Source organism: Burkholderia sp. BCC1996 (assembly GCF_905339955.1).
Classification (GTDB): Bacteria; Pseudomonadota; Gammaproteobacteria; order Burkholderiales; family Burkholderiaceae; genus Burkholderia.
The window spans coordinates 1-55693 of the sequence record NZ_CAJPHM010000022.1 but is presented as its reverse complement, the minus strand read 5'-3'; the positions used below and the strand labels follow the sequence as shown (position 1 = coordinate 55693).

Here is a 55693-nt window from a genome sequence, read left to right as displayed (position 1 = left end):
GAACGCTTCGGCCTGCGCCTGCCGCTCGTGCAGGCGCCGATGGTCGGCGCGACCACGGCCGCGATGGTCGCGGCCGCGTCCAATGCCGGCGCGCTCGGCAGTCTCGGCGCCGGCGCGTTCGAGCCGGACCGTCTCGCGACCGAAGTCGCCGCGATTCGCGCGGCGACGTCGCGTCCGTTCGCCGTGAACCTGTTCGTGTTGCCCGACGCCGCGCCCGACGCGGCGACCGTCGCTCGCGCGCTCGCCGCGATCGATCCGTTGAACGCGACGCTCGGGCTGCCGCCGGGCAGCGCGCCCGCGCGTTACGCACCCGACTTCCGCGCACAGCTCGACGCGCTCGTCGCGCTGCGCGTGCCGGTCGCGAGTTTCACGTTCGGCGTGCTCGACGCGGCCGACGTCGCGCGCCTGAAGGCCGCCGGCACTTACGTGATCGGCACCGCGACGCACGTCGCCGAAGGGCTCGCGTGGCGGGCGGCCGGCGCCGACGCGCTGTCCGCGCAGGGCGCCGAAGCCGGCGGCCATCGCGGTACCTTCATCGGCCCGGCCGACGATGCGCTGATCGGCACGCTCGCGCTGGTGCCGCAGCTCGTCGATGCGACCGGGCTGCCCGTGCTCGCCGCGGGCGGCATCATGGACGGCCGCGGGATCGCCGCCGCGCTTGCGCTCGGCGCGCAGGGCGCGCAGCTCGGCACCGCGTTCCTGACGTGTGCGGAAAGCGCGATCGCGGCGGACTGGAAGGCGCGGCTGCTCGCGAGCGCCGATACGTCGACGCAGGTCACGCGAGCGATCACCGGCCGCCATGCGCGTGGCTTGCGCAATGCGCTGATGATGCGGCTCGGCGAGCGCGTGGCCGATGCCGCGCCGTATCCGGTGCAGAACGCGCTGACGCAGCCGCTGCGCCAGGCCGCCGCGCGCGCGAATGACGGCGACTACCTGTCGCTGTGGGCCGGGCAGGGCGCGCCGCTCGCCAGGCGGCGCGACGCCGCGCTGACGACGTCGCAGCTCGTCGACGCGCTCGACGCCGAATGGCGCGCGGTGCCTGCGTAAACGATTCGACGGCCGCCGGAGCGGCTCGCGTCGGCGCGCGAAACGTGCGCGTTGTCACGCACGTTTCATTCAATGATCCCGCGCACAAAATACCGAATCGAAATGACACGGGAATGCTTTAAATCAACCTTTCGCCAGGCCGCGTGGAACTAGCGGAAACCCTTATCCGGCGGGGCTTGCGGCGACATTCGAGCAGTCATTCCAAAGCGCCCGTATCGGTAGTGTTACCACTACCCCAAAAAAGTCCCACAAATTAATTTGATCACCTACACTTGCGCGCAAGTACGGGCGGGCGGCTGCTAAAAGCGGTTGCTTCCCACGTGCTTGAGGCCAAGTGCATGAACGATGCAACCGGCGAATCGTCCAGTGAATGCAAACACAGGGATGGCAGCGGGGCACCGGGCGATGGCGTTTATTGGGACCGAAACTGGAGACTTACATGAATATCAAGATGCAAAAGCTGTTGCCTATCACCGCAGCGGCGATGCTGTGCGTTGCAGCGGCAAGCAACGCGGCCGCCGATCAAGTCGTCAAGATCGGCCACGTCGCGCCCTTGACGGGCGGTATTGCACACCTGGGCAAGGACAACGAAAACGGTGCACGTCTCGCAGTCGAGGAGATCAACGCCAAGGGTCTCACGATCGGCGGCCAGAAAATCACGCTGCAACTCGACGCGCAGGATGACGCGGCCGACCCGCGCCAGGCCACGCAGGTTGCGCAGAAGCTCGTCGACGACAAGGTCGTCGCGGTGGTCGGCCACCTGAACTCGGGCACGTCGATCCCGGCCTCGAAGATCTACAGCGATTCGGGCATCGTGCAGATCTCGCCGTCGGCGACCAACCCGGCGTACACGCAGCAAGGCTTCAAGACCACGTATCGCGTGGTGGCGACCGATGCGCAGCAGGGCCCGGCACTCGCGAACTACGCGCACTCGAAGGGCATCAAGAGCGTCGCGGTGGTCGACGATTCGACCGCCTACGGCCAGGGTCTCGCGAACGAGTTCGAGAAGAAGGCGAAGGCGCTCGGCCTGAAGGTGATGTCGCACGACGCGACCAACGACAAGGCGGTCGACTTCCGCGCGATTCTGACCAAGATCAAGGGCGAGAACCCGGACGCGATCATGTACGGCGGCATGGACGCCACCGGCGGCCCGTTCGCGAAACAGGCGAAGCAGCTCGGCCTGCGCGCGAAGATCCTCGCGGGCGACGGCGTGTGCACGGAGAAGCTGGCCGACCTGGCCGGCGACGCGACCGACAACGTCGTGTGCTCGGAAGCCGGTGCTTCGCTCGAGAAGATGGCGGGCGGCGCGGCGTTCAAGGCGAAGTACGAGAAGCGCTTCGGCCAGCCGATCCAGATCTACGCACCGTTCACATACGACGCCGTGTACATCATCGTCGATGCGATGAAGCGCTCGAACTCGACGGATCCGGCGAAGATTCTCGCTGCGATGCCGGCGACGAACTACTCGGGCGTGATCGGCACGACGACCTTCGACTCGAAGGGCGACCTGCAGCACGGCGTGATCTCGCTGTACAACTACAAGAGCGGCAAGAAGACGCTGCTCGACGAAGTGAAGATGTAAGCTGAACAGCGGTCGACAGAAGGGGTGAAAGCGCGCCTGCGGCAACGCAGGCGCGCTTTCTTTTTGGCGCGCCCGCTGCGCGGTCAGATCTTCAGGTGTGCGAGGACCTTCGGTGCGACGGCCGCGACGAGCGCCGCGCACAGCGCGACGACCGCCAGCCCGATGGTCAGGTTCGCGGTCTGCGCGACCGCGCCGATCACGACCGGACCGAACAGCAGTCCGAAATACGCGAGCCCGGCCACGTGCGCGAGGCCTTCGGCCGCGTGGATGCCTTTCACGCGCGCGGCGGCGGCGAACAGCACGGGCATCATGTTCGCGAGGCCGAGACCCATCAGCGTGAAGCCCGTCAGCACGGCGATCCGGTTCGGCAGCAGCAGTGCGCCGATCATCCCGGCGCACGCGAGCGACGCGCTCGCGAACACGAGCTGCGGCGCGCCGAAGCGCGCGCGCACCGCGTCGCCGGCGAAACGCGCGACCGCCATCCCGCCGGAGAACGCCGCATACGCGGCGCTCGCGAGCGCGGGGCTCGCCGCGACGACGTCGCGCATGTAGACGGTCGCCCAGTCGTACATCGCGCCTTCGGCGATCAGTGCGATCAGCGCGATGCCGCCGAGCATCCACAGCGCGGGCGAGCGCCAGCGGTTGCCGCCGCCGTGCGCGTGTTCGTGATGCGGCACGTGCGGCAGCACGGCCGGGCTCGCGGCGAGCAGCACCGCGGCGCTGACGGCCGCCGCGAGCGCGAGATGCACGGCCGGCGCCATGCCGGCCGACAGCAGCGCGCCGCCGGCCGCCGCCCCCGACATCCCGCCGATGCTGAACATCCCGTGCAGCGACGACATGATCGGCTTGCCGAGCGCGATCTCGACCGCGCTCGCCTCGGCATTCATCGCGACGTCGAGCGTCGCCATCGAGAAGCCGAACAGCGCGAGCACGACGAGCAGCATCCAGTAATCGGGGACCACGAGGATCAGCGCCGCGCAGGCGGACATCACGAGCCCGCCCGCGAGGCACGCGGTGCGCGAGCCGACGCGCGCGATCCAGCGCGCGATCGTCAGCATCGCGGCGATGGAGCCGCCCGCGACCGCGAACAGCGCGATCGACAGCAGCCCCGGGCTCAACGCGAACTTGTCGCGCACGGTCGGCACGTGCACGCCCCACGACGCGTACATCATGCCGGCGACGAAGAACAGCGCCATCGTGGCCGTGCGTGCGCGCTGGCGGACTGGCAACGCCAGCACGCGATGCGCGTCGGGCGGTGCGGAAAAGTCGGACGAGGATCGGGAGGAGGATTCGGACACGGAACGCTCTTGAATGGACGATGCGCGGGCGCGTCGCGCCCGTCGGATTCGTCCGATTCTATCGAACCGTTTACGGTCTTGCCGGCGCGCTGGCCGTGCGGCCGGTCGTGATCGGCGCGCACTTCGCTTTCACGCGGCGCGTCGGCCATCCGGCCGATGCCCGGCAAGCCGCCGCCGCGGGTAACATCGATGCGCAGGCGGCGTGCCCGACGCGTTCCGGCGCGGCCCGCCTTCGCCACCCTTGCCACCAGGCCTTCCGAACGCAGGAGTCACCGTGAACATCGATCCCGTCCTTGCCTTGCACCTGCTGCATCGCTGCGCGCTCGGCACGCTCGCGACCCACGCGCGCGACCCGCAAGGCTTTCCCTATCCGACGGTCGTGCCGTTCGCACCCGATGCGGATCATCGGCCCGTGATTCTCGTGAGCGGCCTCGCCGAGCACACACGCAACCTCGCCGCCGATCCGCGCGCGGGCTTCCTGGTCGTCGACGCGCCGGACGGCGACGTGCTGAACGCCGAGCGCGCGACGCTGCTCGGCCGCTTCGTGCCGCTCGGCGACGCGCCGCATGTCGCCGCGCGCTACCTGCGCTACGAACCCGACGCCGCGCGCTATCTCGCGCTCGGCGATTTCACGTTCTGGGCGCTCGAGATCGAGCGGCTGCGCTATATCGGCGGATTCGGCCGGATGGGCTGGGTGGACGGCACCGGCCTCGATGCGCTGCCGCCGCTCGGGTTCGACGACGAACGGGCGCTGTGGGACGCATACGACTCGAGCGCTGCGCGCCGCGCCGGGCTCGACCTGCTCGGCGTCGACCGCCACGGCGCCGACTGGCGCTGCGACGGCCGCCGTGTGCGCACGCCGTTCGACCCGGTGCCCGGCGATGCCGGCGCGCTGCGCGAGCGGTTGATGGCCTGCGCGCGGGATGTGACGTGAGGCCGCGGATTCAGCTTTGTCTGTTTAGCGTCACGCGCCGTACGATTTTCGCAAACATGTCGCCGGATGAAAGCTTTGATTTTTCCGAATGCGGGTAATTGCGTATGTTGATAGACCTATTTCCGGATCGGTAATGTCCTAATCTCTATGCAAGCGCGTAAAAATTTGAGAAAAGGCCGTGGCCGGTCAAAATGACATGCGTGAATTACAATTGGTCTCGGGATTTTCGTGAATCCTGCTTCTATCAAATCTTTTTTGTGCTAATCTCTGCCTTCAAAATCCGAGGCACAAATATTTCATGAATGGTGAGCCGGCAGCAGATCGGCGCCATTGGTCATATCGAAAGGGAAACTATGTCTTCTTACAAGGACCTGCTGGCCCAGCGGGAGAAGCTGGAGAAGCAAATCGAAGAAGCGAAGTCGCGCGAATACGCCGAAGTGCTGAATGACGTGAAGCAGAAAATTGCCGACTACGGCTTTTCGCTCGCCGAACTCGGCCTCAGCCGCGCGAAGGCAGGCAAGGTCGGTCGTCCGCGCGCAGGCGTGGCAGCGAAGTACCGCGATCCGGAAACGGGCGCGACGTGGTCGGGCCGTGGCAAGCCGCCGCGCTGGATCGCCGGCAAGGACCGCGAACAGTTCTCGATTTAAACGATCGTTTAAATCATTGCCTCGAAAAGAGCCGCGTATCCGTGCAGGAGCGCGGCTTTTTTGTATCGTGGGATCGGAATGTATGCGTTCTGTCATGAAAATGTCAGAAACGGCGCGTGAATGAAAATGCGACCCGTTCGCATAAGCGATTGATTTAAATGGAAAATTTGGGGTTATCGGAATGCCCCGCGAGGGTCGTTTGGTAGAATTACGTATCCCAACCGATATCTCGTATTTCATGTCCACGTTTTCCGACGACGCACAAAGCGCAGATAAGCACGCGGTCGCGCGCAAGAGCACCCTCGTCAGTATCGTGCTGAATGTGGTGCTTGCGACGTTTCAGATCGTCGTCGGCGTGGTTGCGCATTCGCAGGCATTGATTGCCGATGGTATCCATTCGATTTCCGATTTGATCTCGGATTTTGTCGTACTGGTTGCGAATCGCCATAGTGGCGCATCGCCGGATGCCGATCACAATTACGGACACAGCCGCTACGAGACCGTCGCGTCGCTGTTTCTCGGCGCGATCCTGATCGCGGTCGGCATTGGCATGCTCTGGCGCGCCGGCAACCGTCTCGTGAATCTCGAAAACATCCCGGCCGTCCATTTTTCCGCGCTGATCGTCGCGCTCACGGTGCTCGTGTCGAAAGAGGCGCTGTTCCGCTACATGCTGCGCGAGGCGCGGCGCGTGCGTTCGGCGATGCTCGTCGCGAACGCATGGCATGCGCGCTCGGACGCCGCATCGTCGCTCGTCGTCGCGATCGGCATCGTCGGCAGTCTCGCCGGCGTGCGGCTGCTCGACCCGATCGCCGCCGCGATCGTCGGCTTCATGGTCGCGCGCATGGGCTGGACGTTCGGCTATGACGCGCTGCAGGACCTGTCGGATCGCGCACTCGACACCACCGACACGGCCGAGATCCGCGCGCTGCTCGCCGCGACGCCGGGCGTGCGCGACGTGCACGACCTGCGCACGCGCAAGATGGGCGATGCGGCGCTCGTCGACGCGCACATCCTCGTCGATCCGATGATCTCCGTCTCCGAAGGGCATTACATCGCGGAAACCGCACGAGCGCGCGTGCTGCGTGACCCGCGCGTGCTCGACGCGCTGATCCACGTCGACCCCGAGAACGATGTGGCGCGCCGTCCGGCGCTCGCACTGCCGCCGCGCGCCGAGATCGCGGCGCGGCTCGAGGCCGCGCTCGCGCAGCGCGGGCTGCATCCGGCCGCGATCAACCTGCACTACCTGAGTACGGGGCTCGAGATCGACGTGACGCTCGACGCCGGCGCGGGCGATACCGACGCGGCGCTGGCCGGCCGGCTCGATGTCGACGCGCTGAAGCGCCAGTTCGGCGCGCGCCGGATCGGCTTCACGCGCGGGCTGCCGGCGCAGGCGTGAGCGGCGCCCGCGACCGCGGGCCGCGCGTTACAGCGGCAGTTGCGTGTCGAACTTGATTTCGCGCAGCACGACGCTCGTGCGCACCTGCGACACGGCCGGGATCTTGAAGATCCGTTCGTGCAGGAAGACGTCGTAGGCCTTGATGTCGGGGGCGACGATCTTGAGGATGTAATCGGCTTCGCCCGTCGTGCTGTAGCACTCGGTGACTTCCGGGCAGGTCGCGATCTCGCGCTCGAACTGTTCGACGCCGCCTTCGTTGTGGCGGGTCAGGTGCACGTGCGCGAGCGCACAGACGTGCAGGCCGAGCTTCTCGCGATCGAGCAGCGCGGTGTAGCGCTGGATCACGCCGGACTGTTCCATGTCCTTGATGCGGCGCCAGCACGGCGTACTCGACAGGCCGACCTGGTCGGAGATTTCCTGCACGGAACGGCGCGCGTCGAGCTGCAACAGGCGAAGGATTTTTTGCGAAAAGGAATCGAGCGTCACCTGCGCCTCCATGCGGCAGCTACAACACGCTGAATGTTAGAGGCCCGGGAAAGGAAAGGCAATCTGGCGGCGCGCCGTTGAGCGAGATTCGCTAATTTGCCCGCGGATCCGTTGGGTTTTGTCCCGCTCCCGCCTGTTCCGACCGATCGGTGTCGGCCACCGCGAGGCCCGCGAGCGCGGCTTGCTGGCGGCGCAGGTCGGCGAGCATGTTGCAGAACAGCGCGCCTTGCTCGATCGCGTCGTCGAGCGCGACGTGCGTGTGCGGATGATCGTCGAACCAGTGCTTCGGAAAGCGCGGCTTGATCGCCTTGCGGTACGGCAGGCCCGTCATCGCGAACGCGAGCGTCTTGATGTCGAGCGCCGACCACGAGAACGGGCAGCGTCCGGCGAAGTGCATCATGTACCAGAACATGAACGTGAAATCGAAGCCGGCCGGCATCGCGACGAACACCGGCTTGCCGGGCAGCGCCTCGACCCATTCGACGTACGCGACGAGCGCGGCCGCCGGCGCCTGCAGGTCGCGCCGGCACGCGGCCCACGCTTGCGGCTCCGTCTTCCACCACGCTTCCTGCACCGGATGGGCCTGCGCGCCGGGCAGCGTCTCCAGGTTCGCGGAGAACGTCGCGATCAGCTGCTTGTCCTCCGTATAGGCAGCCGACGCGAAGCTCAGCATCGAGTGCGGGCCGGGAATCGGCCCGTCGGCCTCGACGTCGGTGCTGACGTAGATTTCGGGGATGGCGGTCTGGTTCATCCGAACACCTTGTCGGACACGAACGGATTCGTGCGGCGCTCGTCGCCGAAGGTCGACACCGGGCCGTGGCCCGGCACGAACGTGACGTCGTCGCCGAGCGGCCACAGCTTCTCCTTGATCGAGCGCACGAGGTCCGCGTGGTTGCCGCGCGGGAAATCGGTGCGGCCGATCGAGCCGGCGAACAGCACGTCGCCGACGATCGCGACGCGATGCGCGCGGCTGAAGAACACGACGTGGCCGGGCGTGTGGCCGGGGCAGTGATAGACCTCGAGCGTTTCGTCGCCGAACTGCACGGTGTCGCCGTCGTTCAGCCAGTGGTCCGGCTCGAACGTTTCGGCGGCCGGGAAGCCGAAGCGCTGGCTCTGCATCGGCAGTTGCTCGATCCAGAAGCGCTCGTCTTCCTGCGGTCCCACGATCGGCACGCCGTAGTGCGTCGCGAGTGCCTTCGCGCCCGCGCAGTGATCGACGTGGCCGTGCGTGAGCAGCACCTTCTCGACCTGCACGTTCTGCCGCGCGATCTCCTGTTCGATCCGTTCGAGATCGCCGCCCGGATCGACGACGGCGGCGCGGCCGGTCTTTTCGCAGACGAGCAGCGAGCAGTTCTGCTGGAACGGCGTGACCGGAATGAGCGTGACTTTCATGGAGGCACCGCGGCGGCTAAAAGGAGCGATTGTACCGGTCGCGCGCGCGGCATGCCGGCCCTGCGGTGCGGTGTCGGACGCCGCTCGTGCGGGCAATCCCGGAGCATCCCGATTGTTACAGCCATAGCGAGAATCAATGGTCCGGACGGGGGCCTTTTCGAGACAGGCTTTTGGTTTATGTATAATGCGCCCCATTGCGCGTGAATTTCACGCAATTCGCTGGTGTTTCGACCCCGTTAAATGGGGTGTCGGATTCACCGTCAAGCATCGACCGCCGGGGAGTCCGGCGGTGTATCCAGCACCGAGCATTCGGTGCTCACGTCTTGTCCGGCCGGGTGCTGCGCGCCCGTCTGCGGCCCTGCTGCCGCGCCGCCGGATGAGGCCTGTGCCGCCGTTCCTGTGCGTTGGCCGTACGCGACGCGCGCGAACGTGAAAGCCATGTTCGATGGCGGCATGTGGGGTCTGGTCAGGCTGCCGGGGACAGGTTGCGCCAGACGTGAAAACTAATCAGGACGGTTGCGGCAGAAACGAAAGCCGCGCCCATGCTAGCCGCCTGCTCGCGTAGCCGAGCGGGGCGTGCACGCATTTGCCGTCCGGGCCGCGTATCTGCGTTGTTCAGCAGCGTTGTACTGGTGCGGCCCGAACCAGAAGGCGACACGTCGATGAATTTTCGATTTCCGACTCGATTCGGGACCATTGCTTTATTTTTTGCGCTGACGGGCTGTGCGGTGCCACCCAGCCAGACTACCGGCAGCGACAACCAGAAGAACGCGGCCAACAAGACGGCCGCGGCCGCGAAAGCGGATGACGACAAGCAGCAACTGAATTTCGATTCCGCGCTGGCATCGATGCCGGCTGCCGACAGCAAGGACGCGAAGAAGTCGTCGCTGGCGGACGCCGAGCCGATCGACGGCAAGGATGTGTCCGACTTCCGCCAGACGGGCCGGGCATCGTGGTATGGCCGGGATTTCCACGGCCGCCGCACCGCGAACGGCGAGCGCTTCAACATGAACGCGCTGACCGCCGCGCATCGCACGCTGCCGCTGTCGTCGTACATCAGGGTGACGAACGCGTCGACCGGCAAGTGGGTCGTCGTGAAGGTCAATGATCGCGGGCCGTACAAGCGCGGCCGCGTGCTCGACCTGTCGTATGCCGCTGCCCGGATGATCGGCCTCGTGCACGCCGGCACGGGCCGCGTGAAGATCGAAGGGCTGTCGCCGCAGGAAGCGCGCGAGGCACGCGACGAAATGTTGGCGTCGGTCTCGGCGAGGTAACGCGGCGGTTCGTCCGCCTACGCAAAAGGGCTGCCTTCGGGCAGCCCTTTTGCATTTCCGCGTGCCGGGCGGCGGAGGCCGTCCGTGCTCGCGCGTCAGCCTTCCTTCAGCACCAGCGCGCGCGCATACAGCGCGTTGCGCGACGCGCCCGTCAGCGCGGCCGCGAGCTTCGCCGCGCTCTTCACCGGCACTTCTTCCAGCAGCAGCTTGAGCAGCGCGTCGTGCGCGGTGTCGTCGGCTTCGCCGCCGTCGGCCGGCGCGCCTTCCACGACCAGCACGAACTCGCCGCGCTGCCGGTTCGCATCGCCGTCGAGCCAGCTCTGTCCTTCGGCCAGGGTGCCCTGGAACAGCTGCTCGTGTAGCTTGGTGAGCTCGCGCGCAATCAGCAGCCGGCGCGCGGGGCCGAACACGTCGGCGAGGGCGGCGACGGTGTCCGCGATCCGGTGCGGCGCTTCGTAGAACACCAGCGCGTACGGGTGCTGCACGAGCGCCTGCAGCGCGCTCGCACGCTGCTTCGCCTTCGGCGGCAGGAAGCCCGCGAACGTGAACGTGCCGGCCCAATCGCCCGCCACGCTGAGCGCGGTCACGGCCGCGCTCGCGCCCGGCAGCGGAATCACCGCGAGGCCGGCCGCGCGCACGGCGTCGACGAGCCGCGCGCCCGGGTCCGAAATGCCGGGCGTGCCGGCGTCCGACACGTACGCGACGCGTTCGCCGGCGCGCAGCAGCTCGATCACGCGCAGCGCGGCTTCGCGTTCGTTGTGCTCGTGCACGGCGACGAGCGGCTTCGAGATCCCGTAGCGGGCCAGCAGCTGGCCCGTGTTGCGCGTGTCTTCGGCCGCGATGCGGTCGGCGAGGCCGAGCACGTGCAGCGCGCGCAGCGTGATGTCGGCGGTGTTGCCGATCGGCGTCGCGACCACGTAGAGCGCGGCGTCCGGGTAGTGCTGTGTTTGCGCGAGTTCGAGGAGGGCAGTCATGGCAGGCAATGCGCGCAATCGCGGCGCAAGCGGAACAAGGACGGCATTGTGCCACGCGGCGCCGGCCGCGCCGGGCGGCGAGCGCGGTTTGCCGCGCGGCGGCGGCAATTTTTCCGGCGCGGCGCGATCCAGGTCGGTTGGCGCGACGTTCGAGCAGCGCGCGCGGCAGTTCCTGGAGCGCCGCGGTCTCGCGTTCGTCGCGGCGAACGTGACGATGCGCGGCGGCGAACTCGACCTCGTGATGCGCACGCCCGACGGCACGCTCGTGTTCGTCGAGGTGCGCGCGCGGCGCAGCACGCGGCACGGTGGCGCGGCCGCGAGCATCGGCTGGCGCAAGCGGCGGCGTCTGGTTGCGGCCGCGCTTCATTTCTGGGTACGGCATGGCGCGGGTGCCGCGTGCCGTTTCGACGTCGTCGCGTTCGAGGCCGGCCGGCTCGAGTGGCTGCGCGATGCATTTCGTGCCGACGATGCGTAGCCGCGAGCTGTGACGAGATGTAAAGAGTTCTCGTCATACCCCCGGAGAGGGTGCCGGAGTGCGGTAAACTCGCCGCACCCATGACGTTGCGCGCGGTGTGCCCACGCGCCCAGTTCACCAGGAATCGATGTCAGTCGAACGTATTCAGCAACATTTCCGTGACAGCGCCGCGCTACACGCCGAAGCGGCCGACGCGCTGTCGCTGCCGATCGCAGCCGCGGTCGATGCGATGTTCGCCGCGCTGGCGAACGGCAACAAGATCGTCGCGTGCGGCGACGGCCCGTCGGCCGCTGCCGCGCACTACCTCGCCGTGTCGCTCGTTGGCGGCTTCGAGCGCGAGCGTCCGGGCCTGCCCGCGATCGCGCTGGCCACCGATGCGTCGCAGGGCGGCCTCATGGGGGCATCCGCCGTCGACCAGCTGTTCGCGCAGCAGGTGCGCGTGCTCGGGCAGACCGGCGACATCCTGCTGGTGCTCGACGCGAGCGGCGCGTCGCCGCGCGTGCTGGCCGCGATCGACGAGGCACACGAGCGCGAGATGACCGTCGTCGCGCTGACGGGCGGCGACGGCCACGCTGTCGCGGCCGCGCTGTCCGATACCGATATTCCGATCAGCGTGCCCGCCTCGCGCGCGGCGCGCGTCCATGAAGTCCATCTGCTGACCATCCACTGCCTGTGCGACGGCATCGACGCGATGCTGCTGGGTGAGGATTGAACGAAGGAGAGCCGTCGATGAACCAAAGCCGCGTCAAACAGACGCTCGTCAGAACCACGTTGCTCGCCGCGCTGACGGCGGGCCTCGCGATGTCGCTGCAGGGTTGCGTGCTCGGCGTGCTGGGTGCGGCGGCCGGCGGCGGCGCGCTGATCGCGACCGATCGCCGCACGCTCGGCGCGCAGACCGAGGATCGCGAGATCCAGGTCAAGTCGCTCACGCAGATCAACAACGGGCTGCCGGACCAGTCGCACGTGAACGTGACGGTGTTCAACCGCCGCGTGCTGCTGACGGGCGAAGTGCCGAACGACGCATCGAAGCAGCGCGCCGAGGAAATCGTGCGCGGCATCAACAACGTGAACGGCATCGTCAACGAGCTGTCGGTCGAGCCGGCATCGTCGCTGTCGTCGCGCGCGAACGACTCGTATCTCGAAGGACGCGTGAAGTCCGAGTTCATCGCGACGAAGGGGCTGTCGGCGAACTACTACAAGGTCGTCAGCGAGCGCGGCAACATCTACCTGCTGGGTCTCGTGACGGTCGACGAAGGCAATCGCGGCGCGGATGCGGCGAGCCAGGTGCCGGGCGTCGAGAAGGTCGTGAAGGTGTTCCAGTACATCCAGCCGCAGGACGCGCAGGCACTGCAGGCCGCGTCGCCGAGCGGGGCATCCGGCGCGCAGCCCGCCGCCGCGCCCGCGGATGCCGCGACGGTCGGTGCCGTGCCCGATGCGTCGGTCCAGTCCACGCCGCTGCAACCGCCGGCGCCGATCTCGAATTCGTCGAGCGTGCATCCGGGTAACCCGAAGGCCACGCCGCAATGAAGTCGACGCAGATGAAGTTGAAGCAATGGATGGTGCAGGGCGCCGCGGCGGCCGCGCTCGCGGCCGGCACGCTCGGCACGGCGCATGCGGACGTCGGCGACGGCCTGAAGGTCGCGCGCGGCAATGCCTGCATGGGCTGCCACGCAGTGGACCGCAAGCTCGTCGGTCCGTCGTTCAAGGACATCGCCGCGCGCTACAAGTCCGATCCGCAGGCCGTCGCGAAGCTGTCGAAGAAGGTGAAGGACGGCGGCTCCGGCGTGTGGGGCGCGATTCCGATGCCGGCACACCCGCGCATGAGCGACGCGGATCTGCGCGCCGTGGTCGAATGGGTGCTGGCCGGCGCGCCGTCGAAGTGACGCGTCGGGGTGACGGAACCCCTATTGCCAAGCGCGGAAATGCATGTGTATGATGGTTGTCTGTTGGGGCGGTAGCTCAGCTGGGAGAGCGTCGCGTTCGCAATGCGAAGGTCGGGAGTTCGATCCTCCTCCGCTCCACCAACGGATTCCGAAGGGCCCGGTCGCAAGACCGGGCCCTTTTGTTTTTCCGCGTGTCCCGCTCCGCCGCCGTCACCCCTGCCCGAAACTCGGCCGCTTCGGATCGTACGTCCAGCCCGGCACCAGATACCGCATCGCCATCGCATCGTCGCGCGCCGTGCCGCCGACCTCGCGATACAGCGCGTGCGCGGCCTCGACCTGCGCCATGTCGAGCTCGATCCCGAGCCCTGGCCGCTCCGGCACGGCCACCTGGCCGCCGACGATCTCGAGCGGCTCGCGCGTGAGCCGCGCGTCGCCTTCCTGCCAGATCCAGTGCGTGTCGATCGCGGTGATCGTGCCGGGCGCCGCCGCGGCCGCATGCGTGAACATCGCCAGCGACACGTCGAAGTGGTTGTTCGAGTGCGAACCCCACGTGAGCCCCCAGTCGCGGCACAGCTGCGCGAGCCGCACCGAGCCCTGCATCGTCCAGAAGTGCGGATCGGCGAGCGGGATGTCGACCGCCTGCAGCCGCACCGCATGATCCATCTGCCGCCAGTCGGTCGCGATCATGTTGGTCGCGGTCGGAATGCCGGTCGCGCGCCGGAACTCGGCCATCACCTCGCGGCCCGAATAACCGGCTTCCGGCCCGCACGGATCCTCCGCGTACGCGAGCAGATGACCTTGCCCGCGACACAGCGCGACCGCTTCGTCGAGCGACCACGCGCCGTTCGGGTCGAGCGTCGCGCGCGCGTCGGGAAAGCGCGCCTTGATCGCCGCGATCGCTTCCATCTCGTCCGCGCCGGCCATCACGCCGCCCTTCAGCTTGAAATCGGCGAAGCCGTAGCGCTCGACCGCGGCCTCGGCCTGCTGCGCGATCGCGGCCGGCGTGAGCGCGGCTTCGTTGCGCAGCCGGAACCACGGATCGGCGGCGTGCGTCTCGTCGCGATACGGCAGGTCGGTGCGGCGCCGCTCGCCGATGTAGAACAGGTACGCGAGCATCGGCACCGCGTCGCGCTGCTGGCCTTCGCCGAGCAGCGCCGCGACCGGCACGTCGAGATGCTGGCCGAGCAGGTCCAGCAGCGCGGCCTCGATCGCGGTGATCACGTTGTCGAGTCGCAGGTTGATCTCGTGCGGCTGGCGCAGCACGGCCGCCTCGCCGGCCGACGTCACCTCGTGCCGGATCGTCCGGCCGGCCGTCGCACCGGCGCCGGACAACGCCGCGCGCACCGCGTTGAGCGTCGCCTGGTAACGCCCGATCGACTGGCCGACCACAAGATCGGTCATCCGCTCGAGCGCCTGGCGGATGCCTTCGCCGCCGGGCACTTCGCCGACGCCCGTGTGGCCGCTGCTGTCGTCGAGGATCACGAGGTTGCGCGTGAAATACGGTGCGTGCGCGCCGCACAGGTTCAGCAGCATGCTGTCGCGGCCGGCGACGGGGATGACCTGCATGCGCGTGACGCGCGGCGTGCCGGCACGGCGGGATTCGGACATCGGTTCGCTCCTGGTTCCGGTGATGCACGGGCCGCCGGACCCGCCGGCGCGGCCCGCGCCGTTCAGTTCAGCTCGACGCGGCGGATCTCGCCGACGACGAACAGGTAGCAGATCACGGCGACCAGCGCGTGCGCGACGACGTACACCAGCGCGCCGTTGAACGAGCCGCTGCGGTCGACGATATAGCCGATCGCGATCGGCGTGGTGATGCTGGAAAGATTGCCGCACGTGTTGAGCAGCGCGCCGCTCAGGCCGGCGATCTGGCGCGGCGCGGTGTCGGCGTTGACGGCCCAGCCGAGCGCGCCGAGCCCCTTGCCGAAGAACGACAGCGCCATGAACAGCACGACCAGCACGTGCGAGTCGGTGTAGTTGCAGACGATCATCGACATCGACAGCAGCATGCCGATCACGATCGGCACCTTGCGCGCGACCGACAGCGACTGGCCCTGCTTGAGCAGCGCGTCGGACACGATGCCGCCGAGAATCCCGCCGAGGAAGCCGCACACGGCGGGGATCGACGCGACGAGCCCCGCGTTGAGGATCGACATCCCGCGCGCCTGCACGAGATAGACGGGGAACCACGTGATGAAGAAGTAGGTGAGCGCGTTGATGCAGTACTGCGCGACGTACACGCCGACGAGCATCCGGTTCCTCAGCAGCGCCTTCACGTGACGCATCGACGGCCCGCCGTCGCGCGCGCCGGTCGCCTGGTCGATGTTGACGAGCGCGCCGCCTTCGGCGAGGTAGTCGAGCTCTGCATCGTTGATACGCGGGTGCGCCTTCGGGTCGTACATCGTGCGGTTCCACACCAGCACGAACGCGAAGCCGAGCACGCCCATCACCGCGAACACCGACTGCCAGCCGTACGCGTGCACGAGCCAGCCCATCAGCGGCGCGAACACGACGGTCGCCGCGTACTGCGCGGCATTGAAGATCGCCGACGCGGTGCCGCGCTCCGCGGCCGGGAACCAGGTGGACACGATCCGGCTGTTGGCCGGGAACGACGGCGCCTCGGCCGCGCCGACCAGGAAGCGCAATCCGAACAGCAGCGCGAACGCGGCCGCGCCGCCGAAGAAGCCGATGCCGCCCTGCAGCAGCGTGAACAGCGACCAGAAGAAGATGCTGAACGCATAGACGATGCGCGACCCGAAGCGGTCGAGCAGCCAGCCGCCCGGCAGTTGCGCGATCACGTACGACCAGCCGAACGCCGAGAAGATGAAGCCCATCTGCACGTGGCTCAGGTGCAGCGCGCGGGCCAGCGCCGGGCCCGCGATCGCGATCGCCGCGCGATCCGCGTAGTTGATCGTCGTGACCGCGAACAGCACGGTCAGCACGAGCCAGCGCACGCGGGTGCGCCGGGCCGTTGCCGACGCGGACGCCGGCAATGCGTGAAGCGGATTCATCAGTGTCTCCTCCGAAGGGCGGAAGGTGCCGTCATGCGGCTGCGCGTCGGGTGCACGCGTTTTTCGTGGCGGTGTTGCCGGCCGGAGGCCGGACGCCGATGCCCGGGGCGCGGCGTCCGGATCATTCTGTCACGGCGAAATATGCGCTTTCATGCCAATTACTGACTTGATCGATTCAGGAATTGAATCGATTGGAGGCGGGCGCGAATCGTGGGCGCGATTCGCCGGAAGGTTCGTTCACGCGTGCGCGTCGTCCGGGTCGGCGCCATGGTGGGCCGCGACGTGTTCCGCGAGAAACTCGACCGCGGCGCGCACGCCAGGCAACTGGCCGCGCCGGTGCGGCATCAGCAGTGTGGTCGTGACGGTGCCGGCCCGCCAGCCGGGCAGCACGCGCACGAGCGCGCCCGACGCGAGCGCGGCGCCGGCGATCCAGTCGGGCAGGCAGGCGATCCCGAGGCCGGCCGTCGCGGCTTGCAGCAGCAGCGTCGACTCGTCCGCCTGCATCCGGATGCGCGGGGCGACGTCGACGGTGTCGCCGGCGCGCTGCAGCCGCCATGGCTGAGGACCCGGATGAAGCCCGTCGTGCCGCGCGAGGTCGGTCGGCGCGTCCGGTGTGCCGGCACGCGCGAGATATGCCGGCGACGCAACGGCGACGATCGGCGACGTGGCCAGCGGCCGTTGCACGAGTGCGGAATCGGGAAGCGGCGCGAAATGACTGCGGACCGCGATGTCGAAGCCTTCCTGCGCGATGTCGACGAGCCGGTCGCTCGCGTGAATCTGCAGCAGCAGCTTCGGGTGCGCGATCGCCAGCGCCGGCAGGCATGGCGCGAGGATGTGCTGCGCCACCGGCACCGAACTCGTGATCCGCACGACGCCGGCCGGTTCGGCCGCCTGCCGCAGCACGGCGTCGCGCGCACTTTCGGCCTCGATCACCGCCGCGCGCGCATGCTCGAAGAATTCGGCGCCGACCGGCGTCAGTCGGAAGCTGCGCGACGTGCGATGCACGAGCCGCGCGCCGAGCGTGCGCTCGAGCTCGGCCACGCGCTTGCTGACCGTCGATTTCGGCAGGTCGAGCCGACGTGCGGCCGCCGACATGCTGCCCGCGTCGACCGCTTGTACGAAGAGGTAGAGATCGTTCAGATTCACTGTCAGCGTCCACCAGGAGAAACGACGGGTTTCGATTCTAGCGGCTACTGCGCGATCGTTCGTCATGGGAGCATGATTGCTCGATCAACTTCTGCGAAATCCCCATGTCTCCGATCCTTCTCTACGGCATTCCCGCCGGCTGCTCGTTCGGCTCGATCGTCGCGCTCGAATGGGCAGGCCGGCCTTACCGGCTGTCGCGCATCACGATGCCGGGCCTCGTGACGAGCGACGCGTTCCTCGCGCTGAACCCCGCCGCCGAGACGCCGGCGTTCGTGACCGCGAACGGCGACGTGCTGACCGAAAGCGTCGCGATCCTCGGCCATGTCGGCGCACAGGCGCTCGACAGCGGCCTCGCGTTCCGCCAGGGCAGCGCGGATTTCGACCGTCTGAACCGCATGCTCGAGTGGTTGAACACGACGTTCTTCAGCGCGTTCGGCGCGCTCTGGTACGTGTACGAACACGGCGCCGAAGGCGCCGAGAAAGCCGTGCTGCAGGCATACGGTCGCGGCAAGGTGCTGAAGGCGCACCGTCACCTCGAAGCGCTGCTCGAGCGCGGCGACGGTCCGTGGTTGCTCGGCGCGCAACGCACGCTGGCCGACGCGTATTTCGCGGGAATCGCCCGCTGGGCCGACTATCACGCGGTGTTCGAGCAGGATGCGTTTCCGCGCGTCGCCGCGCTGCGCGCACGGCTCGCCGACGACGCCGGCGTGCAGTTCGCTCACGCGATCGAGGAAAACCGGCCGCTACCGGCGTCGTCGGCCTTCGAAGGACACGTGTCGCTCGACGATGCGCTCGCCAGCGCGCGCGTGACCGCGATGCCGGCCGCGACGCCCTGAAGACCGGACAGCGCGCTCACCCGACGCGCGCACGGCGTCGGCAAATTTTTACCCGGGTGATATTGACATTCAATTTATACCCGGATAAAAATAGCGTCATTCCGATTTCTGCCCACGGGCGACCACGATGACGCTCTCCACACTTCTCCCTTCCTACACGGCGTTCGACGGCCACCGGCGCGTCGCGTCGGGCCCGCTCGCGACGGTGGCGGTCGCGGTCCGGCAGGCGGCCGGCGACGCCATGTCCGGCACGATCGTGATCTTCGACGACGCGACCGGCCGCTCGATCGACCTCGACCTGCGCGGCACGGCGGACGATATCCGCGCGCGTTACGCGGCAGCGCCGGGCGATGCATCCGCGCCCGCCGGCGAGGGAGGCGGGGCGGGCGAACAACGCGGCCGCGGCCGTCCGAAGCTCGGCGTCGTCTCGCGCGAGGTCACGTTGCTGCCGCGTCACTGGGAGTGGCTCGCCGCGCAGCCGGGCGGCGCGTCCGTCGCGCTGCGCAAGCTCGTCGAGGACGCGCGGCGCACGCATGCGGCGGCCGACCGGCGCCGCGACGCGCAGGCGCGCGCCTATCACTTCATGTCCGCGATCGCGGGCGACCTGCCCGGTTTCGAGGAGGCCGCGCGCGCGCTGTATGCGAACGACCTGGCGCGGCTGGCCGAGTGGGTCGCCGGCTGGCCGGACGACGTGCGCGACCATGCGCTCGCACTGGCGCGCGGCGATCTGCCGCCGTCGACCGAAGACTGCTGAAGGAGCACACGACGCGATGACGACGTTCGATCTGAACCACGGCGCGACCGCGCCGGTCGCCGACGAAGCCGACCTCGTCGACCTGCGCGTGACCGGCACGATCCCGCCCGAACTCGACGGCACGCTGCTGCGCAACGGCCCGAATCCGCCGGGCGGCCGTTTCGAAGGCAACGACGTGCTGTCGTGGTGGCCGGAAGCGGCGATGCTGCACGCGATCGCGTTCGAACGCGGCCGCGCCGCCGGTTACCGGAACCGCTGGGCCCGCACGCGCCGCTGGGCCGATGTTCACGCGCCGGAGCAGGCGCCGCATCTGCCCGACACGAATCCGAACGTGAACGTGCTGCAGCACGCGGGCGAATTGCTCGCGCTGGCCGAAGGCGGCACGCCGCTCGCGATCACGGCCGCGCTCGACACGCTCGGTGCGCCCGCGCGGCACGCGGCGTTCGGCGGCGCGATGACCGCGCATCCGAAGGTCGATCCGGTGACCGGCGAACTGATCCTGTTTCGCGCGGACTGGCGCGCGCCTTGGCTGCGCTACGGTGTCGCGGACGCGCAGGGCGTGCAGCGCGTCGACCTCGCGGTCGACGTGCGCGCGCCGTCGATGATGCACGACCTCGCGATCACCGAGACCCGCAGCCTGCTGCTCGACCTGAACGTGGGTTACGACTTCGCGATGCTGAAGCACGGGCACCGGATGCCGCTGCGCTGGCACGACGACCGCGACGCGCGGATCGGCGTGATGCCGCGCCACGGCGGCGACGTGCGCTGGTTCGGGATCGAGCCGTGCTTCATCCAGCACGTGGTGAACGCGTACGACTGCGATGCGTCGTGCATCGTGCTCGATGCGGTGCGCTATCCGTGGTTCCTGCGGCTCGACGCGCGCACCGGCCGGTTCGCCGACAACCCGGTCGGCGAACTGTGGCGCTACGTGATCGATACCGCGAACGGGCTGGTCGACGAGGGGCCGCTCGCCGATGGGGGCATCGAGCTGCCGCGCATCAACGAAAGCCGGACCGGGCGCCGCTACCGTTACCTGTATGCGGCCGAGCAGCCGAACCACACCGAGATGCGCGGCGTGATGCGCTTCGATCACATGCGCGGCACGACGACGCGTTACGCGGTGCCGGCCGGCGACCAGAATGGCGAGCCGGTGTTCGTGCCGCGCCCGGGCGGCACCGACGAGGACGACGGCTGGCTGCTGGTGGTGGTCTACCGCGCGGCGACGGATACGAGCGACGTCGTGATCCTCGATGCGCGCGCGATCGACGCGGCGCCGGTCGCGACCGTGCACCTGCCGCGCCGCGTGCCGGCCGGGTTCCACGGCGCGTGGGTGCCGCGCGAGCGCCCAGCGTGAGCGGCCGCGCGCGTCACTGCGCGCGCAGCGCGTCGACGATGCTCAGCCGCGCGGCGCGCATCGCCGGCAGGAACCCGCCGACGAGCCCCATCACGAGCGAGAACAGCAGCGTCTTCACGACGATCGCGGGCGTCAGCACGAAACGGAACGACAGGTCGGAGAAAGTCTGGAAGTTGGTCGTCGAGAACGACGCGAACTCCATCAGCGACGCGCACGCGAGCCCCGCGACGCCGCCGACGAAGCCGAGCAGCAGCGCCTCCAGCAGGAACGCGGCGAGCACGTTCATGCGCTTGAAGCCGAGCGCGCGCAGCGTGCCGATCTCGGCGGTGCGGTTCGCGACCGATGCATACATCGTGATCATCGCGCCGATCATCGCGGCGATCGAGAAGATCGTCGACAGCGTGATGCCGAGGATGTTGATGAAGGTCGACAGCGCCTTCGACTGGTCGCCGTAAAACGTCTGCTCGCGCTTCGCTTCGTCGGTGAGGCGCGGGTCGACGTCGATGTCGGCCTTGAAGCGCGCGAAACCGTCGGCGCTCGGGATGCGCAGCACCATCGACGAATAGCTGGTGCGCCGGAACGACTGCATCAGCTGGTCGACGTCGCCCCAGATCTCCGAATCGAAGCCGCTGCCGCCCGCGTCGAAGATGCCGACGACGGTCCAGTCGCGCTGCGCGAAATGCAGGCGGTCGCCGAGCTGCGTGCCGCTGAAGCCTCTCGCGATCGCGCTGCCGACGACGATCTCCGACGAGCCCGGCGCGAACGTGCGGCCCGCGACCAGCTTCACGCGCGGGCGCAGCGCGAGGCCGGCCGGCGACACGCCGCGGATCACGACGTTGGACGGCTTGCCGGTCGACGTCTTCACGAGCGAGATCAGCACGACGGCTTCCTTCGACACCTGCGGCCGGCCGTCGGGGCCGAGCGCGACGGCCGGATGCATCTCGAGTGCGTTGGCCTGCTGGTGGTCGATCGCACTCTGGATCTCGGTTTCCGCACCCTTGCGGATCACCACGGCGTTGTCGGGTTCGCCGGTCGACACGAGCGTCTGCGTGAGCCCCGCGTCGAGCATCTGCACGGTCGCGAACACGAAGATCACCAGCGCCATCCCGCCCGCGGTGAGCGCGGTGGTGAGCCGGCGGGTCCACAGGTTGCGCGCGATGTAGGTGAGCGGAATGGCCATCGATGCGCGCCTCTAGCCGATCGCCCGCAGGCCTTCGACCACGCGCACGCGTGCCGCCTGCCACGCCGGCACCAGCGCGGCCGCGAAGCCGACCGCGATCGAGCACGCGGCCTGCAGCGCCATCGTCCCGTCCGACACCCTGAACACCGGAAAGATGCCGCCCGCGGCCTGCTTGAAGAGGCTCGCGGCCGGCAGCGTCGCGAGCATCCCGAGCCCGCCGCCCGCCACCGCGATCACGACCGATTCGCCGAACACGAGCAGCGCGAGAAAACCGGGGCCGAAGCCGAGCGCCTTCAGCGTCGCATATTCGGCGGTGCGTTCGCGCGCGCTCATCGCCATCGCGTTCGCCATCACGGCCATGATGATCAGGATCACCACGTACGACACGACGCGGATCGCCGCGATGATCTGGTTCGACATCGCGACGAAGCCGAGCTGGAACGCCTGTTCGGTCTCGGTCAGCGTTTCGGCGAGCGAGTTCCTGAACACCGCGTCGACGTTGCGCGCGATCGCGGCGCCGTCGTCCGCGTGCGCGACGCCGAGCACGAACACGCCGACCTGGTCGGCCTGCTTCGGCGTGCGCTTGCGCACCGTCTCGTTCAGGTAGTCCCAGTGGAACACCAGCTGGCGCGTGATCGTCGAGTCGTCGCGGCCGTCGAGAATGCCGCGCACGACGAAATCCCACGTGCCCGGATAGATCGTGCCCTTCAGCGGAATCACGTCGCCGACCTTGAAGCCGAACTGCGTCGCGAGCTGGCGCCCGACCAGGCAGCCGCGGCGGTCGCGGACGTAGTCGGCGCGCTGCTGCGCCGGGAGGATGAATTCCGGATACAGGTCGAGGTAGTTTTCCGACACCGCGAAGCTCGCGAAGAAGTTCTTCGGGTCGCGGTAGATGCCGCCGAACCAGTTCGAGCGGACCACGGCCGTCACGCCGTCGACGCCGCGGATCCGGTTCTCGTAGCTGACCGGCAGCGGGAACACGAGCGAGATCGCGTTGCGCGTGACGAGCCGGCCGCTCGACGCTGCGGCCGCGCCCGCGTACCACGCGTCGACGACGGTGTGCAGCAGCCCGAACGCCAGCACCGCGATGGTCAGCCCGAGCACGGTCAGCAGCGTGCGCAGCCGGTGCCGCAGCGCGTTGCGCGCGATCAGCTTGAACACCATCATCGTGCGCGCTCCCGTCCGTCAGACGGCGTGCCCATCGATCAACTCTCCTTTCTCCAGATGCACGAGCGACTGCGCGGCGGCAGCCGCGTGCGCATCGTGGGTCACCATGATGATCGTCTTGCCGAGCTCCGCGTTCATCCGCTGCAGCATCGCGAGCACGTCGGTGGCCGACGCGCGGTCGAGGTCGCCGGTCGGCTCGTCGGCGACGATCAGCACCGGGTCGGTGATCAGCGCGCGCGCGATCGCGACGCGCTGCTGCTGGCCGCCCGACAGCTCGGACGGGTAATGGCTGGTCCGGTCGCCGAGATTCACCATGTCGAGCACCAGCTCGACGCGCTCGCGCCGTTCGCGGCGCGACAGGTGCGTGAGCATCAGCGGCAGCTCGACGTTCTCGAACGCGGTGAGCACCGGCATCAGGTTGTAGAACTGGAAGATGAAGCCGACGTTCGCCGCGCGCCATTCGGCCAGTTGCGCTTCCTCGAGCCGCGAGATGTCGAGGCCGCCCACGCGCAGCTCGCCGCTGTCGGGCCGGTCGATGCCGGCGACGAGATTGAGCAGCGTGCTCTTGCCGGAACCCGACGGCCCCATCAGCGCGACGAAGTCGCCTGCGCCGATGTCGAGCGTGATGTCGGTCAGCACTGGCACGACCTGGTTGCCGCGCCGGTACGACTTCGCGACGTGGCTGATCTCGACGAGGGGCGGCGAGGCGTCGTTCACGCGCGCCACGCTACTTCTTCGCGACAGCGACTTTCGCGCCGTCCTTCAGCTTCGCGCCCGGCGCGAGCACGACCGTATCGCCGGGCTTCACGCCGCGGATCGCGACGAGTTCGCCGATCCGCGCGCCTCGGGTCACCGCCGTCGCACGCACCGTGTCGTCCTTCACGACGAACACGACCGGGCGGCCGTCGCGCTCGACCACCGCGCTCGCCTGCACGGCCGTCACCGGCTGCCGGTCCTGCGGCGACGCCGGCTTCGACAGGAACGCGATCTTCGCGCTCATGTCGGGCAGCACGCGCTCGTCGCGGTCGACGAAACGCACCTTCACCAGCACGGTCGCCTTCGAGCGGTCGACGGTCGGCACGATACGCGACACGCGGCCCGCGAAGCGCATGTCGGGCAGCGCGTCGAGCTGGATCTCGCACGGCTGCTCCGCGCGGATCTTCGCGATGTTCGATTCGGCGACGTCGGCCTCGACCTCGAGCGTGTCCATGTCGGCGATCGTCACGACCGCGCCCTTGCTGTCCGACGCGGACGAGAACGGCGTGATGTTGTCGCCGACGTTCGCGTGCTTCGCGAGCACGATCCCGTCGAACGGCGCGCGGATCACCGTCTGGTCGACCGCGACCTGCGCGGCCTGCGCATTGGCTTCGGCGGACGCGATCGCGGCTTCGTCGCTGTTGACCGACGCGCGTGCCTTGTTCACGCGGGCCGTGTCGATGTCGAGCTGCGCGGCCGGCACCGCGCCCTTCGGCGCGAGCGCGGCGGTGCGGCGCAGCGCGATCTCCGCATCCTTCAGTTCTGCCCGCGCGACGCCGAGGTTCGCACGGGAGACCTGCGCCTGCGCGCGTGCCTGTGCCAGCGACGCCTGCACGTCGCGGCTTTCGAGCCGCGCGATGATCTCGTCCTTCTTCACGCGCGTGCCCTCGAGCACGCCGAGCCACTCGACGCGACCCTGGCCCTTCGACGCGACCGCCGCCTTGCGCTGCGGCACGACGTAGCCGGTCGCGTTGAGCTGGGTGTCGTTCTGGTACGGGTAGGCGGACGTGACGGAGGTCGTGTCGACCGTCGGCCGGCCGGTGAGCGCCAGCGCGGCGACGATCGCGACGATGACGAGCGCGGCGGCGACCGCGTAGCGGACCCACCGGCGCCGGCGTGGCGCGGGTGCGATCGGACGCCGGTCGATTTTCAGTTTGTCCAGATTGTGATCGGGCAATTTGGGCGCCTTGCGACGGCGGCGGTCTCGTGACCGGCCGCGTCCGGTTGGGACGGAAGGTGGCCAGTATAGCGTCGGGGCGACGGGCGCGAGAGCCGGTTTGTCGGACGATTGACGCAGGTCCCGGCGGCGCGTCGCGCGGGCGCGAAACCCGTGCCCCCCGGGGAAACCCGAACGATGCAAGCTGCATGTCAACTCGCCGCGCGGGCGATGCGTTATGGAGCCTGTGCGTCAGTATTTGCCGAGGCGGAAAGGCGAGAGCCGACCCGTCCGGTGGCGACCGGGAGCCCGGCGCGACTGATGTTCCGATGCGGATGCCTCGCATCTCTTACCGGTACGTTTGACTTTTTCTCCGCTAAAGGAAGAACAATGAAGAAGACGCTCGCTTCGATCATGACCGCAGCATTCGCTCTCGCATCGGTTTCGGCATTCGCACAGGCGTCGGCGCCGGCAGCCGACACGTCGGCCGCTGCACCGGCACCGGCCAAGAAGGATCACAGCAAGCCGAAGCACCAGCTGAAGCAACACGGTTCGGCCAAGGGCAAGGCGAAGGCCGCAGCCGCTTCGGCCGCCGGCACGAACGACGCAGGCACGCAGAACTAAGCACGCTTCACCGGGCCGGCGCTGCCGGCCCCCCCTGTCGCGAAACCCCGCACGCTCCGGCCTGCGGGGTTTTGTTTTTCTCAGGGGCGTCAGCCACGTCCGGAACGACGCAGGCGCGCAGAACTAAGCACGCTCCGCCGGGGGCGCCGCTGCCGGCCGGCCGTCGCGAAACCCCGCATGCTTCGGCCTGCGGGGTTTTGTTTTTTCAGGCGTCCGCCACGTCCGGAAACTCGAGGGCATCGGGCGGCGGCGCGCGCATCGCATCGACCACCGCGCGCATGCGCCGCCAGTGCGACCCTTCCCAGAACACGCGCCGGCACACGTCGCACGCGGCAAAGCGCCGGTGCCGCTGGCGCACGCCCGGCGGCACGCGCGGCGCGGCGTCCGCCGCATCGAGCGCGTGCAGCGGCGCGTTGCAGCGCAGGCACAGCCGGAACGGCCGCATGTGCGGCGCGAGATCGAGCCGCGCGAACAGCTCGCGCAGCTGCGCGTCCGGCTGCTGCGCATGCAGGTAGCAGCCGCGCACGACCGCGCGGCGCTTCAGCAGCTCGCGGTCGCGGGTCAGCACGATCCGGCCTTCGCGCGCGGCGAGCGCCGCGAGTTCGTCGTCGCGGTAGTGGTTGTCGTAGCAGGTGTCGAAGCCGGCGAGGCGCAGCAGCTGCGCGAGGCCGCCGAGATGCGCGTCGGCGACGAAGCGCCAGTGGTCCGGTTGCGGCAGCGGCGAGGCGGCCGCCGGCTGCGCGCGCTCCGGATGGATGTCGACGCGGTCGCCGTCGCCGAGCGGCCGGTCGAGGGCGGCCGGTGCGCCGTTCACGCAGAGCAGGCCGATTTCCGTATGCGGGACGCCGAGTGCCTCGATCGCGTGCTTGACCGTCGCATCGCGCGCAAACGCATGCGCGAACGCGCACTCGCGCTGCTCGCGCGCGAGAAACGCGTTCAGTTCGCCGTGGAAGCGGAAGGTCGCGGTCGCCATTGGCGCAGTATCGCACCGCGCACGGCCGGTCGCCGGGGGCTGCAGGCCGCCGCCATCTGTGTTTAACTCCCCGCTTCACGGGTCGAAGGAGCGGGGAAATGGATCTCGGATTTATCGGGCTGGGCGAAATGGGGCAGGCGATCGCGACGAACCTGCTGAAGGCGGGGCACGCCCTGCGGGTCTGGAACCGGTCGCGCGAGCGCGCCGAGCCGCTCGCCGCGCTGGGCGCGCAGATCGTCGCGACGCCGGCCGACGCGTTTCGCGGCGACGCCGTGTTCTCGATGCTCGCCGACGACGCGGCCGCGCGCGAAGTATTCGACGACGCGCTGCTCGCGCAGGCGCCGCGCGGCCTGATCCACGTGAACATGGCGACGGTGTCGGTCGCGCTGGCCGAGTCGCTCGCGCACGCGCATGCGTCGCGCGGCCTCGAGTACGTCGCCGCGCCCGTGATGGGGCGCCCGGACGTCGCGGCCGCCGCGCGCCTGACGATCATGGCCGGCGGCCCGGCCGAGGCGATCGACCGCGTGCAGCCGCTGTTCGACGCGATCGGCCAGAAGACCTGGCGGTTCGGCTCGCTGCCGCAGCATGCGAACGTCGCGAAGATCGCGGCGAATTTCACGCTCGCGTCGGCGATCGAGACGCTCGGCGAGGCGTCCGCGCTGCTCGGCGCGCACGGCGTCGCGATGCGCGATTTCCTCGACGTGATCACGAACAGCGTGTTCCCGGGGCCGGTCTACGCAGGCTACGGCGGGATGATCGCCGAGCGCAGCTACGAACCCGCGCGCTTCAAGGCGCGCCTCGGGCTGAAGGACGTGCGGCTCGCGCTGGAGGCCGGCGACGCGGCGTCGGTGCCGCTGCCGGTGGCGAGCGTCGTGCGCGACAGCCTGCTCGATGCGCTCGCGCACGGCGGCGGCGAACAGGACTTCGCGGTGCTCGGCGAAGTCGCGCTGCGCCGCGCGGGCCGCTGAGCCGACGCGGGACAAAAACGCCGCGCGCGCGGCATAATCGACATTTCAATTCTCTTTCGGTCGGGGCGGTCATGAACCTGCATACGTGGTGGCTTTTCGTGGCGACGGTGTTCGTCGTATCGGCGATTCCGGGTCCGAACATGCTGCTCGTGATGACGCACGGCGCGCAGCATGGGCTGCGCCGTTCGGCGTCGACGATGGCCGGCTGCCTGAGCGCGCTGGTGCTGATGCTCGCGGTGTCCGCGGCGGGGCTCGGGGCGGTGCTCGAGGCGTGGCCGGCGACGTTCGATGCGTTGCGCTTCGCGGGCGCCGCCTACCTGATCTACCTCGGCGTGAAGGCGTGGCGCGCACGCGTCGACGACGCGCCGGCCGCGGACGTCGATGCGGTTTCGCAAGGCGCGTCGGCATCGCGCTGGGCGCTGTTCCGCAATGGTTTCCTGGTCGCGGGCAGCAACCCGAAGGCGATCCTGTTCGCGGCCGCGCTGCTGCCGCAGTTCATCAATGCAGCCGAGCCGACGCTGCCGCAGTTCTGCATCCTCGTCGTCACGTTCGCGGTGATCGAGGTCAGCTGGTATCTCGTCTACGCGTCGTTCGGCACGCGCATCGGCGCGACGCTGAAGAGCCAGAGCGTCGCGAAGGTGTTCAACCGGCTGACGGGCGGGATCTTCGTCGGCTTCGGCGCGATGATGGCGCTGGTCCGTCACTGATTTCGGCCAGCGCGGCCACGCGGCCCGCCGGACGCCCCGCGCCTCGTCAGAGGGCGGGGCGTTTTCATGTCCGGGCCCGCGTTACGCGCGCGGCCACGCCGCGGTGCCGCTCCGGCGCCCGCCCGACAAGCCGAACGCCGCGGCCGCGCCCGCGAACGCGAAGCCGACGCCGCACACGGCGCTCCACCCGCCCCACGCCCATGCGTTGCCCGCCAGCGCCGCGCCGAGCGCGCCGCCGACGAAGAACAACCCGACGAACAGCCCGTTCAGCCGCCCGCGTGCGGCCGGGTTCAACAGGTTGATTTCCCTGCGGCCGATCGTCTGGTCGACGATCACGCCCGCGTCGAGCAGCGCCGCGCCGCCGGCGAGCAGCGCCAGCGCGATACTGCGATGCGCGTGCGCATCGAAGCCGAACCAGCCGGCGCCGGCGATGCCGAGCACGGTGAGCGCCGCGAGCATTGTCACGTGCGCGATGCGCTGCGCGGCCGGGCCGTGGCCACGATCGCCGGCGCGGCCGGCCAGCGGCGTGACGATCGCGCCGCTCGCGCCGGCGAACGCGAACAGCGCGATGCCGTGCAGGTCGAGGCCGAACGGCGGCTGCGCGAGCCGCAACCCGACGGCGGTCCAGAACGCGCTGAACGCGGCCATCGCGAGCGCGGCCGACAGCGCATGCCGGCGCAGCACCGCTTCGTCGGCCAGCAGCCGGCCCATCGACACGAGCAGCGCGCGATAGCCGGCCGCAGCCGGCGGCACACGCGGCGGCAAGCGCAGCGCGAGCACTGCCGCAATCGCCGCGTTCGCGAGCGCGGCCAGCGCGTAGAACGCGCGCCAGCCGGCCGTGCCCGCGATCAGGCTGGCGAGCGGCCGCGACAGCAGGATGCCGAGCATCAGCCCGCTCATCACGTTGCCGACCGCCCGCCCGCGCTGCGCTTCGGGCGCCATCGACGCGGCCATCGGCACCAGCATCTGGATCACGCTCGACGCGGCGCCGGCGGCCAGCGTCGCGAGCAGGAAGACGGTGCCGGACCGCGTGAACGCCGGCAACGCGAGCGCGGCCGCACACGCGACGAGCGTCGCGACGATCAGCCGGCGGTTCTCGAGCAGGTCGACGAGCGGCACGAGCAGCACGAGGCCGGCTGCGTAGCCGAGTTGCGGCAGCATCGCGACGAGGCCCGCGAGACCGGGCGGCAGGTGCAGGTCGGCGCTGATCGGGCCCGTCAGCGGTTGCGCGGCGAACAGGTCCATCACGATCACGCCGACCGTCGCGGCGAAGAAGAGCGTCATGCCCGTGCTCAGCACGGGCGGTGCACCGAGCGCGGCGCGGCCGGGGGCGGGGCGGGAGTCGGCAGGGCAGTTCATCGGAAACCTGGGGGCGTCGAGCGAAGGAATCCCCATCGTAGGTGCCGGGATGTTTATGCGACAATTGAAATATGTCTAACATGATTATGCGAGTTTGCTTTGAATACGCGTGATCTCCAGGCGTTCGTCGCGGTGGTCGACAGCGGGTCGATGGTCGCGGCCGCGGCGAAGCTCCATCTCACGCAGCCGGGCCTCACGCGACGCGTGCAGAACCTCGAGACGCTCCTGGGCATGCCGCTGCTCGAGCGGCAGAGCAAGCCGCTGAAGCCGACCGCCGCCGGGCGCGACGTCTATGCGCTCGCGCGCAACGTGCTGGGTGCGGTCGACGCATTGATGGCGGCCGGTGCGCCCGACAGCGAGCCGTCGGGCGAACTGCGCATCGGCGTGCCGCCGTTCCTGTCCGAGCTGGCGCTCGAGCGGCCGATCGACCGGCTGCGCGACGTGTTTCCGCGGCTGACGCTGCGCGTGACGGCCGGCTGGTCGCCGGCGCTCGTGCAGGGCATCGAGCGCGGCACGCTCGATGTCGCGGCGGTCATGGTGCCGGCCAGCGCGGCGCTGCCCGATACGCTGACGGCCACGCCGCTCGGCACGCAGCCGACGGTGCTGGTCGCCGCGCGCGATTTCCCGCTGCCGGCCGGCCCGCTGTCGCTCGACGTGCTGTCGGGTTTTCCGTGGGTGCTGAGCCAGGACGGCTGCGGGATGCGTTCGGCCTTGAGCCGCGCGCTTGGCGCTGCGGGGCTGCCGTTCGACGTCGCGGTCGAGGCGTTCGGCTCCGAGCTGCAGCTGTCGCTCGTCGCGCGCGGTGCCGGCATCGGGATCGCGTCGCCGAACGCACTGGCGCGCAGCAAGCATCGCGATGCGCTGAGGGTGGTGGAAACGGCGGGGCTGGAAACGCGGATCAACGTGTGGATCGTGCACGGCGCGCTGCCGGGCCGCCTGACGCGGCCGGTCGCGCTGCTGCGCGACACGCTGGGCGAGGTGCTCGACCGGGAGAACGGGAAGGGGTCGGATGAGAACTAGCGATCTAGAGTGCGCAGTCGAGGGAAAATCCTTATTTTCTCTACGGAAATGTTGCAATGCGGAAACTGATTCGCTATAGTTACACCTGTCTCCTCCATGTCTCCTCTGATATGGATTCAGCCCGCCTCTTAGGCGGGCTTTTTTTTGCCCGCGTTTTTTGCGCGGGCCGTCCATTCATTCTCCGTCCTCCATCGCCGGCATCAGAACTTGTAGGTCATCCCGACGTAGCTGATGATCGGGTCGGCCTTCAGGTCCGATTTCGACTCGGAGAGCACCGTGCCGTCGGCCGCCTTGATCGTCACCGTCGACGTCGTCTTCAGCGGGATGTAGGTCACCGACGCGACCAGCCCGAAATGCTCGGTCATGTTGTACTGCAGGCCCGCGTTGAATACCGGCTGCCATGACGACGACGCCTTCGCTTCCACCGATGTCGTACCCGGCTTGCCCGCGCCCGCGGCGAGAATCGCGCCGAGGTTGTCCTGCGTCTGCTTGATGAAGTTCGTGTTGAGTTGCAGGTCGCTGAACCAGTTGTACGACACGCCGAGGCCGAGGAACGGCCGGAACTTCGCGGTCGCCGCCCCGAAGTAGTACTGCAGGATCGCCGCCGGGCTCCACTGCCGCACGCTCTTCACGATCGGGTTCACCGAGGCGAGGCCGATGTTCTGCGTGCCGAGCGCGCCGGCCGGGCCGGGCGGCTTGATCGTGCCTTGACCCGACACCTTGAACACCGGCGGCACGCCCGCCACCGACGTGACCGCGATGTGGTCGGTCAGGAAGTGGCTGACCGTCAGGCCGACCGTGTCGGCGCCGCTCGTACGCAGCCCGGTGCCCGGCGACGTGAACGACGGCGGCAGCCGCAGCGGCGTGTTGATCGGCGTCGGCGCGACGTTGGTCGTCATCGGCGTGCTGCTCTGCTGAGGCATCACGTGGAACCAGCCCAGCGTGACGACGTTGCTGCCGGCGCTCTGCGCGTGCGCCGCGAGCGGCGCCAGGGCGGCGGCGCCGGCCGCCGCGCAGAGAAGGGTCTTCTTCATCACGGCTTCCTCCGCTTACTGGACGAACGCGCCGATCGTGAAATACGGCGTCGAACCCGCGTTGTCGAGGAAACCGAACACGCCACCCGTGAAGATGAACTTCCCGGTCGGCGACGTGCTGCCCGAACCCGTGTGGATCGTCGTGACCGTGCCCGGCACCTTCTGCGTGTAGTCCAGGTCGAGCGGGGTCGCGAGCGAGGCCTGCGACGGCTGGAACGGATCGAGCAGCGTGGCCTGGTTGTTGATCAGCGCGGTGGTCCGGTAGTCGAACTGGCTGTCGACGCCGATGTATTCGCCGTTTTGCGACCCGGCCGCGATCGCGGTCTGCGGCGCGAGGATCGAGATGCTCGATTCGTCGTCGGCGGTCAGGCCCGGCACACCGTTGCTGTCGGGCGTCGGGTTCGGGTTCGCGACACCCGTGCGCACGAGGATCGGCACCAGCTGGTTGCGCAGTTTGCCGACGATCATGAAGCCCTTGCCTTGCGGCGTCGCCGACAGCGTCGGCTGCAGCTGGCTCCGGTAGTTGTTGCTCTGGAACGCGCCGCTGCCGTCGGCCGACTGCACGAAGTTCGTGCCCTGCTGCATGCACGCGCCGCCGGCGAACTGGCCGGTCGTGTCGCACTTGGTCCACGTGCCGTCCGCGTTGATCGTCACCTTCGCATCGATCGACGCCGGCGCGAATTTCTGCGACGGCACTTCGCCGAAGCCGATGTGGCTGTACGTGCCCGCGACCTTCGTGATGTCGGTTTCGATCGACGAGAAGCCGATGAACGGGTAATACGGGAATTTCGTGTCGGGCACCGCGGCCTGGCCGAGCACGCCGTCGAACTGGATCTCCTTGCCGGGAATCGTGCCGCCCGCGACACCGAAGCCGACGAAGATGCGCGCCGGACGCGACGCGTCGAGGCTCGCGCCGTTCAGCCGGAATGCGCACTGGTTCAGCTTGTTGGTCGGCAGCATCGTTTCCTGCGTGAGCGTGCCGCTGTCGACGGTGCCCGCGCGGGTCGGCGTGACGGTGCCGGTCTTTTGCGGCACCGGCGATTCGACATAGGTGACCTGCCAGGTCATCTTGGTCGTGTCGAGCTGGACCTTGGCCAGTTCGCCGCTGCCCGCGCCGCCGGTGTACACGGTGTTGTAGTCGAGCGTGGCGGGGCAGAGCCGGTCTTCGACGAGCGGGGGCGGGTTGTCGCCGCCGCCACCGCCGCATGCGGAAAGTAGGGGGGCGGCAAGGGCCGCCGCGAGAACGAGGTTGCGCTTCATGTTGCTCCTCCAGATTTGTCTTGTCGGGCGGCCGGCTCCCTGTCGGCCGCTTCTGTTGCTTGTGCTCGTGCTGCTGCGCCGTGCCGGGCGCCGTCGTTGCGTGCCTTCCCTGCATCCCGCGGCGGCGCACCGGCCGCCGCGTCCTCGATCGTTACTTGCTGATCTGCGCGCCCACGCCGAAGTACGGTGTCGACGACGTGCTCGAGTTCGCCGACGTCGACGTGACGCCGCCGTTCACCGTGCCCTGGATCAGCGCCGCGTACAGGCCGCCCGTCGCGATCACCACGCCCGATGCGGACGGATAGGTCGCGCCGTTCGCCGGCGTCGTCGTCGTGTTCAGCAGGCCCGGCGTTCCCTGACCGTAGTCGAGCGTGAAGGCGTCTTCCTCGGCCTGCGTGGTCGGGTTGATGAACGACGCGTTGCTGCCGCGGATCAGTGCCGCCGTGTACTTGAAGTTCGAATCCGCGCCCGCGTAGCCGCCGTCGATCGCGCCCGACTGGATCGCCGTTGCCTTGCCGAGCACCGCGATGCCCGATTCGTCGTCGACCTTGGCGTCGGTGTGCAGCGCGAGGTCGGTGCCCAGATACACGTAGCCGGTGCGGACCACCACCGGCACGGTCGCGCCGTTGAGCTGGCCGATCACCATGTGCGCGGTCGCCGACTTGCCGGTCGTGCCGACGATCGGCAGCGCCGTCTGCGGCAGGATCTGCGGTGCCTTCGTGCTGTCGAGGTAGCCGCCGTTCGCGGTGTTGACGGTCCACGGATCGCCGGTCGTCTGGCAGCCCCCCGCACTCGTCGACGTGCACGCGCCGTTCGCATCGAACGTCTCGCTCGAATTCGTGCCCTTCGTCGCGTAGTTGCCCGACGGCACGAGGTGGTAGAGCAGCGCGTTGTAGGTGCCCGGCAGCTTCGTGAGGTCGGTCGTCGTGTTCGCGAAGCCGAGGAACGGGTAGAAGTCGAAGTGGCGGTTCGGCACCTGGCCGACGTTCTTGTAGATCGGGACGCCGGCGACGGTGATCGTCAGCCCGTCGTACTGCACCGTCGCGCCGGGGATGCCGCCGCCCGCGACGCCCATGCCGACCAGCAGCATCGGCGGGTTCGCCTGGTTGAAGTCGGCGGCCGTCGAATAGGTCGAGCCGTTCGGTGCCTTCCCCGAACCCGGCGTGAAGACGAACGCGCAGCGCGTCTGCTCCGCGGTCGGCAGCGCGCCGGTCGGCGGGTGGATGACCTTGCCGGTGATCGTGGTACCGGCGCGGCTCGGCGTGACCGTGCCGGTCGCGAGCGGAATCGGCGATTCGAGCCACTTGAGCGTGTACGTCATCGCGACCGCGTCGATGTTGACGCTGACGATCTCGCCGCTGCCGGCGCCGCCGAGGTAGGTGCTCTTCACGATGTCGGCATCGGCCGGGCACAGCGCGCCGTTGACGGGCTGCGACGGCGGCGGCCCTTGCGTGCCGCAGCTCGATCCGGAACATTGAGGGGCCTCGATCGGCGCGGGCGAGCCGCCGTCTCCTCCCCCACAGGCAATCAGGAAAGGGGCGATGGCAAAGGCCGTTGCCACCCCCTTTGATAAGGCGTGCGACATGCCGCTGTCTCCAATCGTTTAATTGTGCGAGCTAATGTCGCTGCCAGGATTTTTGCTGTCAATTGATGAACTCGTCTAAAAAAGACGATTGAAACAACGCGCGCGCGATGAATCCTTGCGGGATAGCGCTTTCAGTAAGAATTAAAACGCGCGGAGGGCGCTAGAGTGCTGCCGGAGTGGGGCGGCTGCCACGCATGGACGGCGCTCGAGGCCTTCACGCGTATAACGGCAGCGTTTAAAGCGGCGATATCCGGTTTATCCCTATTCGGGATTGACTGGAGAAAGGGGTAAATTAATTTGCCGGCAATTACGCAATGGAAAGCTTGTAAATATTTGTAAATGCGTGATCCGGATTTTGATTTATTGCTTGATACGGGCAAATAAAAAGCCGGCCAGCGGCCGGCTTTGCATCGCATGCAAGTTGAATCAGCGCTTGAGGCCTGCATCCTCGGCGGCGCCGATGTTGAGATTCATGCACTGGATCGCGGCGCCCGATGCGCCCTTGCCCAGGTTGTCGAGGCGCGCGACCGTGACGAAGCGCTCCTCGTTGCCGAACACGAACAGGTCGACGCGGTTCGTGTCGTTGTTCGCCTGCACGTCGAAGAAGCCGCTGTCGAGATTCGCCTCCGCGTTGAACGGCGCGACGCGCACGAACGGCTCGTCCGCGTAGTACTCGGCGAACACGCGCTGCACGTCCTGCGGCGTCGCGCGCTTCGCGAGCTGTTCGGGCGAGAAGTAGGTCGTCACGGCCAGGCCTTTCAGGAACGGCCCGACGATCGGCGTGAAGATCGGCGCGTGCGCGAGGCCCGTGTGCGCGGCCATTTCCGGCAGGTGCTTGTGCGCCAGCGCGAGCGCGTACGGACGCGGGCTCGCGAGCTTGCCGCCCGGCGCCGCGTTTTCGTATTCGGCGATCATCGACTTGCCGCCGCCGCTGTAGCCGGTGATCGAGTAGCTGTGCGCGGCGAAGGTCGGCGCGACGATGCCGGCATCCACGAGCGGACGCATCGCGAGCACGAAGGCCGACGCGTGGCAGCCCGGCACGGCGATGCGTTTCGACGTGCGAATCTTCTCGCGCTGCGCGCGGGTCAGTTCCGGCAGGCCGTATGCCCAGTCGGCGCTCGTGCGGAACGCGGTGCTCGCGTCGATCAGCGTCGTGTTCGGGTTCTCGACCAGCGATGCCGATTCGCGCGATGCGACGTCCGGCAGGCACAGGAACGTGACGTCCGACGCATTGATCAGGCGGCGGCGCTCGTCGACGTCCTTGCGCTTCGCTTCATCGATGCGCAGGATCTCGATGTCGCTGCGCGCCGACAGGTATTCGAAGATCTTGAGGCCGGTCGTACCTTCCTGGCCGTCGACAAAAACTTTGGTGCTCATTTCGCTCTCACTGAATGAAACGGGAGCCGCGGCGCCCTGAAACCGCCATTTTAAGACGTCATCCGGCGGGCCTGCACCGCACGGGGCGAAAAAAAGACGGCCCGCGGGCCGTCTTGTGTCCCTGTCACGCGCCTGCGCCGCGTTGCCGTGTCACCGGCGGCGCGAGCGCTCGCGCGTGCCGCCGCGTTCAGCGGCCGCCGGCCAGCCAGCGGGCGGTCGCTTCGGCGACGCGCCGCCCGAACGCCTTCGCGGTCTCGAGGTCGCCGGGCAGCGGGCCCTCGTCGGGCGTCGCGTCCGCCGGCGACTGCGCGAGCAGGCCCGTGAAGCCGCCGACGTAGTTGATGTCGTTGCGGGTGGCCGCCTTCGAGTTGGCCGGCATCATGCCCGTGCCGACCCACACCATCCCATGTTGCATCGCCAGCGTGACGAAATACTGAATCGTCGAGAACTTGTCGCCGTTCATCGTCGCGGAGTTCGTGAAGCCCGCGGCGATCTTGTCCTTCCATTTCTGCGTGAACCACGGTTTCGACGTGGCATCGGCGAACTGCTTGAACTGCGCGGACGGGCCGCCCATGTAGGTCGGCGCGCCGAAGACGATCGCGTCCGCCGCATCGAGCGCGGCCCAGCCCGCGTCGTCGAGCTCGCCGACGGCGATCAGGCGTGCGGTGGCGCCGGCGTCCTGCGCGCCTGCATGGACGGCGTCGGCCAGTTTCTGCGTGTGACCGTAGCCGCTGTGATAGACGATGACGATGTTCGACATGAAGCGTTCTCCGGAAGGGGACGAAACGGCGGGCACCGCGGCCAGCCGCGTCACGCGCCGCGGTCGGGCGGCGCGACGGATGCGCGGCGGGATGCCGCGACCGGTGCCGCCGAGTCTAGCAAGCCGAAATGACTGGAGAAAAGCGCGCGGGTGGCGCACAGAAATTCGCAGGCGCGGACAATCGCGACCGGCGACCGGCGACCGGCGACCGGCGACCGGCGACCGGCGACCGGCGACCGGCGACCGGCGACCGGCGACTGGCGACCGGCGACCGGCGACCGGCGACCGGCGACCGGCGACCGGCGACCGGCGACCGGCGACCGGCGACCGGCGACCGGCAACCGGCAACCGGCAACCGGCAACCGGCAACCGGCAACCGGCAACCGGAGACCGGCGACCGGAGATCGGCAATCGGCGACGGGCGGTCGGCGATACACGCCACACGCCTCACGGCGGACACGCGAGCGCTTACTGCCCGTAAGTGACCGTGAGCTGTGCGGTGCCGATCGTCAGCGTGCCGATTTCGTGCTCGAACATCGGGGCGGGGCGTCCTTGCCCGATGCGCAGGTCCGTGCCCTTCAGCGCGTAGACGGTGATCACGTAGCGGTGCGGCTTGCCGGGCGGCGGGCACGGGCCGCCGTAGCCGTCGATCCCGAAGTCGTTGCGCGCCTCGCTCGCACCGATGCGACGCAGGAAGCCCGACGCGCTCGCGTCGGCCGGCAGGCTCGTGACGCTCGCCGGGATGCCGGCGACGGCCCAGTGCCACCAGCCGTGCCCCGGTGCATCGGGATCGAAGATCGTGATCGCGTAGCCGCGCGTGCCGGGTGGCGGGTTGCGCCACCTGAGCTGCGGCGAACGGTTGTCGCCCTTGCAGTCGCCGCGGTCGAACACGTTCGCGGCGCCGACGCGCCCGCCGGGCGTCAGCTCGTCGCTCGACACGGTGAACGGACCTTCCGCGCGCGCGGGCAGGGTGGTGAACGCAGCGCACGCGGCGGCGGCGCAGAGCAGGACGGCGATGAACGGAGACGAACGACCCGGGGACGCAGGCGAAGTGATCCGGCGATCCACACGCATATGGCGCTTCTCCCGTCACGTGGGCCGGGCCGATGCTCCCGGCATTGTTGGCGTTGTGCGTTGCCCGCGCAGCTGATGGCGACGATGGATCAAGTCTAGCATTAGGGTTCGATGAGCGATGCATGCCGCGGCCAGCGATTCGGGCCGGCCGCGATGCCGATCGACGGACGAAAAAAAACCGCTCGCGACCACGCGAGCGGTTTTTTCAGCCAGGGTGCCGGCTGCGTGCCGGCTCGGCGTTACTCCTTCGGGGCCGTTGCGCCGCCGTGCGCGGCCGACCACTCGGCCGGCGCGTGCAGGAACTTCTCGACTTCGTCGAGCGTCTTGGTCTCGAAGTAGCCCGACGCCTTCGCGACGCGCAGCACGTCCCACCAGGTCGCCAGCGCGTGCAGGTCGACGTCGATGTCCTTCAGGACCGACACGCTTTCCTTGAAGATGTTGTAGTGGAACAGCACGAAGCAGTGGTTCACCGTCGCGCCCGCGGTGCGCAGCGCGTTGACGAAGTTGATCTTGCTGCGGCTGTCGGTCGTCAGGTCTTCCACCAGCAGCACGCGCGATCCTTCTTCCAGATGACCCTCGATCTGCGCGTTGCGGCCGAAGCCCTTCGGTTTCTTGCGCACGTACTGCATCGGCACCATCATGCGGTCCGCGAGCCATGCCGCGAACGGGATGCCGGCCGTCTCGCCGCCTGCCACCGAGTCGATCTGCTCGAAGCCGACGTCGCGCATGATCGTCGTTTCCGCCATTTCCATCAGCGCACGACGCACGCGCGGATACGAGATCAGCTTGCGGCAGTCGATGTAGACGGGGCTTGCCCAGCCGGACGTGAAGATGAATGGTTTTTCGGCGTTGAAGTGCACCGCCTGCACTTCGAGCAGGATTTTGGCGGTCGTATCCGAGATCGACTGACGATCGTAGCCTGTCATGGGCATTCCTTGGGTGATGAGCGAAGAGCGGGCGCGGGCCCGGTGGCGCAGCAAGGGGAACCTGCCCGAGGGGCCGGGGTGCGATCGACGGACCCATCGGGCCAACAATCGCATCGCTGCGCGCGTAGCCCGCTATTTTACCCGATTCAGGCCGGTTTTCGGCGGAATTCGCGCAGGTTCGACGTGCGGCTCGCCACCGGTGAAACAAACGGGGCACGACCAGCCCGATGCTGATGGCGAGGATGCCGCGCTGCACCAACAGGCGGCATTTAGGGGGTGTACACTAGGCGACCCTTAGAAATCGTTCAGTACTTTGTACTTTTCTCTTGCCACCCGCCAAGGTTCCATGGCGTGCCGACCCGGCGCGTCGCGTGCCGTCTCGCAGTCGACCACCCCCTCGATTCAAGCAGACGCGGCCCAAGGTGCTGTGTACTGAACCGTCAAAAATTTCGCATGTCTCTCGCAGGTCAATCATGGACGAACAACTGAAGCAGGCCGCTCTCGCTTATCACCTTAACCCGAAACCCGGCAAGATTTCGGTCACCCCGACCAAGCCGCTGTCGAACCAGCTCGATCTGTCGCTCGCGTATTCGCCGGGCGTCGCCGCGGCGTGCGAGGCGATCCACGCCGATCCGCTCGACGCGCAGAAGTACACGTCGCGCGGCAACCTCGTCGGCGTCATCACGAACGGCACGGCCGTGCTGGGCCTCGGCAACATCGGCCCGCTGGCCGCGAAGCCGGTGATGGAAGGCAAGGGCTGCCTGTTCAAGAAGTTCGCGGGCATCGACGTGTTCGACATCGAACTGTCCGAGTCCGACCCCGACAAGCTCGTCGAGGCGATCGCGATGCTCGAGCCGACGCTCGGCGGCATCAACCTCGAGGACATCAAGGCGCCGGAATGCTTCTACATCGAGCAGAAGCTGCGCGAGCGCATGAAGATCCCCGTCTTCCACGACGACCAGCACGGCACCGCGATCATCGCGTCGGCCGCGATCCTGAACGGCCTGAAGGTCGTCGGCAAGAAGCTGTCCGAAGTGAAGCTCGTGTGTTCCGGCGCGGGCGCGGCAGCGATCGCTTGTCTGGACCTGCTGGTGAACCTGGGTCTCACGAAGTCGAACATCCTCGTCGCCGATTCGAAGGGCGTGATCTACGAAGGGCGCGGCAACCTCGACCCGTCGAAGCAGCGTTATGCGGCGACCACCGACGCGCGCACGCTCGCCGACGCGATCGTCGGCGCGGACGTGTTCCTCGGCTGCTCGAGCGCGGGCGTGCTGAAGCAGGACATGGTCAAGACGATGGGCGAGCGTCCGCTGATCCTGGCGCTCGCGAACCCGGAACCGGAAATCCGCCCGGAAGACGCGAAGGCCGTGCGCCCCGACGCGATCGTCGCGACCGGCCGTTCGGACTACCCGAACCAGGTCAACAACGTGCTGTGCTTCCCGTTCATCTTCCGCGGCGCGCTCGACGTCGGCGCGACGACGATCACGGAAGAAATGAAGCTCGCGTGCGTGCGCGCGATCGCCGAGCTGGCGCAGGAAACCGACCAGAGCGAGGAAGTCGCGAAGGCGTATGAAGGCCACTCGCTCGAGTTCGGGCCGGACTACCTGATTCCGAAGCCGTTCGATCCGCGCCTGATCATCAAGATTGCGCCGGCCGTCGCGCAAGCCGCGATGGATTCGGGCGTCGCCACGCGTCCGATCCAGGACATGGACGCATACCGCGAGCAACTCGGCGCGACCGTCTACCGCACCGGCATGGTGATGCGCCCGGTGTTCGCGACCGCGAAGACGAAGCAGGCGCGCATCGTGTTCGCCGAGGGTGAGGACGAGCGCGTGCTGCGCGCCGCGCAGTTCGTGCTGCAGGAAAAGATCGCGAAGCCGATCATCGTCGGCCGTCCGTCGGTCGTCGAGATGCGCCTCGCGAAGATCGGCTCGAAGCTGAAGGCGGGCGTCGATTTCGAGATCGTGAATCCGGAAGACGATACGCGCTACCACCGCTACTGGCAGGCATACCACGAGATCGGCGCGCGTGACGGCGTCACGCCGGAAGTCGCGAAGGCCGCGCTGCGCAAGTTCAACACGCTGATCGGCGCGATGCTCGTGCACCTGGGCGACGCGGACGGCATGATCTGCGGGATGATCGACACGTACCACACGCACCTGAAGTTCATCGAGCAGGTGCTGGGCCGTGCGCAGGGCGCCGAGCACTACGCGGCAATGAACCTGCTGATGCTGCCGGGCCGCAACCTGTTCCTGTGCGACACGTACGTGAACGAAGTGCCGAGCGCGGAACAGCTCGCCGACATGACGATCCAGGCGGCCGCCGAGATCGAGCGTTTCGGCATCGCGCCGAAGGCCGCGCTGCTGTCGAACTCGAACTTCGGCAGCGCGCCGTCGGCATCGTCGCGCCGCATGGCCGAGGCTCGCAAGCTGATCAGCGAGCGTGCGCCGAACCTCGAAGTCGACGGCGAAATGCACGGTGACGCGGCGCTGTCGGAAGCGGTCCGCAAGGCCGCGTTCCCGGGCACGACGCTGTCGGGCGAAGCGAACCTGCTGATCATGCCGAACGTCGAAGCGGCGAACATCGCGTACAACCTGCTGAAGATGGTCGGCGGCGAAGGCGTGACGGTCGGCCCGTTCCTGCTCGGCGCCGCGAAGCCGGTCCACATCCTGACGCCGGCCGCGACCGTGCGCCGGATCATCAACATGACGGCAGTGGCCGCCGCGAACGCGAACACGAAGTAAGTTCGCGCCCGCGTGCGCCGCGCGTCATGCGCGGCGCAATGAAAAACGCCACGGAACCTGCGTTCCGTGGCGTTTTTTTTATGCACTGCCGTGGGCGGGGCTACGCGGCGGCGGGCGTCCCGACGGGGAACGCCCGCCGCCCGCCGTCACGCGACCTGCTGATGCGACTGGCCGCCCGTCGGCGAACGCCACTTCGCGAGCAGCGTGTCCCACTTCTGGCGTACCGCGCGCAGGTTGTTCTCCTTCACGTGGCCGTAGCCGCGAATGCCGTCCGGCAGCGCCGCGAGCTCGAGCGCGAGCGGGCGGTTGGCCGCGTTCAGCTTGCCCAGCACTTCGCCGATCAGCGCTTCGTACTCGCTGATCAGCGCGCGCTCGGTGCGGCGCTCCGCGGTGCGGCCGAACGGGTCGAGCCCCGTGCCGCGCAGGAACTTCGCCTTCGCGAGCAGCCGGAACGCCGACAACATCCACGGGCCGTACGCCTTCTTCACGAGATGGCCGTGTGCGTCCGTTTTCGCGAACAGCGGCGGCGCGAGGTGGAACTTCAGTTTCCAGTCGCCTTCGAACTGCGACGACAGGCGCGCGAGGAACGCGGGATCGGACTGCAGCCGTGCGACCTCATACTCGTCCTTGTACGCCATCAGCTTGAACAGGTTGCGCGCGACCGCTTCGGTCAACGGCTCCTGCACGGCGTCGCCGTCCGCCAGCGCGCGTTCGGCCGCCCGCACCGTGTCGACGAAGGCCGCATAGCGCGATGCGTACGCGGCGTTCTGGTACGCGGTGAGGAGCTCCACGCGCTTCGCGATCAGTGCGTCGACCGCCTTCTTCGTGTGCAGCGCGATCACCGTGGCGCCCTGCGCGTGGCGTGCATCGCCGGCCGCGGCCTGCTTCACGCTCGCGAGGTCGTGCGCGGCGCGGCGGCCCCAGTCGAACGCCGCGCGGTTCTTCTCGACCGACACCGCGTTCAGCTCGATCGCGCGTTCGAGCGACGCGAGCGTGAGCGGCAGCCAGCCCTTCTGCCACGCGTAGCCGAGTACGAACGGGTTCGTGTAGATCGCGTCGCCGAGCAGCGCGACCGCGAAGCGGTTCGCGTCGATGAAGTCGACGGCTTCACCGGCTGCCGCGCGGATGTCGTTCTCCGCGGACAAGCCAGGGAACGCCCAGTTCGGGTTCTTGATGAACTCGGCGGTCGGCGTCTGCGCGCTGTTGACGACCACGCGCGTCGCGTCGTGCCGCATCCGCGACGTGCATTCGTCGCCGGCCGTGACGATCGCGTCGCAGCCGATCACGAGGTCGGCTTCGCCCATCGCGATCCGCGTCGCGTGGATGTCGGTCGGCGCGTGCGAGATCTGCACGTGGCTCATCACGGCGCCGCCCTTCTGCGCGAGGCCGGTCACGTCGAGCACGGTCACGCCCTTGTTCTCCAGGTGCGCGGCCATCCCGAGCAGCGCGCCGATCGTGACCACGCCCGTGCCGCCGACGCCCGTGACGAGCACGCCGTACGCACGGTCGATCGCCGGCAGCGTCGGCTCCGGAATCGGCGGCAGCGCGCCGCCGTCGACCGACACGGCCTTCGGCTTCTTCAGCTGGCCGCCTTCGACCGTGACGAAGCTCGGGCAGAAGCCTTTCACGCACGAGAAGTCCTTGTTGCAGCTCGACTGGTTGATCTGGCGCTTCGTGCCGAATTCCGTTTCGAGCGGCTCGACCGACAGGCAGTTCGACTGCACAGAGCAGTCGCCGCAGCCTTCGCACACCGCGTCGTTGATCACGACGCGCTTCGCCGGATCCGGATACGTGCCGCGCTTGCGGCGGCGGCGCTTCTCGGTCGCGCAGGTCTGGTCGTAGATCAGGATCGTCGTGCCTTCGATCTCGCGCAGCTCGCGCTGCACGTCGTCGAGCTGGTCGCGGTGATGAATCGTCACGCCCGGTGCGAGCAGCGCCTTCTGGCTGTCGTACTTCTCCGGCTCGTCGGTGACGATCACGATCTTCTTCGCGCCTTCGGACGCGAGCTGGTGCGTGATCTGCGGCACCGTCAGCACGCCGTCGACCGGCTGGCCGCCCGTCATCGCCACGGCATCGTTGTAGAGGATCTTGTAGGTGATGTTCGCCTTCGACGAGATCGCCGCGCGCACCGCCAGCAGGCCCGAGTGGAAGTAGGTGCCGTCGCCGAGGTTCGCGAACACGTGCTTCTCGTCGGTGAACGGTGCCTGGCCGATCCACGGCACGCCTTCGCCGCCCATCTGGCTGAAGGTGCTCGTGCTGCGGTCCATCCACACCGTCATGTAGTGGCAGCCGATCCCGGCGATCGCGCGCGAGCCCTCCGGCACGTTGGTCGACGTGTTGTGCGGGCAGCCCGAGCAGAACCACGGCTTGCGCTCGGTCTGCACGTGCGGCTTCGCGAGCGCCATTTCCTTCGCGTTGATCACCGCGAGCCGCGCGGCGATGCGCGCGCGCACGTCGGACGGCAGCTCGAACTTCTCGAGGCGCGTCGCGATCGCCTTCGCGATGATCGCGGGCGACAGTTCGTAGTGCGCGGGCAGCAGCCAGTTGCCCATCGGCACCGACCATTCGCCGCCGGCGCCGTCCTTCTCGTCGAACTTGCCGAACACGCGCGGGCGCTGCGCATCGGGCCAGTTGTACAGCTCTTCCTTGATCGCGTATTCGAGGATCTGGCGCTTTTCCTCGACGACGAGGATTTCGTCGAGGCCGCGCGCGAACGCCTGCGCGCCCTGCGCTTCGAGCGGCCACACGCAGCCGACCTTGTACAGGCGGATGCCGATCCGCGCACAGGTTTCGTCGTCGAGGCCGAGGTCGGTCAGCGCCTGGCGCACGTCGAGGTACGCCTTGCCGCCCGTCATGATCCCGAAGCGCGCATTCGGCGAGTCGATCTCGATTCGGTCGAGCTTGTTCGCGCGCACATAGGCGAGCGCCGCGTACCACTTGTAGTCGAGCAGCCGTGCCTCCTGCACGAGCGGCGGGTCCGGCCAGCGGATGTTCAGGCCGCCTTCCGGCAGGATGAAGTCGGTCGGCAGCACGATCTCGGTGCGATGCGGGTCGATGTCGACCGACGCCGACGATTCGACCACGTCCGTCACGCACTTCAGCGCGACCCACAGGCCCGAGTAGCGGCTCATCGCCCAGCCGTGCAGGCCGAAGTCGAGATATTCCTGCACGTTGGACGGGAACAGCACCGGTAGCCCACAGGCCTTGAAGATGTGTTCGGACTGGTGCGCGAGCGTCGACGATTTCGCCGCGTGGTCGTCGCCGGCGAGCACGAGCACGCCGCCGTGCTTCGACGAGCCGGCCGAGTTCGCGTGCTTGAAGACGTCGCCGGTGCGGTCGACACCCGGGCCCTTGCCGTACCACATGCCGAACACGCCGTCGTGCTTCGCGCCGGGGTACAGGTTGACCTGCTGCGAGCCCCACACGGCGGTGGCGGCGAGATCTTCGTTGAGGCCGGGCTGAAAGACGATCTGGTGGGCCGCCAGGTGCTGCTTGGCTTTCCAGAGCGACAGATCGAGGCCGCCGAGCGGCGAGCCGCGGTAGCCGGAAATGAAGCCGGCCGTATTGAGGCCGGCGGCGCGGTCGCGTTCCTGCTGCAGCATCGGCAGGCGCACGAGCGCCTGGATGCCGCTCATGTACGCGCGGCCGCGTTCGAGCGTGTATTTGTCGTCAAGCGTGACGGACTTCAGCGCGGCTTCGAGCGATGCGCGTTGGCCTGCGTCTAGCGGGGCATTCATTAACAGTCTCCTCCACCCAGTTTGGGATCACCAAAGCTTCGATTGCGTCGACGTCTTGTGAACGTGTCGGCAGTGGCCGGCATATTGGCCGGTTTTAAGTGATGGTAGCACTGGGATAAACCCGCCGACCACCGGCCGGCGTGCCGCGGCGCGCCGACGAAATGGCGCGACGATGCGTTACATCATGTAAAGGCATGTAAAGCCGCGCCCATCATCGGACAAATGCCGTTAATCTTGTCGGCCTGCCGGAGGTGCCCGGTCGCGTCGGCTCGTTTCGACGCAACCGGGGAGGCGCCGGCAGTTTTTACAGGAGGTGCAATGAACACACGTCATATCCAGAGTTTCCTGATCGTGTCCGCCGCGTTTTTCTCGATGACCGGCCCGGTGCACGCGCGCGGCGCGAGCGCACTGGCGGCAGCCGGCGCGCAGATGCGTCAGATCGCGCCGGCGCAGGATGCCGACGCACAGCCGGCGGCCGCGCGTGCGGTCGTGTCGAAGGCGAACGTGCGTTGATCCGTTCGCGCGGCCGCCGGGCCGCGCCGGAACGACGAAAGGGCGGGAATCGCACGATTCCCGCCCTTTTTCCTTGTGCCGCCGATGTTCGCGCGGACGCCCGGGCCAGCCGGGCGCCGTGCGGCCTTCTGCGTCAGGCCTTGTCCTGGACCACGCCGCGGCGGATCTGGTCGAGCTCGATCGATTCGAACAGCGCCTTGAAGTTGCCTTCCCCGAAGCCCTGGTTGCCCTTGCGCTGGATGATCTCGAAGAAGATCGGGCCGATCTGGTTCTCGGTGAAGATCTGCAGCAGCAGGTCGTCGCGGGCGCCGTCGATCAGGATCTTGCGCTTCTTCAGCTCGTCCAGCGATTCGCCGTGGTTCGGCACGCGGCGGTCGACCAGTTCGTAATACGTGTCGATCGTGTCGAGCAGCTTCACTTCCTTGCCGCGCAGGCCGTCGACCGCGCCGTAGATATCGTTCGTGCCGAGCGCGATGTGCTGGATGCCTTCGCCGTGATAGGCGTCGAGGTATTCCTGGATTTGGCCGGCCGTGTCCGAGCCTTCCTCGTTGATCGGAATCCGGATCTTGCCGCACGGCGACGTCATCGCCTTCGACTTCACGCCTGTCACCTTGCCTTCGATGTCGAAATAGCGCACTTCGCGGAAGTTGAACAGCCGCTCGTAGAACTCGGCCCATTCCTGCATGCGGCCGCGATGCACGTTGTGCGTCAGGTGGTCGATGTAGGTGAGGCCGTGGCCGACCGGGTTCGGGTTCGCGCCGGCGATCGGTTCGAAGTCGACGTCATAGATGCTGATGTCGCCGATTGCGCCCGGTTGCGCGCCGTTCTTGCCGCGCCAGCGGTCGACGAAATAGATCAGCGAATCGCCGATGCCCTTGATCGCCGGGATGTTCAGCTCCATCGGGCCCGTCTTGTTGTCGAAGCCCCATGCGCCGAGTTCGAGCGCGTGCTGGTAAGCCTTCGCGGCGTCCTGCACGCGAAACGCGATCGCGCAGATTGACGGGCCGTGCAGGCGCGCGAAGCGCTGCGCGAACGAATCGGGCTCGGCGTTGATGATGAAGTTGATGTCGCCCTGGCGGTAGACCGTCACGTCCTTGTGACGATGGCGGGCGATCGCGGTGAAACCCATCCGCTCGAACAGTTGTCCGAGCGCTTTCGGATCCGGCGCGGTGTATTCGATGAATTCGAAGCCGTCGGTGCCGACGGGGTTGTCCCAGTTGGGGATCTGCATGTCGTGTCTCCTGTGCGGGGCAATCGGCCGGCGCGACGTGCGCGTGCGCGGCCCGGTTCGGTGTCGAACGCGGCGCACGTGTCGGCGTGCGCAACGAATCGGTACGTGCGACAAAGTGTAGCGGGCGGGCGCGAGCGAAAACTTGCGAACTTAATCGTCCGTGCCTACGATGGCGCAATTTCCAGTCTGGAAATAATCAACGGAGGGCAGAAAATGGCGCAAGCCGAATTGGATGCCATCGACCGGCGGATTCTGGCGATTCTTCAGGAGAACGGCCGCCTGTCGAACCAGGAAATCGCCGAGCGCGTGAACCTGTCGCCGAGCCCGTGCCTGCGGCGGATCCGGCGGCTCGAGGAGATCGGCGTGATCACCGGCTATGTCGCGCTGCTCGATCCGCAGAAGCTCGGGCTCGACCTGCTGGCGTACGTGAGCGTGCGGCTCGAGAAGCGTGGTGGCCTGGCGCCGGTCCGTGCCGACGAGACGTCGGCGCGCGCGGGCGCGACCCACGCGGAACTGTTTCGCGCGGCCGTGCAGACCTGGCCGGAAGTGGTCGCGTGTCATGCGATGACGGGCGACATGGATTACCTGCTTCGCGTGCAGGTCGAGGACATGGCGCACTTCTCCCGCTTCGTGCAGGAGCACTTGCTGCACCATCCGTCGGTGATCGACGTGAAGACGAGCTTCTCGCTCGAGTGCTTCAAGGAGACGACGGCGTTGCCGATCCGCTCGGTGCGCTAGTGCGCGGCGGGGGAAGGCGAGAAGGAAGGGAAGGCCGGGCGCCCCGCAGGGCAGCCCGGTCGGCCGATGTTATGCCGTCAGCGCGGCGGGCATCAGCGATTCGATGAACTTCGACGTGCGGTGCGCCTGGCGCTTGAGCGCGTAGTCGAACACCGCGGCCTGTTCCTGCAGCATCTCGGCGAGGATCGTCGCGTGGTCGGCCGGCGGCAGCGACAGGTACGCATCGGCTTCGCCGTACGCGTATTCGATTCGCATCCCGGATTTCTTCGCGATGTGCATCATCGTCGCATTGCGCGACAGGCAATGCATGTACAGCATCGTCACGCGGGTGTTGCGGCTGCGGATCGCCGCGCGCTCGAACAGCTTCGAGCCGACGCCGCGGCCGCGGGCGCTTTCGAGCACCGACACGCCGAATTCGGCCGTGCGCTTGTCGCCTTCCGCGGGCAGGTACGCCAGGTGGCCGACGCCGATCAGTTCGAGCCCATGGTCGAACACGCCGAACACCGTGTCGCGACCGAAGTCGATCGTACGGACATAGTTCTCGATCACGTGGTCGGGCACCATCTGGCCGAAGCGCAGCAGGCGGTCCTCTTCGTTGAGCGAGAGAAAGTGGGTGAGCATTCGCTCACGGTCTTTGGAAGCCAGTTCCCTGACGAGAACCGGCGCAGTCCCGGCGTGGCCGACAGCATCGGCACGGCGGTCGAGTTGCGTGTTCATCGTGGGTTCCTCAGTCTGTAGCCGCACAAGCAGCTTGTGCAATGCAACAGCATTTTACCCGAGCGGGTTGGGGAAAACCCGTATTTGACGTTATTTGTGCCGAGGGCGAATTCTAAATCCGCTTAGTTCATTTGCTATCTATTTGATTTATAAGCGATTTAAAATTCATCACATGAAATGCGCGGCGGCCTGTCGCAGTGTACCCGCCGCGCAACGCATGCTGCTGCGCGGCAATCACGCGCCGGACGACAGCCCGTGCTCCATCAGGTCGATCACCTGCTCGGCGAAGTCGCGGTAGCCGAGGCGGCCCCCCGGCTTGAGCCATGTGAACGTCCAGTTGATCATCCCGAACACCATCATCGTGACCGACGTCTGGTTTTCCTTCGAGATCCGGTCCGGATAGGCGCGCGCGAGCTGGCGCGCGAATGCCGCGACGATGTCGCGCTGGCGGTCGAGCACGATTTCGCGCTGGGCGTCCTCGAGATACTTCACGTCGTTGAGCAGCGCGACATGGCGGCTGTGCGACGTCTCGTACTCGGCGAGGAACGCGCGCACCAGCTCGGCGAACGCGTCGCGTTCGCTGAGGCCGCGCCGCTGGCTCGCACCTTCGACCTCGGCGATGATCAGCATCAACCGCTTCGTGTAGCGGTCGAGCAGGTCGAACAGGATCGCTTCCTTGCTCTCGTAATAGTGATAGAGACGTGCCTTCGACGTGCCGCTCGCGGTCGCGAGATCGGACATCGACGTGCTCGGGTAGCTCGTCTGCGCGAATTTCTCGGCGGCGAGATCGAGGATCTGCTCGCGCTGGGATTCGTGGTCGGGCGCTCGGGTACGGGCCATGGTCGAATGCGAAAGAGTAGCGTTAGCGAGGCGCGGCGGGCGCGCGCACCTGCGTGGAAGAAAGGGCGGCCGGCGCGTCGTCCTGCAGTTCGAGCCGGCCGGCTGCCGCGAGTTCGCGGCAGCGCCACCAGGCGATCGAGTCGCTGACGAACAGCCCGCCGCGGTCGGCGCCGGCCATGATGCCGCCGACGACGCGTCGCGCGGGCAACCAGCCGGTTTCCGCGTGCGCGACGATCAGCGCGTCGAGGTCCGCGTATTGGCCGCTCTTGATGGTATTGCTGACCCAGTAGCGCAACTCGGCATTCAGGTGCTTCGCCTCCTGCCATTCGAGTGCGAGGCGGCCGATGCGCAGCACCGAGATCGGTGCGGCCACCGGCCGTTTGCGCGCAAGCGCCGCCGGCGAGAACATCCCGGTCGAACAGGCCTGGTCGGTGCGGGTCAGCGCCGCGCGCTGCGGCGCGTCGAGGTCCGCGGCCGACAGCCGCACCTCGTTCAGGCGCTGCGGCACGTTGCGCAGGTGATAGGCGACGCGGCGCAGCAGCAGCTTGTCGCCGACGCTCGGCGCGTGCCAGACGACCACCTGGCCCGTCTCGGTCGCGAGCTGGTCGAGGCGGGCGAATTCGCCTTCGATTTCCGCGTTCCAGTCGGGAATCGCGTCGCCGAGCACGCGCTGCCAGAAGGCGGCGCGCGTGTCGGGCGTCTCGTCGGCGCCCTTCAGCGGACCGACCGCGAGATCGTCGAGCAATCCGACGACGCGCTCGTCGCGTCCGGCTTGCGCGAGGGCCTCGCGCAGCGACGCGGCGGCGGTGCCGCCCTGAATCACGTGAATGGTACTCATCGGTCTGTCGTCAACAAAAGAAAACCGCCGGCCGGGCGGACGTGAAGACGTCCAGCCGGCCGGCGGCCCCTAGTGTAAGCGAGATGTGTGACGACGAGAAACCGGCGCGGCGCGCCGGCGCGACGCCGCTCAACGCTCGTCGAAGCTCACGACGACCTTGTCGCTGATCGGGTGGCATTGGCACGTGAGCACGAAGCCGTCCTTCACTTCGTGTTCCTCGAGCGTGTAGTTCTTCTCCATCCGGACCTCGCCTTCGACCACCTTCGCCCGGCACGTGCAGCACACGCCGCCCTTGCACGCGTACGGCAGCGCGAGGCCCGCGCGCAGGCCGACGTCGAGCAGGCTCACGCCTTCGTACGGCAGGCGCAGCTTGCGTTTCTTGCCGTCGAGCACGATTTCGAGGTCGGCAGCCGGCGTCTGGTCGGTGATCTCGACGACGGGCGCGCCCGCCTGCGGCAGCGGCGTGCCGAAGCGTTCGACGTGCACTTTCGCCTGCGGCACGCCGGCTGCCTTCAGCGCGGCTTCGGCCGCGTCCATCATCGGCGCCGGGCCGCAGATGAACGCTTCGTCGATTGCGTCGGCCGGCGTCAGCGTCGCGAGGAATTCCGCGCATTTCGCCTGGTCGAGCACACCGTTGAACAGCTCGACGTCCTGCAGGTCGTCCGACAGCACGTGATACAGGACGAAGCGGCTCATGTAGCGGTTCTTCAGGTCCTCGAGTTCCTCCGCGAACATGATCGCGTCGACGCTGCGGTTGCCGTAGATCAGCGTGAACGTGCTGCGCGGTTCGAGTTCGAGCGTCGTCTTCACGATCGCGAGCACCGGCGTGATGCCCGACCCGCCGGAGAACGCGACGTACTGCTTGCCGTGGTCCGCGTTCAGATGCGTGAAGAAGCGGCCGTCCGGTGTCATCACGTCGATCGTGTGACCCGGCTGCAGCGTGTCGAACGCGAAATTCGAGAAACGGCCGCCGCGCACGCGCTTGATGCCGATGCGCAGTTCGCCGTCGCGGTCGTAGTCGGTCGTGCCGACGCAGATCGAGTACGACCGGCGCGTTTCCTCGCCGTCGATGTGGGTCTTCAGCGTGACGAACTGGCCCTGCGTGAAGCGGTACGCGTCGCGCAGCTCAGGCGGCACGTCGAACGAGACGGTAACGGCGTCGGCGGTCTCGGGCCGCACGTCGCGGATACGCAGCGCGTGAAATTGCGGGGTTGACGACCCCCGCCGGGCCGCCCCAACGGGGGCGTCGGCCCCCTCGGGGGGCAGCGAATGAAGAGAGCGTGGGGGCTGTTTCATTTCAGTAAGGTTTGAAGTAGTCGAAGGGTTCGCGGCAGTCGACGCAGCGATACAACGCCTTGCAGGCCGTGGACGCGAATTGCGCGAGACGCTCGGTGTTGGCTGACCCGCAGCGCGGGCACACGGGCGCCGCGACGGGGCGCGGCACGAAACGCACGACGTTTTCCCGCGGCGCGGCGCTGCCGCACTGGCCGACGGGCGGCGCGATGCCGTACGCGCGCAGCTTGTCGCGCGCTTCCTGCGTGATCCAGTCGGTCGTCCACGCGGGGGCGAGCACCGTCTCGATCCGGTGCGGCGGCAGGTCGGCGGCCTGCATTGCCGCGGCGATGTCCTCGGCGATCTGCGACATCGCCGGGCAGCCGGAGTAGGTCGGCGTGATCACGACTTCGAGCTGGCCGTCGTCCGCGCGACGGACGTCGCGCAGGATGCCGAGCTCGCGGATCGACACGACCGGAATCTCGGGATCGGGCACGGCTTCGAGCACGTCCCACGCGCGCGCGAGCAACGGATCGTTGCGGTGCGCGGCGGGCGTCGGGTCGGCGGGGGCGGCGGTCTGGACGGACATCGTCGGGCTCCGTTGGGGCGGCGGGTTACCAGGTCGCGCCAGGGTGCTGGCGCGCGAGGCTCTGCATTTCCGCGAGCAGGTAGCCCATGTGCTCCGAGTGCTCGCCCTGCTTGCCGGTGCTCACGTGCTGCACGGGCGCCGGCAGGGTGAGCGTCGCTTCCGCGAGCGCTTCGTCCACGTCCGCGCGCCATGCGGCTTCGAGCGCGGCCGGTGCCGGGCCGACGCCCGATGCGCAGACCGCGTCGTCGATCGCGTCGGCCGCGAAGCATTCGCGCGTGTACGGAATCAGGTAGTCCAGCGCGGCCTGAGCGCGGCGATGCGATTCGTCGGTGCCGTCGCCGAGGCGCACCAGCCATTCGCGCGCGTGCTGCACGTGATAGCGGGTCTCCTTCACCGATTTCGCGGCGATCGCGGCCAGTTGCGCGTCCGTCGACGTTTCGAGCGCGGTCCACACGTGCAGCATCAGCGTCGCGTAGAGGAAGTTGCGCACGATCGTCACCGCGTAATCCTTGTCGGCGTGCGCGGTGCCGGCGATCGGGCCGTAGTGCGGCAGCTCGGCGAGCGTGAAGTTCGCGAACTCGCGCTCGGTGCGGAAGTACGCGTAATCGTCTTCCGTCTTCGTCGCGCCGTTCAGCTGGCGCTCGAGTTCGGCTGCGTGCGTATACAGCATGCGGGCCTGGCCGATGAGGTCGAGGCTCATGTTGGTGAGCGCGATGTCTTCCTCGAGGATCGGGCCGTGGCCGCACCATTCGGCGTTGCGCTGACCGAGGATCAGCGCGTTGTCCGCGAGGCGCAGCACGTAGGAGAGGTGTTCGGGCGTGATCGTCATGGCGCGGGCGTTACATGTGGTTGACTTCGTCGGGCAGCGTGTAGAACGTCGGGTGACGGTAGATCTTGTCGCCCGCCGGTTCGAACAGCTCGGCCTTCTCGGCCGGATCCGACGCGGTGATCGCCGACGACGGCACCACCCAGATGCTCACGCCTTCCTGGCGGCGCGTGTAGACGTCGCGCGCCATGCGCAGCGCCATCGACGCGTCGGCCGCGTGCAGGCTGCCGCAATGCTTGTGGTCGAGGCCTTGCTTGCTGCGCACGAACACTTCCCAGATCGGCCATTCCTTGTTCATCACTCTCTCCTGAATCCTGTATTCGATGGTTGCCGCTCAGGCGGCGTGCTGTTCGGCGCGGGCGCGGCGCTTCGCCTCGTGCGCGAGCGCGGCTTCGCGCACCCATGCGCCGTCGTCGTGCGCTTTCACGCGGGTCGCGAGGCGTTCCTTGTTGCACGGGCCGTCGCCGTTGACGACGCGCCAGAATTCGTCCCAGTCGATCGCGCCGTAGTCGTGGTGGCCGCGTGCCTCGTTCCATTTCAGGTCGGGGTCGGGCAGCGTCACGCCGAGCACCTTCGCCTGGTCGACCGTCGCGTCGACGAACTTCTGCCGCAGGTCGTCGTTCGTGATCCGCTTGATGCCCCATTTCGCGGACTGGTTGCTGTGGACCGAATCGGCGTCGCTCGGGCCGAACATCATCAGCACGGGCCACCACCAGCGGTTCACCGCCTGCTGGACCATCGCACGTTGCGCGTCGGTGCCCTTCATCATCGACAGCAGCGCATCGAAGCCCTGACGCTGGTGGAACGACTCTTCCTTGCAGACGCGGATCATCGCGCGCGCGTACGGGCCATACGTGCAGCGGCACAGCGGGATCTGGTTCATGATCGCGGCGCCGTCGACGAGCCAGCCGATCACGCCGACGTCGGCCCAGGTCGGCGTCGGGTAGTTGAAGATGCTCGAGTATTTCGCCTTGCCGGCGTGCAGCGCGTCGATCAGCGAATCGCGCGAGACGCCGAGCGTTTCCGCCGCGCTATATAGATAGAGGCCGTGACCGGCTTCGTCCTGGACCTTCGCGAGCAGGATCGCCTTGCGCTTCAGGCTCGGCGCGCGCGAGATCCAGTTGCCTTCCGGCAGCATGCCGACGACTTCCGAGTGCGCGTGCTGCGAAATCTGGCGCACCAGCGTCTTGCGATAGGCGTCGGGCATCCAGTCCTGCGGTTCGATCTTGCCGTCCGCGGCCATGACCGCGTCGAACCGCGCCTGCTCGGGCGACTCGGCTGCGGCGTCGAGCGATGCGACGTTGCCGGGGATGTCGAGGGATTGCGTGTACATGGCGGAGGATCTCGTCCGGTTGAATGTGTGCGAAGTATAAACCAACCGACCGGTCGGTTAATAAATTTCTCGCGGATTTGCGGGGAGATTCGGGTAAACGTGGGGCGTCGGGGCGCGATCGCCAGGGCAGGAAGACGGTCCGGCGCGTGAGACGGGCCGCTTCTGCGGCACAATGCCCGCTTTCCGATAAGGATTTCGCCGATGTCATTTCGAAGCAGTTTCGTCGCGACCGTGCTGGGCGCGTCCGTGTTCCTGTCGCCGCTTGTCGCCTCGGCCGCACCGGCCGAGTGGGTTGCCGCGTGGGCGACCGCATTGCAGCCGATTCCCGACCTGGCTGCGCCGCCGCCGCTCTATCGCGCGCCCGACGTGGGCGGACGTACGGTCCGTCAGATCGTCTACCCGACCGTATCGGGGCATGCCGCGCGGATTCGCGTGAGCAATGCGTACGGTCGCGCGCCGCTGGTGATCGAGGGCGCCGGTCTTGCGCGCGCGGGTGACGGCGCGGCGCTTGCCGACGGGGCGAGTGCTGCCGTGCGCTTCGGTGGCAAGGCGTCGGTGACGCTCGCGCCGGGCCAGGAACTCGAAAGCGACGCGGTGGCGATCGACGTGATGGCCGGGCAGCCGTATGCGATCAGTCTGCGGATGGGCGCGAACCAGCGGATGACCGTGTGGCACCGCGTGTCGAACCAGTTCAATTACGTATCGGCGCCGGGTGATCACGTGAACGATCCGGGCGGCGGTGCATTCCGTGCGCGCTTTACCCAGTATGCGTGGGTGACCGAACTTGCCGTCGAGGCCGGGGCCGCGCGGGCGAGCATCGCCGCGATCGGGGACTCGATCACCGACGGGCTGCGCTCGAGCCTGAACCGCAACCGTCGCTGGCCCGACGCGCTGGCGCGCCGACTGTCCGCGGCAGGTTCGGATTCGCTTGGCGTCGTGAATCTCGGGATCAGCGGCAATCGTCTGCTGAGCGATTCGGCGTGCTACGGCACGTCCCTGGCGTCGCGGTTCGAGCGCGATGCGCTGTCGCGCTCGGGGGTAAAGGCGGCGATCGTGCTGATCGGTATCAACGACATCAACTTTGCTGCGATGCCGCCGCGCGCGGGGCTCGATTGCGACAACCCGCATACGCAGGTCACGGCGTCGTCGTTGATCGACGGCTATCGCCGGTTGATCGAGGCTGCACACCGCCAGGGGGTGAAGATCTTCGGTGCGACGCTCACGCCCGCGGCGTTGCCGGCCGGGCGCGAGGCGATCCGGCTCGAGGTGAACCGGTGGATCCGAGGCGGCGGCGGGTTCGATGGCGTGGTCGACTTCGACGCGGTACTGCGCGATCCGGCGCGCCCGAGTGTGCTGCAGCGCCGCTACGACAGCGGCGACGGCATTCACCCGAGCGACGCCGGTTACGCGGCGATGGCCGACGCTGTGCCGGTGGAGCGGCTGCAGGCCGTGGCTGGCGGCAAGTAAACTCGCCATATATATAGAGAGAGAACGACGGATTGCCGGCCGCTTCAAGGTCACCGGAGGCACGTAGTTCATCGAACCCCAAGCCCCCGTGCGCGGCAGCGCACGGGGGCTTTTCAAAATATTTTCACAAAGGGGTTGCGCAGACGAGGGCAGGTGCTTAGAATCACGCCTCTTTCGCGCTAACGGAAACGCAGCGCGGGAGAAAAAGGGAAGCGGTGCTGTCGGGCGGGTCGTAGCGGCCTCGGCGGTGCAGGAAGTTGAACCCCAGCCGTCGCAACGAAGTAGTTAAAAAAGTTGTTGACGAACTGAAAAAGACGGTTCATAATCTCGCTTCTCTGCTGCTGAAAACGCAGCGCTGCTGAGAAAGCCTCAGGGTCCTCGCAGACATGCTCTTTAAAAATTAACAGCCGATAAGTGTGGGCGCTTGATGGCA

General features: G+C 68.0%; 53 protein-coding genes and 1 tRNA gene (1 of these 54 cut by a window edge). 22 read left to right on the top strand and 32 right to left on the bottom strand.

Going from position 1 to position 55693, the window contains the following annotated elements; genetic code table 11:
• Window positions 1-1047 carry the 3' portion of an NAD(P)H-dependent flavin oxidoreductase gene (locus U4Z64_RS27880; RefSeq protein WP_321804075.1) on the top strand. 33 nt of this gene lie to the left of the window's left edge, so only the last 1047 of its 1080 coding nucleotides appear in the window; the start codon falls outside the window, past its left edge; the stop codon is at window positions 1045-1047.
• 439 nt (window positions 1048-1486) lie between these two features.
• Window positions 1487-2629, top strand: a complete 1143-nt coding sequence (locus tag U4Z64_RS27875) for a branched-chain amino acid ABC transporter substrate-binding protein (RefSeq protein ID WP_044846361.1) — start codon at window positions 1487-1489, stop codon at window positions 2627-2629.
• A gap of 83 nt (window positions 2630-2712) precedes the next feature.
• On the opposite strand, the gene U4Z64_RS27870 is transcribed toward U4Z64_RS27875, so the two are convergent.
• The gene (locus tag U4Z64_RS27870; protein ID WP_321821665.1) at window positions 2713-3927 is read right to left on the bottom strand and encodes an MFS transporter; all 1215 of its coding nucleotides are present in this window, start codon (window positions 3925-3927) and stop codon (window positions 2713-2715) included.
• Window positions 3928-4201: 274 nt separating this feature from the next.
• Between U4Z64_RS27870 and U4Z64_RS27865 the strand changes: the two genes are divergently transcribed.
• The 3 genes from U4Z64_RS27865 (at window position 4202) to U4Z64_RS27855 (ending at window position 6904) form a co-directional block, all read left to right on the top strand.
• Window positions 4202-4861 (top strand): HugZ family protein, encoded by a 660-nt coding sequence (locus U4Z64_RS27865; protein ID WP_044846358.1) that lies wholly within the window; start codon window positions 4202-4204, stop codon window positions 4859-4861.
• 353 nt (window positions 4862-5214) lie between these two features.
• Entirely contained in the window at window positions 5215-5508 is a 294-nt protein-coding gene (locus U4Z64_RS27860; protein ID WP_096508184.1) for an H-NS family nucleoid-associated regulatory protein, read from the top strand.
• Between the two features lie 238 nt (window positions 5509-5746).
• Window positions 5747-6904 (top strand): cation diffusion facilitator family transporter, encoded by a 1158-nt coding sequence (locus U4Z64_RS27855; RefSeq protein ID WP_044846356.1) that lies wholly within the window; start codon window positions 5747-5749, stop codon window positions 6902-6904.
• 27 nt (window positions 6905-6931) lie between these two features.
• Here the strand turns inward: U4Z64_RS27855 and U4Z64_RS27850 are convergent, their stop codons facing one another.
• The 3 genes from U4Z64_RS27850 to U4Z64_RS27840 all read right to left on the bottom strand — a co-directional run bounded on the left by U4Z64_RS27850 (window position 6932) and on the right by U4Z64_RS27840 (window position 8782).
• On the bottom strand, window positions 6932-7402 hold the full coding sequence (locus U4Z64_RS27850; RefSeq protein ID WP_006477376.1) for an Lrp/AsnC family transcriptional regulator: 471 nt from the start codon (window positions 7400-7402) through the stop codon (window positions 6932-6934).
• 79 nt (window positions 7403-7481) lie between these two features.
• A complete protein-coding gene (locus U4Z64_RS27845; protein ID WP_044846355.1) occupies window positions 7482-8141 on the bottom strand; it encodes an exonuclease in 660 nt (219 codons plus the stop codon).
• Window positions 8138-8782 (bottom strand): MBL fold metallo-hydrolase, encoded by a 645-nt coding sequence (locus U4Z64_RS27840; protein WP_044846354.1) that lies wholly within the window; start codon window positions 8780-8782, stop codon window positions 8138-8140. Before U4Z64_RS27840 ends, U4Z64_RS27845 begins: the two co-directional genes overlap by 4 nt.
• Before the next feature lie 662 nt (window positions 8783-9444).
• Here U4Z64_RS27840 and U4Z64_RS27835 point away from each other — a divergent pair.
• Entirely contained in the window at window positions 9445-10056 is a 612-nt protein-coding gene (locus U4Z64_RS27835) for a septal ring lytic transglycosylase RlpA family protein (RefSeq protein WP_044846353.1), read from the top strand.
• A 95-nt stretch (window positions 10057-10151) separates the two neighbouring features.
• On the opposite strand, the gene rsmI is transcribed toward U4Z64_RS27835, so the two are convergent.
• Entirely contained in the window at window positions 10152-11030 is an 879-nt protein-coding gene (rsmI, locus tag U4Z64_RS27830; RefSeq protein ID WP_321821664.1) for a 16S rRNA (cytidine(1402)-2'-O)-methyltransferase, read from the bottom strand.
• A gap of 46 nt (window positions 11031-11076) precedes the next feature.
• Here rsmI and U4Z64_RS27825 point away from each other — a divergent pair, with 46 nt between their 5' ends.
• The 5 genes from U4Z64_RS27825 (at window position 11077) to U4Z64_RS27805 (ending at window position 13529) form a co-directional block, all read left to right on the top strand.
• Entirely contained in the window at window positions 11077-11505 is a 429-nt protein-coding gene (locus U4Z64_RS27825) for a YraN family protein (RefSeq protein ID WP_321821696.1), read from the top strand.
• Between the two features lie 127 nt (window positions 11506-11632).
• On the top strand, window positions 11633-12217 hold the full coding sequence (locus U4Z64_RS27820) for an SIS domain-containing protein (RefSeq protein WP_321821663.1): 585 nt from the start codon (window positions 11633-11635) through the stop codon (window positions 12215-12217).
• 17 nt (window positions 12218-12234) lie between these two features.
• On the top strand, window positions 12235-13032 hold the full coding sequence (locus U4Z64_RS27815) for a BON domain-containing protein (protein WP_044846349.1): 798 nt from the start codon (window positions 12235-12237) through the stop codon (window positions 13030-13032).
• Window positions 13029-13388 carry a c-type cytochrome gene (locus tag U4Z64_RS27810; RefSeq protein WP_321821662.1) on the top strand — a complete coding sequence of 120 codons (360 nt, stop codon included), beginning with the start codon at window positions 13029-13031 and terminating at the stop codon, window positions 13386-13388. The genes U4Z64_RS27815 and U4Z64_RS27810 overlap by 4 nt, the downstream gene beginning before the upstream one ends.
• Window positions 13389-13453: 65 nt before the next feature.
• Window positions 13454-13529, top strand: a tRNA-Ala gene (locus U4Z64_RS27805).
• A 69-nt stretch (window positions 13530-13598) separates the two neighbouring features.
• Here U4Z64_RS27805 and U4Z64_RS27800 read toward each other — a convergent pair.
• From U4Z64_RS27800 to U4Z64_RS27790, 3 genes are all read right to left on the bottom strand, one after another.
• Window positions 13599-14996 carry an enolase C-terminal domain-like protein gene (locus U4Z64_RS27800; RefSeq protein WP_321821661.1) on the bottom strand — a complete coding sequence of 466 codons (1398 nt, stop codon included), beginning with the start codon at window positions 14994-14996 and terminating at the stop codon, window positions 13599-13601.
• A 62-nt stretch (window positions 14997-15058) separates the two neighbouring features.
• The gene (locus U4Z64_RS27795) at window positions 15059-16399 is read right to left on the bottom strand and encodes an MFS transporter (protein WP_124489222.1); all 1341 of its coding nucleotides are present in this window, start codon (window positions 16397-16399) and stop codon (window positions 15059-15061) included.
• A 237-nt stretch (window positions 16400-16636) separates the two neighbouring features.
• Entirely contained in the window at window positions 16637-17611 is a 975-nt protein-coding gene (locus U4Z64_RS27790; RefSeq protein ID WP_321821660.1) for a LysR substrate-binding domain-containing protein, read from the bottom strand.
• A 38-nt stretch (window positions 17612-17649) separates the two neighbouring features.
• Between U4Z64_RS27790 and U4Z64_RS27785 the strand changes: the two genes are divergently transcribed.
• From U4Z64_RS27785 to U4Z64_RS27775, 3 genes are all read left to right on the top strand, one after another.
• Window positions 17650-18381 carry a glutathione S-transferase gene (locus tag U4Z64_RS27785; protein ID WP_321821659.1) on the top strand — a complete coding sequence of 244 codons (732 nt, stop codon included), beginning with the start codon at window positions 17650-17652 and terminating at the stop codon, window positions 18379-18381.
• Window positions 18382-18508: 127 nt separating this feature from the next.
• Entirely contained in the window at window positions 18509-19135 is a 627-nt protein-coding gene (locus U4Z64_RS27780) for a DUF2239 family protein (protein WP_321821658.1), read from the top strand.
• Window positions 19136-19151: 16 nt separating this feature from the next.
• Window positions 19152-20489 (top strand): carotenoid oxygenase family protein, encoded by a 1338-nt coding sequence (locus U4Z64_RS27775; RefSeq protein ID WP_321821657.1) that lies wholly within the window; start codon window positions 19152-19154, stop codon window positions 20487-20489.
• Window positions 20490-20502: 13 nt separating this feature from the next.
• On the opposite strand, the gene U4Z64_RS27770 is transcribed toward U4Z64_RS27775, so the two are convergent.
• From U4Z64_RS27770 to U4Z64_RS27755, 4 genes are read right to left on the bottom strand one after another with little or no spacing between them, the layout of a single operon-like run.
• Window positions 20503-21669, bottom strand: coding sequence for an ABC transporter permease (locus U4Z64_RS27770; RefSeq protein WP_321821656.1), 1167 nt, complete (start codon window positions 21667-21669; stop codon window positions 20503-20505).
• A gap of 12 nt (window positions 21670-21681) precedes the next feature.
• Window positions 21682-22836: an ABC transporter permease gene (locus U4Z64_RS27765; protein ID WP_321821655.1), complete on the bottom strand. Its 1155-nt coding sequence runs from the start codon at window positions 22834-22836 to the stop codon at window positions 21682-21684.
• An 18-nt stretch (window positions 22837-22854) separates the two neighbouring features.
• Window positions 22855-23553 carry an ABC transporter ATP-binding protein gene (locus U4Z64_RS27760; protein WP_124520499.1) on the bottom strand — a complete coding sequence of 233 codons (699 nt, stop codon included), beginning with the start codon at window positions 23551-23553 and terminating at the stop codon, window positions 22855-22857.
• Window positions 23554-23563: 10 nt separating this feature from the next.
• Window positions 23564-24769 carry an efflux RND transporter periplasmic adaptor subunit gene (locus U4Z64_RS27755; RefSeq protein ID WP_321804043.1) on the bottom strand — a complete coding sequence of 402 codons (1206 nt, stop codon included), beginning with the start codon at window positions 24767-24769 and terminating at the stop codon, window positions 23564-23566.
• Between the two features lie 369 nt (window positions 24770-25138).
• Here U4Z64_RS27755 and U4Z64_RS27750 point away from each other — a divergent pair, with 369 nt between their 5' ends.
• On the top strand, window positions 25139-25372 hold the full coding sequence (locus U4Z64_RS27750; RefSeq protein WP_044846339.1) for a hypothetical protein: 234 nt from the start codon (window positions 25139-25141) through the stop codon (window positions 25370-25372).
• A 205-nt stretch (window positions 25373-25577) separates the two neighbouring features.
• Here the strand turns inward: U4Z64_RS27750 and U4Z64_RS27745 are convergent, their stop codons facing one another.
• Entirely contained in the window at window positions 25578-26345 is a 768-nt protein-coding gene (locus U4Z64_RS27745) for a Mut7-C RNAse domain-containing protein (RefSeq protein ID WP_321821654.1), read from the bottom strand.
• 56 nt (window positions 26346-26401) lie between these two features.
• Between U4Z64_RS27745 and U4Z64_RS27740 the strand changes: the two genes are divergently transcribed.
• Both U4Z64_RS27740 and U4Z64_RS27735 read left to right on the top strand, forming a co-directional pair.
• On the top strand, window positions 26402-27313 hold the full coding sequence (locus tag U4Z64_RS27740; protein WP_321821695.1) for an NAD(P)-dependent oxidoreductase: 912 nt from the start codon (window positions 26402-26404) through the stop codon (window positions 27311-27313).
• A gap of 71 nt (window positions 27314-27384) precedes the next feature.
• Window positions 27385-28020 (top strand): LysE family translocator, encoded by a 636-nt coding sequence (locus U4Z64_RS27735; protein WP_044846336.1) that lies wholly within the window; start codon window positions 27385-27387, stop codon window positions 28018-28020.
• 81 nt (window positions 28021-28101) lie between these two features.
• On the opposite strand, the gene U4Z64_RS27730 is transcribed toward U4Z64_RS27735, so the two are convergent.
• Window positions 28102-29379 (bottom strand): MFS transporter, encoded by a 1278-nt coding sequence (locus tag U4Z64_RS27730; RefSeq protein WP_321821694.1) that lies wholly within the window; start codon window positions 29377-29379, stop codon window positions 28102-28104.
• Window positions 29380-29478: 99 nt separating this feature from the next.
• Here U4Z64_RS27730 and U4Z64_RS27725 point away from each other — a divergent pair, with 99 nt between their 5' ends.
• The gene (locus U4Z64_RS27725) at window positions 29479-30399 is read left to right on the top strand and encodes a LysR family transcriptional regulator (protein WP_321821653.1); all 921 of its coding nucleotides are present in this window, start codon (window positions 29479-29481) and stop codon (window positions 30397-30399) included.
• Between the two features lie 200 nt (window positions 30400-30599).
• Here the strand turns inward: U4Z64_RS27725 and U4Z64_RS27720 are convergent, their stop codons facing one another.
• The 7 genes from U4Z64_RS27720 to U4Z64_RS27690 all read right to left on the bottom strand — a co-directional run bounded on the left by U4Z64_RS27720 (window position 30600) and on the right by U4Z64_RS27690 (window position 38415).
• On the bottom strand, window positions 30600-31433 hold the full coding sequence (locus U4Z64_RS27720; RefSeq protein WP_044846333.1) for an OmpW/AlkL family protein: 834 nt from the start codon (window positions 31431-31433) through the stop codon (window positions 30600-30602).
• Window positions 31434-31448: 15 nt separating this feature from the next.
• Window positions 31449-32693: a DUF2957 domain-containing protein gene (locus U4Z64_RS27715; protein WP_321821652.1), complete on the bottom strand. Its 1245-nt coding sequence runs from the start codon at window positions 32691-32693 to the stop codon at window positions 31449-31451.
• A gap of 151 nt (window positions 32694-32844) precedes the next feature.
• Window positions 32845-34278: a DUF2957 domain-containing protein gene (locus tag U4Z64_RS27710; RefSeq protein WP_124489231.1), complete on the bottom strand. Its 1434-nt coding sequence runs from the start codon at window positions 34276-34278 to the stop codon at window positions 32845-32847.
• 426 nt (window positions 34279-34704) lie between these two features.
• A complete protein-coding gene (argC, locus tag U4Z64_RS27705) occupies window positions 34705-35655 on the bottom strand; it encodes an N-acetyl-gamma-glutamyl-phosphate reductase (protein ID WP_257775963.1) in 951 nt (316 codons plus the stop codon).
• 187 nt (window positions 35656-35842) lie between these two features.
• Entirely contained in the window at window positions 35843-36415 is a 573-nt protein-coding gene (locus U4Z64_RS27700) for a flavodoxin family protein (protein ID WP_044846329.1), read from the bottom strand.
• Window positions 36416-36883: 468 nt separating this feature from the next.
• Entirely contained in the window at window positions 36884-37489 is a 606-nt protein-coding gene (locus U4Z64_RS27695; RefSeq protein WP_044846328.1) for a YbhB/YbcL family Raf kinase inhibitor-like protein, read from the bottom strand.
• 239 nt (window positions 37490-37728) lie between these two features.
• Window positions 37729-38415, bottom strand: a complete 687-nt coding sequence (locus tag U4Z64_RS27690; protein ID WP_006752465.1) for an orotate phosphoribosyltransferase — start codon at window positions 38413-38415, stop codon at window positions 37729-37731.
• A gap of 473 nt (window positions 38416-38888) precedes the next feature.
• On the opposite strand from U4Z64_RS27690, the gene U4Z64_RS27685 reads away from it, so the two are divergent.
• A complete protein-coding gene (locus U4Z64_RS27685; protein WP_044846327.1) occupies window positions 38889-41159 on the top strand; it encodes an NADP-dependent malic enzyme in 2271 nt (756 codons plus the stop codon).
• Window positions 41160-41305: 146 nt separating this feature from the next.
• Here U4Z64_RS27685 and U4Z64_RS27680 read toward each other — a convergent pair whose 3' ends face one another.
• On the bottom strand, window positions 41306-44896 hold the full coding sequence (locus U4Z64_RS27680; RefSeq protein WP_321821651.1) for an indolepyruvate ferredoxin oxidoreductase family protein: 3591 nt from the start codon (window positions 44894-44896) through the stop codon (window positions 41306-41308).
• A gap of 318 nt (window positions 44897-45214) precedes the next feature.
• Between U4Z64_RS27680 and U4Z64_RS27675 the strand changes: the two genes are divergently transcribed.
• A complete protein-coding gene (locus U4Z64_RS27675) occupies window positions 45215-45409 on the top strand; it encodes a hypothetical protein (protein WP_321821650.1) in 195 nt (64 codons plus the stop codon).
• Window positions 45410-45542: 133 nt separating this feature from the next.
• Here U4Z64_RS27675 and hppD read toward each other — a convergent pair whose 3' ends face one another.
• On the bottom strand, window positions 45543-46640 hold the full coding sequence (gene hppD / locus U4Z64_RS27670; protein WP_124571406.1) for a 4-hydroxyphenylpyruvate dioxygenase: 1098 nt from the start codon (window positions 46638-46640) through the stop codon (window positions 45543-45545).
• A gap of 213 nt (window positions 46641-46853) precedes the next feature.
• Here hppD and U4Z64_RS27665 point away from each other — a divergent pair, with 213 nt between their 5' ends.
• Window positions 46854-47378 (top strand): Lrp/AsnC family transcriptional regulator, encoded by a 525-nt coding sequence (locus U4Z64_RS27665; protein WP_011655746.1) that lies wholly within the window; start codon window positions 46854-46856, stop codon window positions 47376-47378.
• A gap of 69 nt (window positions 47379-47447) precedes the next feature.
• Here U4Z64_RS27665 and U4Z64_RS27660 read toward each other — a convergent pair whose 3' ends face one another.
• The 8 genes from U4Z64_RS27660 to paaA form a co-directional block, all read right to left on the bottom strand.
• On the bottom strand, window positions 47448-48095 hold the full coding sequence (locus tag U4Z64_RS27660) for a GNAT family N-acetyltransferase (protein ID WP_044846322.1): 648 nt from the start codon (window positions 48093-48095) through the stop codon (window positions 47448-47450).
• A gap of 234 nt (window positions 48096-48329) precedes the next feature.
• A complete protein-coding gene (locus U4Z64_RS27655) occupies window positions 48330-48935 on the bottom strand; it encodes a TetR/AcrR family transcriptional regulator (protein ID WP_059682891.1) in 606 nt (201 codons plus the stop codon).
• A gap of 22 nt (window positions 48936-48957) precedes the next feature.
• Window positions 48958-49773, bottom strand: a complete 816-nt coding sequence (locus tag U4Z64_RS27650) for a DUF1835 domain-containing protein (RefSeq protein WP_321821649.1) — start codon at window positions 49771-49773, stop codon at window positions 48958-48960.
• A 129-nt stretch (window positions 49774-49902) separates the two neighbouring features.
• Complete coding sequence (gene paaE / locus U4Z64_RS27645) at window positions 49903-51039, bottom strand: 1,2-phenylacetyl-CoA epoxidase subunit PaaE (protein ID WP_321821693.1); 1137 nt, start codon at window positions 51037-51039, stop codon at window positions 49903-49905.
• Between the two features lie 31 nt (window positions 51040-51070).
• Entirely contained in the window at window positions 51071-51634 is a 564-nt protein-coding gene (gene paaD / locus U4Z64_RS27640) for a 1,2-phenylacetyl-CoA epoxidase subunit PaaD (protein ID WP_124520505.1), read from the bottom strand.
• A 25-nt stretch (window positions 51635-51659) separates the two neighbouring features.
• Window positions 51660-52463, bottom strand: a complete 804-nt coding sequence (paaC, locus tag U4Z64_RS27635; RefSeq protein WP_044846318.1) for a 1,2-phenylacetyl-CoA epoxidase subunit PaaC — start codon at window positions 52461-52463, stop codon at window positions 51660-51662.
• Between the two features lie 10 nt (window positions 52464-52473).
• Window positions 52474-52758 (bottom strand): 1,2-phenylacetyl-CoA epoxidase subunit PaaB, encoded by a 285-nt coding sequence (gene paaB, locus U4Z64_RS27630; protein WP_006752453.1) that lies wholly within the window; start codon window positions 52756-52758, stop codon window positions 52474-52476.
• A gap of 36 nt (window positions 52759-52794) precedes the next feature.
• The gene (paaA, locus tag U4Z64_RS27625; protein WP_044846317.1) at window positions 52795-53793 is read right to left on the bottom strand and encodes a 1,2-phenylacetyl-CoA epoxidase subunit PaaA; all 999 of its coding nucleotides are present in this window, start codon (window positions 53791-53793) and stop codon (window positions 52795-52797) included.
• A 201-nt stretch (window positions 53794-53994) separates the two neighbouring features.
• On the opposite strand from paaA, the gene U4Z64_RS27620 reads away from it, so the two are divergent.
• Window positions 53995-55260, top strand: coding sequence for an SGNH/GDSL hydrolase family protein (locus U4Z64_RS27620; protein ID WP_321821648.1), 1266 nt, complete (start codon window positions 53995-53997; stop codon window positions 55258-55260).
• Window positions 55261-55439: 179 nt separating this feature from the next.
• Here the strand turns inward: U4Z64_RS27620 and U4Z64_RS27615 are convergent.
• Window positions 55440-55693: hypothetical protein (locus U4Z64_RS27615; protein WP_321821647.1), on the bottom strand; the 254-nt coding region annotated here is incomplete at its 5' end.

Excerpts from the sequence above, each read along its gene's own strand:
- U4Z64_RS27765 (WP_321821655.1), bottom strand. The coding sequence starts at position 22,836 with ATGATGGTGTTCAAGCTGATCGCGCGCAACGCGCTGCGGCACCGGCTG.
- U4Z64_RS27775 (WP_321821657.1), top strand. The coding sequence starts at position 19,152 with ATGACGACGTTCGATCTGAACCACGGCGCGACCGCGCCGGTCGCCGAC.
- paaB (WP_006752453.1), bottom strand. The coding sequence starts at position 52,758 with ATGAACAAGGAATGGCCGATCTGGGAAGTGTTCGTGCGCAGCAAGCAA.
- U4Z64_RS27680 (WP_321821651.1), bottom strand. The coding sequence starts at position 44,896 with ATGAATGCCCCGCTAGACGCAGGCCAACGCGCATCGCTCGAAGCCGCG.
- U4Z64_RS27660 (WP_044846322.1), bottom strand. The coding sequence starts at position 48,095 with ATGAACACGCAACTCGACCGCCGTGCCGATGCTGTCGGCCACGCCGGG.
- U4Z64_RS27675 (WP_321821650.1), top strand. The coding sequence starts at position 45,215 with ATGAACACACGTCATATCCAGAGTTTCCTGATCGTGTCCGCCGCGTTT.
- U4Z64_RS27815 (WP_044846349.1), top strand. The coding sequence starts at position 12,235 with ATGAACCAAAGCCGCGTCAAACAGACGCTCGTCAGAACCACGTTGCTC.
- paaC (WP_044846318.1), bottom strand. The coding sequence starts at position 52,463 with ATGACGATCACGCCCGAACACCTCTCCTACGTGCTGCGCCTCGCGGAC.
- U4Z64_RS27840 (WP_044846354.1), bottom strand. The coding sequence starts at position 8,782 with ATGAAAGTCACGCTCATTCCGGTCACGCCGTTCCAGCAGAACTGCTCG.
- U4Z64_RS27665 (WP_011655746.1), top strand. The coding sequence starts at position 46,854 with ATGGCGCAAGCCGAATTGGATGCCATCGACCGGCGGATTCTGGCGATT.
- hppD (WP_124571406.1), bottom strand. The coding sequence starts at position 46,640 with ATGCAGATCCCCAACTGGGACAACCCCGTCGGCACCGACGGCTTCGAA.
- U4Z64_RS27810 (WP_321821662.1), top strand. The coding sequence starts at position 13,029 with ATGAAGTCGACGCAGATGAAGTTGAAGCAATGGATGGTGCAGGGCGCC.
- U4Z64_RS27700 (WP_044846329.1), bottom strand. The coding sequence starts at position 36,415 with ATGTCGAACATCGTCATCGTCTATCACAGCGGCTACGGTCACACGCAG.
- U4Z64_RS27620 (WP_321821648.1), top strand. The coding sequence starts at position 53,995 with ATGTCATTTCGAAGCAGTTTCGTCGCGACCGTGCTGGGCGCGTCCGTG.
- paaA (WP_044846317.1), bottom strand. The coding sequence starts at position 53,793 with ATGTACACGCAATCCCTCGACATCCCCGGCAACGTCGCATCGCTCGAC.
- U4Z64_RS27745 (WP_321821654.1), bottom strand. The coding sequence starts at position 26,345 with ATGGCGACCGCGACCTTCCGCTTCCACGGCGAACTGAACGCGTTTCTC.
- U4Z64_RS27690 (WP_006752465.1), bottom strand. The coding sequence starts at position 38,415 with ATGACAGGCTACGATCGTCAGTCGATCTCGGATACGACCGCCAAAATC.
- U4Z64_RS27860 (WP_096508184.1), top strand. The coding sequence starts at position 5,215 with ATGTCTTCTTACAAGGACCTGCTGGCCCAGCGGGAGAAGCTGGAGAAG.
- U4Z64_RS27850 (WP_006477376.1), bottom strand. The coding sequence starts at position 7,402 with ATGGAGGCGCAGGTGACGCTCGATTCCTTTTCGCAAAAAATCCTTCGC.
- argC (WP_257775963.1), bottom strand. The coding sequence starts at position 35,655 with ATGAGCACCAAAGTTTTTGTCGACGGCCAGGAAGGTACGACCGGCCTC.
- U4Z64_RS27710 (WP_124489231.1), bottom strand. The coding sequence starts at position 34,278 with ATGTCGCACGCCTTATCAAAGGGGGTGGCAACGGCCTTTGCCATCGCC.
- U4Z64_RS27875 (WP_044846361.1), top strand. The coding sequence starts at position 1,487 with ATGAATATCAAGATGCAAAAGCTGTTGCCTATCACCGCAGCGGCGATG.
- U4Z64_RS27770 (WP_321821656.1), bottom strand. The coding sequence starts at position 21,669 with ATGGCCATTCCGCTCACCTACATCGCGCGCAACCTGTGGACCCGCCGG.
- U4Z64_RS27800 (WP_321821661.1), bottom strand. The coding sequence starts at position 14,996 with ATGTCCGAATCCCGCCGTGCCGGCACGCCGCGCGTCACGCGCATGCAG.
- U4Z64_RS27785 (WP_321821659.1), top strand. The coding sequence starts at position 17,650 with ATGTCTCCGATCCTTCTCTACGGCATTCCCGCCGGCTGCTCGTTCGGC.
- U4Z64_RS27835 (WP_044846353.1), top strand. The coding sequence starts at position 9,445 with ATGAATTTTCGATTTCCGACTCGATTCGGGACCATTGCTTTATTTTTT.
- U4Z64_RS27720 (WP_044846333.1), bottom strand. The coding sequence starts at position 31,433 with ATGAAGAAGACCCTTCTCTGCGCGGCGGCCGGCGCCGCCGCCCTGGCG.
- rsmI (WP_321821664.1), bottom strand. The coding sequence starts at position 11,030 with ATGACTGCCCTCCTCGAACTCGCGCAAACACAGCACTACCCGGACGCC.
- U4Z64_RS27795 (WP_124489222.1), bottom strand. The coding sequence starts at position 16,399 with ATGAATCCGCTTCACGCATTGCCGGCGTCCGCGTCGGCAACGGCCCGG.
- U4Z64_RS27655 (WP_059682891.1), bottom strand. The coding sequence starts at position 48,935 with ATGGCCCGTACCCGAGCGCCCGACCACGAATCCCAGCGCGAGCAGATC.
- U4Z64_RS27715 (WP_321821652.1), bottom strand. The coding sequence starts at position 32,693 with ATGAAGCGCAACCTCGTTCTCGCGGCGGCCCTTGCCGCCCCCCTACTT.
- U4Z64_RS27695 (WP_044846328.1), bottom strand. The coding sequence starts at position 37,489 with ATGCGTGTGGATCGCCGGATCACTTCGCCTGCGTCCCCGGGTCGTTCG.
- paaD (WP_124520505.1), bottom strand. The coding sequence starts at position 51,634 with ATGTCCGTCCAGACCGCCGCCCCCGCCGACCCGACGCCCGCCGCGCAC.
- U4Z64_RS27735 (WP_044846336.1), top strand. The coding sequence starts at position 27,385 with ATGAACCTGCATACGTGGTGGCTTTTCGTGGCGACGGTGTTCGTCGTA.
- U4Z64_RS27750 (WP_044846339.1), top strand. The coding sequence starts at position 25,139 with ATGAAGAAGACGCTCGCTTCGATCATGACCGCAGCATTCGCTCTCGCA.
- U4Z64_RS27650 (WP_321821649.1), bottom strand. The coding sequence starts at position 49,773 with ATGAGTACCATTCACGTGATTCAGGGCGGCACCGCCGCCGCGTCGCTG.
- U4Z64_RS27820 (WP_321821663.1), top strand. The coding sequence starts at position 11,633 with ATGTCAGTCGAACGTATTCAGCAACATTTCCGTGACAGCGCCGCGCTA.
- U4Z64_RS27685 (WP_044846327.1), top strand. The coding sequence starts at position 38,889 with ATGGACGAACAACTGAAGCAGGCCGCTCTCGCTTATCACCTTAACCCG.
- U4Z64_RS27790 (WP_321821660.1), bottom strand. The coding sequence starts at position 17,611 with ATGACGAACGATCGCGCAGTAGCCGCTAGAATCGAAACCCGTCGTTTC.
- U4Z64_RS27780 (WP_321821658.1), top strand. The coding sequence starts at position 18,509 with ATGACGCTCTCCACACTTCTCCCTTCCTACACGGCGTTCGACGGCCAC.
- U4Z64_RS27855 (WP_044846356.1), top strand. The coding sequence starts at position 5,747 with ATGTCCACGTTTTCCGACGACGCACAAAGCGCAGATAAGCACGCGGTC.
- U4Z64_RS27845 (WP_044846355.1), bottom strand. The coding sequence starts at position 8,141 with ATGAACCAGACCGCCATCCCCGAAATCTACGTCAGCACCGACGTCGAG.
- U4Z64_RS27730 (WP_321821694.1), bottom strand. The coding sequence starts at position 29,379 with ATGAACTGCCCTGCCGACTCCCGCCCCGCCCCCGGCCGCGCCGCGCTC.